This window comes from Candidatus Rokuibacteriota bacterium, from assembly GCA_016188005.1.
Lineage (GTDB): Bacteria > Methylomirabilota > Methylomirabilia > Rokubacteriales > CSP1-6 > UBA12499.
This window is the reverse complement of record JACPIQ010000016.1, coordinates 1-55,316: the sequence shown is the minus strand read 5'-3', so window position 1 is coordinate 55,316 and position 55,316 is coordinate 1. Positions and strand designations below refer to the sequence as shown.

Sequence of the window (55,316 nt, the reverse complement as noted above, 5' to 3'; positions counted from 1 at the left end):
GCTCGCTCCTCCCGCGGCTCCTCCGGCTCCGCTCGACCTCCGACGCCCAGGTTGTCTCGTTCCGGTTCGGCCTCCTCGCGCTCTTCCTGCTGCTCGTGATCGGCACGTGCGAGTGGACGCGCACCTTCGTCACCGCGATCATCACCAGCCAGGACGAGCTGGTGAAGGTGCGGGAGGAGATGCGCACGGGGCGGCTCGCCCTCCGGCTGCTCGGCGAACAAATCAAGGCGCTCGACGCCGAGCTGGGCCGCCAGAGCCAGTCTCCGGGCGTCGTGCGCGCGAGCCTGATCAAGCAGCGCGAGGAGCTGGATGCCCGGCTCGCCCACCTGCGCGAGCAGCAGATCGGCCTCGAGCAGCGAATCGACCAGGGCTACGCCACCCTCGGCCGCTTCGTGCGCGTGGTGGACTGGGCCGAGCTGCGGAACGTGATTTTCCCGATCGCGATGATCCTCGGGGGCTTCATCCTGCCCGTGCTCTACGGCGCGCTCGGAACCTTGGCCTACATCCTCCGGGCGATCTACGCCCAGATGGTCCAGCGGAGCTTCGACCCGCGACAGACCGGGGAGTTCGTCGTGCGGATCTTCCTCGGCATGCTCAGCGGGATTACGCTCCAGTGGATTTTTGTGCGCGACAGCGGGACGATACCCGGCGGCATCACCCCCGTCGTCCTCGCCTTCATCGGCGGCTACAGCGTGGAGCTGCTCTTCACCGCGCTGGACCGCCTGCTGACGGCCGTGACGGGCTCCCTCAAGCCCAGCTCGGCGCCCCAGAAACCTGCTCGCGTCGAGGACCAGGGCGAGAGCTGACCCCCAAGGCTGTCGCCGCGCGGTGCCGGCGGCCAACGTGCTCTTGTATCACGCCGTCCTCGCCCCGCGAGACCGCGCGACACACCGCATGGTCCCCCGCCAGGCGGTCGCGCAACCGCCACGGCAGGGTGAGCCCCCAGTGGCGGAGCGGCACGTGTGGCCTCCCTGTGTCGGCGAGGGACGTGGCGCGCTCCGGGTCCTCCTCCGCGTGGTTTGGCATCCCCTGCGGGCGCGGGCCCGCCGGCTGAACGGCGACCAGGACCGCTCGGGGTGCCGGTTCCGCCGGGAGCGATATCGCTTCGGCGACGGAGGCCCGGTCAAGCGGCGGATGCGGCCGAGAGCGCGAGCTGAAGCTGGAGGCGCCGGTGCCGGTCAAATCCGCGGCGTGATCGGGCGATCGATGAGCACGGCGAGGAACAGCGCCGGTCCACCATGGGCCGCCCAGGCGTGGCTGGTGCCGCGCTGGATCACGATCTGGCCGGGTCTCAGCCGCGTCTCGCCGCTCTCGAGGATCAGCGACGCATCCCCCTTCAGGAGGCAGATGACGTCGAGGGTGTGCGTCTCGTGCATCGCGTGATGCCGCGTCTGGTCCTGCACGTGGGCGGCCGCGCCCATGCGCGCGAAGGCCGCCTTGGCGGCCGCGTCCAGGGCCGCCTTCGGCGCGCCGGGCGGCGGCGGCTCGACGATGAACCAGCGCACCTTCACCTCCCCGCGTGCCGGCGACAGGACCGGCGCCCCTTTCGGCCCCCGGTCCGCGCCCTCGCGCGGATCCAGGGGCCCCGAGGCGGCGTCGGCCCAGATCTCGAACAGGCCGCCGAGCCCGGCCTCGGCCATCACGGCGGAGGGCGGACCGTCGACGATGATGACCGACTGCCCCTTCGCGTCGTCCCCGGTGATGACCCGCCGCAACGCGTCTTCGAAACCCGGATAGCTCATCGCTACTTCTTCTTGAGGAACTGAATGCCCCGCAGGGTGGCGACGCCCTTGCCCTTGTTGGACACGTCGAGCACGATCCCCTCCTGATGGAGCCAGCTCTCACCCGTCTTCTTCTCCGCGACCTTGTCCCCGTACTTGTAGGTGAAGACGCCCTTTGTCACCCAGAGGATCTCGGTGGACCCCACCTTGATGTCCTTCACGGCTGCCCCGGGATCCATCTCGAACTGAATGAGCTGGGCCTTCTCGATCCCCGGGAAGCCGGGCTCGAAGGTGTTGACCACCGCGAAGCGCACCGGCTCCTTCTTTGCCTTCTCCTGCTTTGCCTTCTCCTGCGCGAGCGCGGCGCCCCCCAGCATGACGCCCAGGGCGGACACGAGCATGAAGCCCACGGCCACTGTCCAGATCCTTCTCATGGGGCTCTCCTCTCTCCTCGATGGTCGGTTGCCTCGCAGCCGGTCGGCGCCGCTCACCGACGCCGCCGCGTTCGCCACGTCGCGCAACGGATAGCGCCTGGCCCGGGGGGTGTCAACCCCGGATTTCGCCCCCGCAGGTTGACGGGGGGCGCGATCCTCGGAAGGTGCCGCGCTCGGTTCAGCACAAGATCCGCCAAGGCCGTGTAGACTGGCCTCGGCTGTCGCGTAGGTCCTTGCGTGCCCGTAGCTCGGCTTGATAGAGCATCGGCCTTCTAAAGTGCCTAGACGCGTGTTGCGTGGTGTCCCTCTCGCTCACGCGGCGGAGCTATCGCCCTCTGTTCACGCGGCCTTCCGCTGCGATTGGCGAGACAGCGCCATGAGCGGGAGCGATACGGAGGGGGCGCAAGCGAGTCACCGCACTTCGAGAAAACTTCGCGTCGCTTTGCTCCCGGTTCCGACTGCCGCTCGCTCATTGCCCGCCGTAGACCATCGCGTAAACCTCTGAGCGGCCCGAGGCTTGACCGCCGGTTGTGCGCCAGCCGGTCGCGAATTCTGCCCTCTCCGGTGACCCTCAACGCACCGGGATCGGGTGCGCGCCGGACACTTGCAGCCGATCGATGGTGCAAGCGTAGCCAACTCTGGCCCCCTTCGGCGGCGCGCGCCCCGTCCGGGGTCCCCGTCCCCATGACATGATCTCCCAAATTCGGACGCTGGCCGCGCCAGGAACCACAGGAGCCGATGCCACAGTGCTGCCGGGTGCCCTGCGCCGCGCCCCGGGACAGGCGCGCGCCATGGTAATCCCGCATCGCGCCCTGTCAACGCCGTTTCCTGCGGTCGCGCGACCCGCCTGCCCGGCGCCGACGCTGGCCTTGAAGCCACCCGGGTTGTCAAGGGGCGGCGTCGCGGACCGGTGCGCTACCGGACCGGCAGGCGGCGAATCCGGATACGGGTGTCCTCGACGGTGATAATCGCCCCAGCCTTGGCGTCGGACTCGAGGCTCGGCAGGACGCGCTCGAGGATGGCGTCAACGAGCTCGATGCGCGAAGAGGAGAGGCGCAACGAGATGAGCGACGGCGCCCGTCCTCCTGCGAACGCCAGGATCGCCGAGAAGCGGAGATCCTGGGTGAGGATGACACGGTCGTCCTGGATGGCGCGGGCGACAATGGCCTCGTCCGCCGAGGTCGCCGGCATGATCTCGTTGATGCGCGCCACGTCATGGCCACGGGCCTGCAGAGATCGCACGGTGCGCGGCGAGATGTGCATGTCGGCGAGGAGCCTCATGCAATCGCCGAGGTCGTCTCACTCGCCAGCCAGGCGCCGTACTTGGCGGCCTGGTAGACGTCCTCCTTCTCCAGTTCGGGATACTCCTTGACAATCTCGTCGGCCGTGTAGCCGTCGCCGAGCAGCTTCAGCACAAAGTCCACCGTGATGCGCATCCCGCGGATGGTGGGCTTGCCATCACAGACCCGAGGGTCAACGGAGATCCGGTCCAACATGCTTCCAGGTTACTCGGTACGAGGTGAATCGGCAACACCGGTGCATCGGCGATATCCGGCCCGGCCACGGGGGCGCAAGCCGTCCGCCGCTGCGATAGGGGCGCACCCCGGCGCCCGCCTTATCCCTCGGAACCTCCCGCCCGCGCGGGTCACCCGGAGCGCACCACGTCGCGAGCGTAGATGTCATGAAGCGGCTGGCCTCTCGCTCGACGTGGTGGCATAGACTGCCCCACAAGAGCTACTCGCGCTCAACGGCGCAGAGAGGAGAGGCCAGCCATGGACCATATTGGCGTCGACGTCGACAAGAAGGGAGCGTAGCTAACACAATGGGTGTCGGGGGGCGGGTGCGGCCGAGGCCGGGGCGGCGCCGTCGGGTGGGGCGCCGCTTGACACAACAGCCAGATTCGGACGCTGGCCGCCCCAGGAGCCCAGGAGTCGATGCCACAGAGCCGATGCCACAGAATGTCTCGATGGCCTCTGAACTGATGTCCGAGCTGTAGATGATGCCACAGTCGGCGCCGCTCACCGGCGCCGCCGCGTTCGCCACGTCGCACAACGGATAACGCCTGGCCCGGGGGGTGTCAACCTCGGATTTCGCCCCCGCGAGGTTGACGGGGGGCGCGATCCTCGGAAGGTGCCGCGCTCGGTCCAGCACAAGATCCGCCAAGGCCGTGTAGACTGGCCTCGGCTGTCGCGTAGGTCCTTGCGCGCCCGTAGCTCAGCTGGATAGAGCATCGGCCTTCTAAGCCGAGGGTCGCAGGTTCGAATCCTGCCGGGCGCGCCATTGTCTTTCAGGGACTTCCACCGCGGCGCCTTCCACGCCGCCAGGCCTGAGTGCCGGTTTTAGTGCCGGTTGCGCCCTCGGGATTGCTCTTCGCTCGCCGGCGGGCGCGCATGCGCGCACGGGAGAGGCCATCAGGCTCGTCGGGGCCCTCGGGGCTTGAAGAGCATCTGGACTCTGCCGGAGCGGGCGATCCTTGCAATGAATGGCGGCTCGTGTCGGATGGAAAACCTGGCGATGTGGGGCAAGGCGGCCACCACGGTCGCCGCCATCTCGGGACCAGTCAGATCGCCACGGGTCAGGACGAACGCACGGACGCCACCGGCGATGAGAGCCGCCTGTTCAGTGAGGCGGTACCGGATCTTCGCGTCCTTGGTGATTACCGCCCATCCCCGCCGCCCGACTTCAGGAAGCCACTCCTCGTCTCGAGCGTCCTGAGGGAAGTGGTCATCGTGGACGTGGACCTCGATACCCTGCATCCGGAGGGCGTCGGGGATGGCGTGTCGGCCGAGGGACCGATCGATGAAGAGAGGTGGCGGCTGGCTAGGCGGCTTCGAGCGGGAGCTCGCAGCGGAGGGCTTCCTGGATCTCAAGGGGACCTCGGTCGTAGTCCCGGGCGAGGTCGTCGACCGATTCCCCCGCCTTGAAGCGCTCCGCGATCACTGCCGTTGCGATTCCCGTCCCCGTCAACACCGGGCGTCCAAAGGAGACGAACGGATCGATCACGATGGCCCTCGGCTCTTCCGGCTCGCGCTTCCTGATGAAGGGAAAGAGGCGAATGGGCAGCCCCTTCAGATCCCAATCGATGCGGCGGAGGTAAGCCCTCACCAGCTCGCGCATCGCCAGCTGCCCGTCCTGCGTCAAGTTGATGAGCAGGCCCGCCTTGTCGATGAAGAGATCCAGGCCGTCTGTCTCGAACCGGTATTCGGCGAGCGGATGCCTGGAGGTGTAATGCCGTTCGAGGAACGCCACCGCCGAGCGCACCTTGCGAAGGGGGATCTCGTGCCGGCGACGGATGGCCTCGAGGATGTGAGCCTCCACCAGATTGACGAAGGACAGCACCGGCCACTCTGGCTGGGGTAGGTGGATGACGGGTCTGAAGAACTCCCGGCCCCTGGCGGTCGGGTAGAACCGTCCGAGAACCCACGACCTCAGGGTCGCCGCGGGCATGCGAAGATACCTTGCCGCGTCCATGACCCCGTAGGCGGGGATCTCCCTGGGATCCCGGCCCGTCTCGATCGTTGGATGCCTCCGAGCCTTGATGATGGCATTCCCCCCGGCTGGAGTTTACCTCAGGAGGCTCTCGAACGGTCCAAGGGCCGATGGTGTGCCACCGTCATGCGCCCATCCAGGCCACCTGGCCTTGAGCCACCTCACCCGAACCGAGCAGCCCAGAACGTCGCCTCGGCATCGCAGGGGGCCCCAGCGGGGTGCCGGCCGCGCCCCATCGTCTCTCGGGCCCCCGTCGCGCATCACCGTCATCAGGACGCAGTCCCGGTCTTGCTGCCCGTGGCGCCCTGGCGTGCGGCGTTCGCCAGCCGCTCCACCGCCGCCCGCATGTGGTCGGGGCTCAGGTGCGCGTAGCGCTGGACCATCACCTGGGTCTTCCAGCCCCCCGCCCGCTGGACCGTGTAGAGGTCCACGCCGGCCATCGCCAGCCGCGAGGCGAAGGTGTGCCGGGTGTCGTGGAAGCGGAAGTCGGGGATCTTCGCGGCCTCAAGGGCGGGGCGCCAGTCGCGCTCGAAGTTGTGGAGGAATTTCCCCTCGGGGGAGCAGAACACCCAGGGGCTCAGGATCTTCTGCTCGCGCTTGACGGAGAGCAGGGCCTCCCGTGCCACGCTGTTCACGGTGACCCACCGGCCATCGCCGGCCTTGTCCTGCTTGACGTGGATCGCGCCGGTCGAGAAGTCCACGTCCTCCCACTTGAGCGCCCGCAGCTCGCCCCGCCGCATCCCCGTGTGGAGGGCCAGCGTCACGAAGGGCCGGAGCCGCTCGGGGAGGGCCTCCAGGAGGCGCCGCTCCTCCCCCTGGCTCAGGCACCGGCTCCGGGCGTTATTCTCCCGATACAGCTTGACGGCCTTCACGGGGTTATAGGTCAGCCGCCCCTGACGGATGGCGCGGTTGAAGACGGCCTTGAGGAACTTCAGGTAACTGTTCACCGTGGCGACGGTGCGGGGGCCCGTCTCCTGGGCTTGGGCGCGGCGGCGGCGCGAGCGGCGGGCCCCCGCCTTGCGCGGCCTGGGCTTGCGGGGCTCCTGCAGGAAGGCCGCCTTGAAGTCCTCGATCTCCTTCGAGGTGATGTCGGAGGCGAGGCGGCCCCTGAACAGCGCTGTGAACCGCTCCTCCTTGGGCCTGTCGCTGGCATGAGAGCGCTTGTTGCGCCGGCTATGCTCCATGTAGTCGGCCAGGATCTGCTCGAACAGGGCCGGCCGCTCGCGGTGAACGAGCTTGGGGCAGCACTGGCGCCCCGCCTTGCGGGCGTCCCGCACCTCGGCGCGCTTGGCCTTGTGCTCCTCCCCGGCGGCCGTCTTCGACTCCCCGCTCGGCTGCCGGTGGTCGTGGCCCAGGGAGCAGGACCACCGGATCCACCACTGCCCGTCCCGCTCGAACACGCCCCTGACCTTCCGTCCCCGCTTGGTCATCGCGCCCTCCGCTTCCCCCGCCGTCGCGCGGCCGGGAAGAAGTCCCGCACCGTGATCTCCAACGCCTTGGCCAGCTTCTCCAGCATGCGAACCGTGGGGGAGAGGTGGTGGTTCTCGATCCTGACGACAGTGACGTGGCCGACGCCCGCCCGTTGGGCCAGCTCGCGGACCGAGTACCCCCGGCGCTCCCGCCAGTGGCGGAGAAGGAGGCTCATGCCCTTACTGATATCGTATGAGACACCGCCCTGTCAAGGGGGATGCGCACGCAGGGCCCGAGGGGGAACGGCGCCGGGCGCGATGGAGCAGCCCCGCGCGGATCCGCGGGTCACGGAGACGGGGCCGAGCGGCGGGTCCCCGGATGCCGGCGCCGCCGGCGCTCAGGGCCAGTGAAGGGGACAGGGCGTTGCCCGGGGTCACCCGCCTCCGTCACATCGCGCACCCGCCTGGCCCCCAGGCGCTCCGACGAGGTCGGCCTGCATCGCCGACCGGGCCCCGGGGGCCGTGCGCCTGCCGTGATGGGGCTCCGCCTCACTGCGGCGTCTCCCGCACCCCCCGGCACCGCTCGGCAAGGAAGCGCTCGAGGTCTGCCTCGCGCACGCGACAGGCGCGCCCGAGCCTGACGACGGGGATCTCCCGCCGCGCGGCGAGCTTGCGCCAGAAGGCCTGGGAGGTTCCCGTCTGAGCCGCGATCACCTTGAGGGTCAACAATCGGTCCACTGGCGTCGCCTCCTTGTGAGGATTGCCGCTCCTGAATCGCATTGACGCTCCTGAAGCGCAAGGAGCGTGCCCGACAGCGCTGCGCTCTCCCAGGGCCTGGAAGTGCACGATGTTCTTTGCGACGCCCGACCAGATCTCCTCCGGGGCCCCGGTCACATCGAGGGAGGGGTTGTCGATTAGTTGTCGATTCCGCGAAGCCGCTTGTCGATTCGCCGAGACGCGGAACTCCGCGACAACGCAGGCGAAGTGTGTCGTGGCAGGCTCGCGGGTCTCTCTCACGCGTCGGGGAATACCCCTCGAATCGACACGCGAGACCGCTGGAGCGGGCCCGTAATCGACAAGACAGCGCCGCAATCGACAAGTAATCGACAACTAATCGACAAGGGGCCCGGCGCGCGCCGAACGGACACGAGCGTGGGATAGACTCCGGCGCGGGACGAGCCGCTGGATCGCGCAGCGCTCGCAGGCACTTCGCTCGCAGCTGCGACGCCCTTCCTCCACGTGGCATCCCTCCTGCTCTTCTCCCCTCCCGTCGGCGCCGCAGTTGAAACGATCCCGTGCCGAGGAGGGCGTCATGAAGATCATCCACGGCTCGCTGAGCGCGCTGCTCACCGAGGTGAAAGAGCAGGGGAAGCTCGACGGGGTGCGCGTCGCGGCGATGATCCAGCGCAACCCCGAGGGTTCTGGCATCCCTCGCTACGGCTGCTGGGTCGTCGTGACGGCCGATGGGGGCTGGGGGCAGTGGGCGGAGTGGCGGCTCCTCGTGGGCCAGCAGCGCGGCGAGGTGACGGAGCAGGGCGTTCGCGTGCCGGCCAAGCTGGCGGCCCTCACCGAGGAGAAGCTCGCCGAGGTGCGGGGCCGGATCGAGACGGCGGGGCTGGCCATGCGGGACGGGATCCTCGCCGCCGACAGCGAGTGGCTCGAGGGGACGCTCGACTGATGCGGCCCGCCCGAGAAGTCTCCCACGCCCTCAGCCACCCCGCAGCCGACGCGCCCCGTGGATCCCGCCGGGCTCACGCGGCCGATCTGACGCCATGACCCCGGCACCGATCCGCTCGCGGAAGGTGCGGAAGATCCTCGCGCTCGAGGCGCGCGCTCGCCGCCTCCTGACGCGCTACGAGCGGGCGCGCGATCGGGCGACGCGGGCGAAGACCGAGGTACACCGACTGCTCGACCGGGCCCAGGGCATCGAGTGGACGCTCACGGGCGGCCAGCTCGCCGAGCTTCACCGCGGCCGGGCCGAGCCGGGGCCGCGGCCCAGGGCTGGTGACGCCGCGGCCACGCCCCCCAGCAGTCCCACCACCACATCGCAGTGAGAGGAGAGACCCCCATGGACGAGTGCCGATCGGACAAGGTGCGGAAGATTCTCCAGCTCGAGGGGCGCGCCGCCGGCTACCGCTCGACGTACGAGAGCGGCATGGCGGAGATCGCCGGGGCCAGGCACAGGGCGGAGCAGTACAAGCACGAGGCGGCGGCGCTCAAGGTGAAGCTGACCCCCCAGGAGCTGCACCAGCTCCGGCGGGCGCGGAGCGGCGTCTGACATGACGACCCGCATCGAATGCGACTTCCGGCATGGCCTGTGCGATCCCACGATCATGCGCACGCCCACCGGCCCCGTGCTCGCCCTGGTCCACGGCCAGGAGAGCATTAACGTGGCGATGTCCGAGCACAGCCTGCGGGCCCTCTGGCTCGCGGTGGCCGTCGTGGTTCACGGAGAAGGCGAGTGAGCCGCCCCGAGCCGCCCTGCGCGCCCCCGCCGAGCGGCGCCCAGAACGGCACCAACGGCCTCAATGGCTGGGGCCGGCTCCTGGGGCTGGTGGGGGTGCCGGGGGCGATCTCGCTGTATCTCGTGCTGTGGCTCACCCAGGCGCTCGGCGCCAAGCTCGACCGCATCATCCAGCTCCTCGAGCAGATCGCCCGCGCGCTCAAGGTGGCAGGGCCGTGACGAGCCTGCGCCCTCGCGGCCGGGAGATGATCCTCATCCCGCTCACGCGCGATGGCCGGCCGGCGCAGCCGCGAGGGCTGGACGCCCTCGAGGGGCGCCTCCCGGCGGCCAGCGACTGCTTCCTCTTCTGCCACGGCTGGCTTTGTGACGAGGCCGAGGCCCGGGCTGACGCCGAGCGGTTCTTCGCCCATCTGGACGGCGCACTCCGCCCGCTGGGGGATCGGGTCGCCGCGCTGCGCGTCGCTGTCCACTGGCCCTCGAAGTCCTTCGCCGAGCCCGAGGCGGGAGCCCGCAACCCGGCAGAGGCGCTTCGACCCGAGCTGCTGAGGGGCCTCGGAGACCTCGCGCGCAGCCAGCCCGGGCTGCTCGGCAGGCTCGTGGCAGGGCTCATCGAAACCGAGGTGCCGCTCGGCCCCGAGGAGGAGCTGGAGCTGGACGCCCTCTTGCGCCGCATCCGCGACGGCGCGCGGGCCGTGGGCGCCTGGCGCGACGGGGCCGCGCCCGACGGCGCGACCCGGGGCGACAGCGGCCGTGGCGGCGCCCTCCTCTCGCCGCTTCACGCGCTGTCGTTCTGGCTCATGAAGCGCCGCGCGGGGCAGGTGGGGGAGCGCCTCGGCCGGGAGCTTGTGGCGCCGCTCTTCGCGGCCCTCGGCGACAAGGCGCCCCGGCTTCACCTGATCGGGCATTCCTTCGGCGCGAAGCTCCTGGCCTCGGCGGTGATGGGCGGGCTCGGCCCCCAGAGCCTGGTCCTGCTGCTGGCCGCCTTCTCCGCCTTCGCCTTCGCCGACGAGGTCCCGGGCACGCACCGACCGGGCCATTACCGCCCGGTGCTCGCCGGGCGGCGCCTCACCGGCCCCCTCGTCGCCCTGCGCTCGGTCCACGATCGCGCGCTTCACAGCCTCTACCCCGCGGTGACAGGCGGCGACCAGATCGATCGCGTCGCGGCGCCCCCTGGCTGGCTCGGCCGGGCGCGCGAGGCGGTGGTCCGGAGCGCCATGGGCGCCGTGGGCGCGCGGGGGGTGGGGGCGCCCGACCTCGACCTGGTGGACGTGCAGCGCAGCGGCCTGCCCCGATGTCCCGCGATCAACGTGGACGGCTCCCGCATCGTGACGCGGACGGAGTGGCTGATCGGGGCCCATCGCGACATCTACCACGCCGAGATCGCGACGCTCGTGCTGCTGGCGGCGGGCCTGCTTGAGGGGAGCCCCGCCGGCGCGAGGCCGCGGCGGCTCTCACCCTTCCGCACCTCGTAGGAGGAGACCCCATGGCCGACCCGGTCCCCGGCAAGCGCCCGTTCCTCTTCCACCCCCGCGGAGGGCGCAACTCCCGCGGCAAGCCCGGCCCCCGGCCGGGCCTCCCGCCGCACGACAAGTCCTCCGACGCCGGCCGGCCCACCGCCGAGTGGCTGATCCTGGCCTACATGGCGGCGGACAACGATCTCGAGGGCGAACTCCTCGCCGACCTCGCCGAGATGGAACGGGTGGGGTCCACGCCCGGCGCGGTCGAGGTCCTCGCGCAGGTGGACCGCTCCCCCGGCCACGACGCTTCCAAGGGGAACTGGCATGGCACGCGGCGCTACTACGTGACGCGGGGAGAGGATCCGCGGCGGATCCACTCCCGGCTCCTGGCCGATCTCGGCCCGACCAACACCGGCGACGCGCGAGTGCTGGAGGGCTTCATCGGCTTCGGCGTCGAGCGCTACCCGGCCGAGAGGACCGCGCTGATCCTCATGAACCACGGCTCCGGCTTCTACGTGCCGCCGGAGATGCTGTCGCGGGGCACCGACAGGCGGGAGCGCGGCGGCCCGTCTCCGGCCACCGAGCCTCGGCGGCGCCGGCGGAAGCGCCCGCTCTTCCACACCACCCGCGAGCAGCTCCAGCAGCAGCCGCCGATCAGCCGCGGCATTGCCTACGACGACACCTCCGGCGATTGCCTCGACAACCAGGAGCTCAAGCGCCTGCTGGCCCGGGCCCACCGCCTCCTCGGGCGCAAGGTGGAGGTGGTCGGCATGGACGCCTGCCTCATGACCATGATCGAGGTCGCCTACCAACTCCGGGACCACGCCCAGGTCCTGGTGGGCTCCGAGGAGCTCGAGCCCGGCCCCGGCTGGCCCCACTCGGCCATTCTTGGCGACCTCACGAAGAACCCGACGATGACGCCCGCCGAGCTCGGCGCCACCATCGTCCAGCGCTACGTCGAGTCCTACCGGCACGGCGCCGAGGAGGCGACACAGTCCGCCGTCGATCTCGGCCGGCTCGACGATCTGGTGGAGGCGGTGGATGGCCTCGCGCGGGCGCTGCTCCGCGACGTGCGTCGCGCGCATGTCGCCACGGCGCTACATCTGGCCTGGCGCCGCGCGCTTCACTTCTTCGAGCACGCGTATGTGGACCTCCACCACTTCGCCGTGGAGCTTGGCCGGGCCACCGACGCGCGCATCATCCGTCAGGCCTGCGGCGCCGTGCGCCGTGCCATCGAGGGCCAGGGCGCAGAGAGCCCCCTCATCGCCGAGGCCTATGCCGGCCCGCGGATGGCCCCGGCGCGGGGGCTGTCCATCTACTTCCCGGCCTACCGGAACCCGTCCGTGCAGTACCAGGCGCTCGACTTCGCCCGGCGCACCCGCTGGGCGGAGTTCCTCGAGGCCTATCTGGGAGAAGGGAGATGACGACCATGCCGACCGTCGCGGCCCTGTGGCTGACTTCACCGCGCACCTCACCGCCGACGCGCACATTGCTGCCGGAGCGGCCTTCGGCGGCGCTGGCCTCGCCGGCCGCAGCGGAGACCTGGCATGCGGCCATTCTCGGCTTCAAGCGGGGCCTGATCGCGGGCGCGCTGCGCCAGAGCGGCGGCAACCGCACGCGGGCGGCGCGGACACTCGGGCTCCAGCGGACCTATCTGCTCCGCCTGATGCGCGACTTCGGGATCACGGGCCCGCGGTGAGCTTGCCGCCCTGGCCGCGGGCTCTCGCTCCACGTCCCGGCATACCGCGACTCCTCCGCCCACTACCAAGAGCTGGACTTCGCCCGGCGGACGGCGTGGGCGGAGTTTCTCGGCGCGCATCCCGGCGCGGAACGGAACCACGAGCCTCGATGAGGGGCCGCGTGGTCTGGGTCGTGGACGGGGATACGATCCACGTGCAAGTCGGCCAGCGGCTCGAGAAGGTGCGCTACATCGGCGTCAACGCCCCGGAGATCCCGCATCCTCAAGCCCGCGGCTGGCGCGAGGGAGGCGCCCGGGCCCGCGAGGTCAATCAGCGGCTCGTGGCCGGGCGGGACGTGCGCCTGGAGCTTGATACGGTCCGCCGTGATGGATATGGGCGCCTCCTCGCCTACGTGTGGGTCGAGCAGGCGAAGAAGCGTGTGATCGCGAACGCGGAGATGGTCCGCCTGGGCTACGCCCAGGTCATGACGATCCCGCCGAACGTGAAGTACCAGCGGCGCTTCCTGAATCTCCAGCGCGAGGCCCGGGAGGCGCGGCGCGGGCTCTGGGGCCGAGGATGACGGTCGGCCGAGCGTTTCGAGATGAGGCCGAGCAAGTGGGCCCGCCCGTGGCCGCGGGTTCGACCCCGCGCGACACGCCGGGCTCGCTGGACGGGCTGGCCCCGCCCGCCACGCCGGGCGCGGGCGACGGGCTGGACCCGCGTGAGGTGCCGGGGCCGAGCATGACGTCTGGCCTCGCGCGAGGAGATGCGCCCGGGAGTCTGCCCGGACCCGACGCCGGGGATCCGACCCCGCACGGCGCGCCGGAGCCCGCGCAGCCAGCCGCGCGAGCCACGAGCGCGCTGTCTCTCCACACGGAGGCCCTCGATGATCTGCGCCGATCAGGACTCTCCGATGCCACGATCATCGAGGCCGGCCTCCACACGCCGCCGCCCGGCGATCTCGCGCGACTGCTCGGCCCCCGGCTCGCCGAGAAGGTCCGGCACGTCCTCGTCTTTCCCTACGAGGGGGCCTCGCTGGGATGCGGCGCCCCGCGCGCGAGCGCCGCCTCTCGCCCGAGCGCTGCGCCGGAGGGCGGCGCCGCCTCACACGGCAACAGCAGCTCCCTCGACAGCGGCGGCTCCGGCGGTGGGCCCCGACGCCGCGATAACGCCTTCCTCCGCTGCAAGCTCTTCCCTCCTGTCCCCGACGGCCAGGGCCACACGATGCGCTACTACCAGCGCGCGGGGACGCCGCCCAGGCTCTACATCCCGGCGCGCGCCCACGCGGCCCTTGCCGATCCGACCGTCCCGCTTCTGATCACGGAGGGCGAGAAGAAGGCGCTCAAGGCGAATCAGGACGGCCTCGCCTGCATGGCGGTCGGCGGACTCTGGAACTGGCAGCACGGCGGCCGGCCGATCGCGGACCTCGACCGCATCGACTGGTGCGAGCGCGAGACGGGGATCGTCCCGGACTCGGATGTCTGGACGCGCCCGGATCTCCTGCAGCCGGTCTTCGCCCTCGGCAAGGAGATCGAGGGGCGCGGTGCCAGGGTCAGCGTGCTGAAGCTCCCGTCCGGCCCGGACGGCGCCAAGGTCGGCCTCGACGACTACCTCTGCGCGCAGCCGCTCGATGCCTTCACCGCCCTCCCCCGGCTCGTGCTGAAGCACGCGGCCTTCAGCCGGACGAGCGCATGGTGGCGCGGCTGGGTGAAGCGAAAGGAGGAACCCGACGAGGCCGGCGCCGAAGGGACCGCGCTCGACCTCCTCGAGCGGGTCGATGCGGTTCGCGTGCTCCATCCCGCGCAGGACGTCGCCGACGGCGTGCTCTGGTACGGGCTCCCAGTCGACAAGGCCCTCGTCGTCATCGCGTCCACGCGCCAGGCATACCGCGCGGACCAGTTGCCCACGGGACTCGGGCTCCGCCACGCCGAGCCCGGGCCCTCCACCGTGAGCCGCGAGGCGGCCGTCCGCTGGCTCACCACCGGCGAGTCGGGCTCGATCGCCCGCGCGCTCGATGCCCTCGCGGACTTCTTCCCCCGCTACGTCGTCCTCCGGGACCGGCGCACGGCGCTCTGGATCGCCGCGTGGACGCTCGCCACGTGGTGCTACCGGGCCTTCCGCGTCTTCCCGTACCTCTCGATCCGGTCAGCGGAGAAGCGGTGCGGCAAGAGCCGGCTCCTCGGGCTCCTGGCCCGCGTCTGCTTCAACGCCTCACCGGTCACCGCCCACCCGACGGAAGCGCAGCTCTACCGCTCGGCCGCCCGGACCGGGGGCGCCCAGCTCCTCGACGAGGTGGAGACGCTCCGGGGCGACAAGGACCGCTTCGACGCGCTGATCAGCGTGCTCAACGTCGGCTTCGAGCGGGGCGGGGTGGTGACGCGGCTCGAGAAGCGGGGCGAGCGCTTCGTGGAGGAGCCCTACGAGGTCTATGCCCCGCGGGTCCTGGCCGGCATCATGGGCCTCAAGGACACGCTCGAGGACCGGGCCTTGCCCCTCTTCATGCTGCGCCGGCGCCGCTCGGAGCCCGTCGCGCGGCTCGGTCGTTCCACGGACACCGACGCCCAGAGCCTCCGCGACCAGTGCGCCCTCGCCTGCCTCACGCACATCCAGAACGTCCTCACCGCCTACGACGGCGCCCCGACCCTCCTGGAGCAGGAGGGGATCGACGACCGCGCCGTCGACCTCTGGTCGCCGCTCGTCGCCATCACCCTGGTCGCCGACGCCGAGGACGACGGCAGCCGCACCCGGCAACTCCTCGACCTGGCTCGCGACCTGGGGACCGTGAGGGACGCCGACGCCGAGGCGGGGACCACGGCCCGGCTGCTGGAGGCGCTGGAGGCGCTCCGGGCGAAGATCGGCGAGACGCCCACCCCCGCCGAGCTACTCGAGGCCCTCCGGGCCCGTTCCGGGTGGGAGTGGCTGAAGAGCACCCGCCGGCTGGCCGGCCTCCTGAACCCCCTTGGGATCGTGCGCCAGCAGGTGCGCGCCGGCGACCGGCGCCGCTGGTGCTATGCCCTCCAGGCCGAGCAGCTCGCCGACCTCCGGGCCCGGTCCGGCGGGTCGGCCGACGCCGCCGAGGAGCCCGACGGCACCACCTCATCCACCTTTTCCGGCTCCAATCCGGTGACAACCGGTGCAAGCGGTGACAACCCGCATGAATAGCGGCGTGTCACCACTTCGTGCATCGAGCCGGGACGCTCAGTGCAGAAGCGGTGACAACCCGCATGAATACTGGCGTGTCACCGCTTGCACCGGTTGTCACCGGTTTCTGCACGAAAAGGCAGGAAGCGGGCCCCTCCGATGGCCGACCTGAAGCCCCAGATCGAGCGGCTGCTGGGGACCCTGTCCAGGGCCGGACGCCCCGCCGGGCAGGCTCCGACCCAGGTGGAGGCGCCGCCACCGGTGCTCCGCGCCGGCGACCCGGGCTTCGCCGCGGCCGTGGCCCGCCTGGTCGGTATGCCCCTTGATCAGTACGCGCGCGACGGCGCGCCGCTCGAGGTCCGGGTGCCCTGGCATGGCGAGACGGTCTGGTTTGTGCCCGATGACCGGCAGGCTGAGGCGCTGGTACGAGACGACGTGAGCCGCGGGCGAATCTGGACGGCCGAGGAGCTACTGCATGTAATGCCCGTGGCGAACCGCGGCATGGTCCCGACCATCTCGATCGCCAAGCTGACCATGGACGGCCACCTCGTGGAGGTCTCGGCCCGCGATCGCGGAGACCCTGACGGGCGCGGCCGTCGGCAAAGGCTACCGTGACTTGCTGGCCGGGCGGCGTTGGTCGGTGTCGGAATCTGAGCCGCTGCCGCCGCCCGTAGACACCGACCGCGCCTCCTCGGCCCGAAGGTGGACCTGGTCGGCATGGACGCCTGTCTCATGACCATGATCGAGGTGGCCTACCAGCTCCGCGACCACGCCCAGATCCTCATGGGCTCGGAGGAGATCGAGCCCGGCGCCGGCTGGCCCGACGCGGCGATCCTCGGCGACCTCGCCGCGAAGCCCACCGTGGGCCCCGAGGAGCTGGGCGCACCATCGTCCGCCGCTACATCGAGTCCTACGAGGGCACCGGCCTGGATGCCACCCAGTCCGCCATCGATCTCGACCAGATCGACGACTTGGTGGAGGCGATGGATGTGCCCTCGCGCTGGCGCTGCTCGCGGGCCTCCGCAGGGCTGGCATGGTCGCTGCCCTCCGCTTGGCCTGGCACCGCACGCTGCGCTTCTTCGACGACGCCTACGTGGATCTTCACCACTTCGCCACGGAGCTGGCGCGCTCGACCGATCGCCGGAGAATCCGTCACGGGTGCGAGGACCTGCGACGGGCCATAGAGGGCAGAGCCGCGCGGAGCCCGCTGTTCGCCGAGGCGCACACCGGATCGCGGGTAGACCCCGCGCGCGGGCTCTCCATCCACCTCCCGGCATTCCGAAACCCGGCCTTCCACTACCGCGAGATCGACTTCGCCCGGCGCACCCGCTGGGCCGACGTCATGGACGCCTACCTTGGGCGGGGGATATGACGATTCGGTTTGTTGAGCGTGCAAGAGGCACCAGCGCCGTTGACGGCCCCTCGGCCGCGCGGCGCCGGGCCGAGCGGGGCCCCACGTGGGGGACCCCGGCTGCCAGCTTGGACTCGGCGGCGCCGCGACCGGCAGGCGGACCCTGCCTGTTTTTTTTCCGATTGACAAGTGAAAAGCCTTCAATATATTTTCCCCTTGACGCTTCTTCACTATAATGAAGACGCTACAGAAACCGGGCAGGAGGGACTGGCGATGAGCAATGCACGTCGAGCGATGGTACTTGCGGGTCTTCTGTTTGTAGGACTGCTGGGGATGTTTCTTGCCGTGGGCGTGGGGACGTCGCAGGGTGCGCCTAGCGCGTTCGACGTGAGAGTCGCTCAGGCAAAGCCAGTGACCCTCAAGCTCTGGGTGTCAGGTCCGTACCACCAGCGGGTCTTGCCGGGAGTGGTGCAGCGCTTCGAGGAGGCGAATCCCGGGATCAAGGTCGAGGCGCTCACACTCGACTGGACGGTGTACCAGCAGAAGATCCTGACGGCGTTTGCCGGGGGTGCCGGACCTGACGTCCTCAGCTTCTATAGTGTGGACGTCGCGGCCTGGGCCGTTCACGGAATCCTCGCTCCTCTCGACCAACACATCAACCGCGCCGACTTTGCCGAGAACGCGCTCGACAGCGGTGTCTGGGACAACCGCGTGTATGCGATCCCCTGGGCAATGCGCCCGCGCCCGTTCTTCTACCGAAAGGACTTCCTGAAGGAGGCGGGATACGACCGCGCGCCGCGGACATGGGACGACTTGCGCCAGTACGCGCAGAAGCTGGTCAAGCGGGACGCATCGGGCAACATCGAACGGGTCGGCTTCTGGATTCCAACGAGTCATCCGTACAAGACGGTGCAGATGTGGCTCGCCTTCCTCTGGTCCAATGGGGGCGACGTTTTCGATGCCGCCGGGAAGAAGGCGACCTTCAACAGTCAAGAGGGCGTCGCCTCCGTCGAGTTCCTCGCCGACTTCTTGAACAGGTACAAAGTGGACAAGCCGGGCAGCATCAAGAACGACCCTGTTGACTTCATGCAAGGCAAGGTCGCGATGCTCGTTTCGAATAACGCGACGCGCGGGGTTATGCGCGACGCGCCCCAGCTGCGGGACAGCATCGGGATCGCGGTGCCGCCGATCAACAAAGTCCCCGCGATGGAATTGTCGGGCGAGATGTTCGGGATCTCGAAGGGGACCAAGTACCCGGTCGAGGCGCTGAAACTCCTGAGGTTCATGACCATGAACACGGACATCGTGGTCCAGTTCCTCGCCGGAGAGGACACGCTGCCCGCGCTGAAGGCGGCCATGACGTCGGACTACGTCCGGACGAATCCGTGGGTGTCGCAGTTCCTCGAAGTCGCGAAGGTCGGGCGCCCACTGCCGAAGCATCCGAAGTGGGCGGAAATCTCTCGCATCCTGACCTCCGCGCTCGATGAGGTCTACCTCAAAGGACGGTCTGCGAAGGACGCCCTCGACGCGGCGGCGCAGAAGGTCAACAATCTGCTCGCCCAGTAAGCGCGCATAGCGACCGTACCTGACCGTGCGGGTGGAAGGACCATCGCGGATGAGTCTTGCGCGAGAACTGCGACGGAAGCCCGAGGCGCTGGCGGGACTCGCCTTTGTGCTGCCGATGGTGGCGCTGTTCCTCGTGGTGCGCGTGGTGCCGGCCCTCGGGGCCCTCTACCTCAGCTTCACTGAATACTCGATCACGGACGCGCCGCGGTGGGTCGGGTTGGCGAACTACCTGAGGCTCCTCGACGACGACATCTTCCGCCGCGCGGTCTGGAACACAGTCCTCTACACGGTGGGCACCGTATTCCCGGCCACCGTGCTGGCGCTGGTGTTCGCGATGATGCTCGACCAGAAGATCAAGGGGCTGGCGGTTTTCCGCACGGCCTACTACATCCCCGCCGTCGCATCGATGGTTACGGTCTCGATGATCTGGCTCTACATCTTCAACGCGCAGTTCGGCGTGCTGAACTACGCCCTGAGCCTCCTCAGCATTCCACGCCAGGGCTGGCTCGATGATCCCGCGCTTGCGCTGCCCAGCATCATCCTCATTGGGATCTGGAAGAACCTGGGCTATAACATCGTCATCTACCTGGCGGGTCTCCAGGGGATCCCCGCTCATCTCTACGAAGCCGCCCGTGTCGACGGCGCGAATGCATGGCGGCGGTTCTGGAGCGTCACGTGGCCCCTTCTGCTGCCGACCACGTTGCTGATCTGGCTGATGACCGGGATCTTTGCCCTGCAGGTGTTCGACCAGATCTTCGTGCTGACGGCGGGCGGCCCTGCCGATGCGACGACATCCGTGGTGTTCGAGATCTACCGGAACGGGTTTCAGTACTTCAAGATGGGCTACGCGTCGGCCATGGCGTTCGTGCTCTTCGCGATCATCCTCACCGCCTCGCTTCTGAGCCTCCGCCTGTCGGCGCGGGCGTTTCGGTACTAGCGGGGAGATGCGCATGACTGGCGTGACGGGCCCGGGACGGCCCGACATTCTCGTGCTGGCGGACGGGCACGGGCAGCATTCGCGCTGCGTCGCGCTCAGGCCCCTCGTGCTCAAGCGTATTGGCCGGCTCCTGCTCTACGTCGTACTCATGGGCGGGGCGGTCGTGATGGTGAGCCCGTTCATGTGGATGCTCTCGACATCGGTCACGCCCGCCGCCGAGGTGTTCGCCTGGCCTCCGCGGCTGATCCCCAGCGCCCTGCGCGTTGACAACTACCGGGAGGCGCTGGTCAAGCTCGACTTCTCGCGGTACTTCATTAATAGCCTTATCGTGGCAGGCGTCTCGACACTGAGCGTCTTGATCCTGGACTCACTTGCCGGGTATGCCTTCGCGCGGCTGCGCTTCCCGGGACGCGGCGTGCTGTTCTCCTTCATTCTCGGGACGGTGATGATCCCCGTGCAGGTGACGATGATCCCGCTGTTTATCATGTTCCGCGCGGTTCCGCTGGCGGGCGGGAACGACCTCTTGGGCACCGGTGGGACGGGTCTGATCGACACGTATAGTGCCCTGATCTTTCCGGGGATGGCGACGACATTGGGAGTGTACATCATGCGTGAATTCTTCAGCATGCTGCCCCCGGATCTGCTGGACGCGGCGCGGATCGATGGATGTTCGGAGTTCCAGGCCTTCTGTCGCGTCTATCTCCCGCTGGCCAAGCCAGCGCTCGCGACGGTGGGCATGTTCACGTTTACGGAGTCGTGGAATGCATTTCTGTGGCCGCTGATCCTGACGACCAAACCTGAGATGCGGACACTCCAGCTGGGTCTGAGCAGTTACAAAGACCAGTACTTTGCAGACTGGCATCTGCTGATGGCGGCTGCCGTCATCACCTCGCTGCCGATCTTCCTCATCTTCCTTGTCGGTCAGCGTCAGTTCATCAAAGGGGTGGCGCTGTCCGGGCTCAAGGCATGAGGGGGTCGGTGGCGTGGCGATGAGCGGTGGGAGCAAGGGGCACAGGATGTGGCGGGTGCTGAGGGGCGGAACGGTCATGACGATGAACGCCTCGGGCGACATCTTCGATCCGGGTGCCCTGCTCATGGAGGGTTCTCGCATCGCCTACGTGGGGCCTCAGGAGGGAGCCCCGGAGATCATCGACGCGGAGATCCGCGACGTCCGCGATCACGTCGTCATGCCCGGGCTCGTCAATGTTCATACGCACGCCTGCATGAACCTGTTCCGGGGGTTGGCCGACGATGCCCCGCGCGGAACGTGGCTATCGGATTACATCTGGCCCCTCGACGCACGGGTGACGCCAGACGATTTGAAAACCGCTGCGCTGGCGGCGTGCTACGAGATGCTGCGCAACGGCGTTACGTGCGTGGCCGACCGCTACGCGCACATGGACGCGATCGTGGATGCCTTCGTGGAAAGTGGTATCCGCGCGGTCGTGACGACGTCGTTGCTTGATGTAGGGCGGAGACCGGAGCTCGACAAGGCGGAGGCGCTTATCAGCCGCTGGGGGGTGACCGGCGAGAACCGCATCAGCGCGGGGTTCGGTCCCCACGCAACCGACACGTGCTCGACCGAGCTTCTCCGGACGATCCGGCGCTTGGCCGACGATACGGGTGCCAAGATGTTCATCCACGTGGCGCAGTCGCAGGAGGAAGTGGATGCCGTCAGGGCTCGCGGAGCCATGGGCGCGGTCTCCTACCTGTATGACATTGGCTTCCTCGGCCCGGACGTGATCGCCGCCCACTGCCTCTACGTGACGACGGAGGAAGTCTCCTTGCTCGCCGGGACTGGAACGCACGTCGCGCATTGTCCTGTCAGCAACGCGAAGATCGAGGCGCGGATCGCGCCGGTTGACGAGATGGTCCGCGCGGGTGTCTCCATGGCGCTTGGCACGGATTGCGCGCCATCGAATAACGGCATGGACCTCTTCCAAGAGATGCGGTGCGCCGCCCTGTTGGGCAAGGTGCAGAGCGCCGATCCGATGTTCCTGCCAGCCGAGGAAGTCGTCCGATTGGCGACGAGCAAGGCAGCGCAGGTGCTCGGGCTTGAACAGCGAATTGGCAGCCTGGAGGTGGGGAAGCGCGCCGACGTCATCACGATCAGGACACGCAGTCTCCACGTACAGCCCTGGAACAACCCCTACGGCAACCTAGTGTATTGCTGCACCGGGCAGGACGTTGACGATGTGTTCGTCGATGGTGAGGCGATCGTGAGCGGCGGCACCGTGGAGGGGGTCCGGATCGACGACCTAATCGCGCGGATGAGGAGGATCACCGGGGAACGCGGACTGCGGGACGTGACACGACGGGCGATGACGGGGGAAGGGCCTCAGGCTCGATGAGCAACGAGGGGCAGGAATCTTCAGCGACGGGAAAGGGGGTTGAGGACGTCGAGGGGCGGAAGGCCCCAGGCGCCGGGCGCCTGCCTGATCCCGGGGGAGCGACGGCAGTCCTCGCGAAGTTCGCCGCGAAGCTCCAGGAGCTTCGCGCGGCGCGAGGGTTTTCCCTGGAGGGGCTAGCCGAGAAGGCGAGTCTCTCGGCAGGGCTCCTGAGCCAGCTCGAGCGTGGTGTCGGCAACCCTTCGTTCCTCACGATTGCAAAAATCGCCTATGCCCTCGACGTGCCGATCGGGACGTTCTTCGAAGGGCCACGGACGGAGGGGGTTGTGGTGCGGCGCCACGAGCGCAAGCGGCTCATTCCCAGGGACGCGGCGGCGGTCGAGGGACCGATCTACGAGTTGCTGACACCCGATGTTTACCGGAAGCTGGAAGTCGTGTACGTGGAACTGCCCCCCCACATGTCGTCAAACAAGGAACAGCCGTTTTCGCACGAGGGCGAGGAATGCGGCGTGCTGCTGTCCGGGAGGCTTGAGGTGCATCTCGGGGACGAAACCTACGTCCTCGAAACCGGCGACAGCATCTCCTACCAGAGCGTCATTCCGCACTGGTACAACAACCCGGGGGACGAGCCCGCGACCTCCATCTGGGTCATCACCCCGCCGTCCTTCTGATGGTGAGGCCGGATCGGGCGAGACGCCTTCCAAGGAGTTGGTAGATGAGCCTGGCGGTCGACTTCTGCGGGATTCACTTCGACAACCCCTTTTTCGTCGCGTCGCAGGTGTCGGTGTCCCGGGTCGACCCGCAGGGCATGGCCGACCTCTTGCGACGTCATGTGGACGCGGGAGCCGGGGCAGTCTGCACCCCCTGTATCCTGTCCTTACCCGGCTCCGACGGATCCCGGATGCAGCCTGCCCGCCGGATGATCGCGGCGCGTGGCCGGCCACCCTTCCACCAGATCGGCCTCTTCGGGCTCGCGCTGAACGTGAAGAACCTCTGCAATCGGGACTTTGGACTCGAGCTGCTGTACCGCCTCCGAGGAATCGGTGTGCCCATCATCGCCAACGTGATGGGGGGGTCCGCCGACCCGGCGACGTGGGCGTCGATCGCGCGGGAGATGGTGGCCGAGGGCGCGAACATGCTCGAGCTCGACACGTCGTGCCCGCTCAGCGCCGGCGAGTTCGATGGAGACGGCGAGTTTCCCCGTGCTCCAGGGTTCCTCGTAGGTCAGGTTCCGTCGCTGCTGCGGGAGATCACCCGCGCGGTCAAGAAGGCCGTGGATGTGCCGGTTATGGTGAAGATGACACCCGAGATCGGTTACCCCCAGTTGATTCATGTGGCCCAGGGCATCAGGGACGCAGGGGCCGACGCCATTTCGGCCATTAACGCGCCGGTCTCGATCGCCCCACCCGACCTGCGGACGCGGGGGCGGTCGGCCTATCCCTTTACCAAGCGGTTCAACTTCTCCGCGGCCTTTGGCCCGTGGGATCGCTTTCTCATGTACAAGTTTGTCGCCGCCATCTCGTTGCACGTCCGGATTCCCGTGTCAGCGGTGGGGGGGATCCTGGACCCGGAGCATGCCGTTGAGGCGATGTTGTTGGGGGCCCGGACGGTGCAGTTCTCCTCGGGGATCCTCTGGCGCGGCGTGAAGCTGATCCGCCACTCGAAGAGCTTCCTTCAGCGGTACTTGGAAGAGCAGGAGTTCGGCTCGGTCGAGGAGCTCGTTGGCGCGAGCCATCGGTATATCGGGGAGGTGGAGTACGACGATTTCGCACGCGCGTACCCCCTGCTCGAGGAGAACAAGTGCACGCTGTGCGGGATCTGTGCCGAGACGACATGCATGGCGTTGTCGATCACGGGACAGCGATTGGTCCTCGACAAAGCGCTGTGCACGGGATGCAACCTCTGCGTGGTGAACTGCCCCACCGATGCGTGGCAGTTGGCGCGAGCAGCCGACGAGGCACCGGTCGGCTCGGCCACATGAGCATGGCGGATTGCGTCATCCGTAACGCGCAGATGGTCACGCCGGGGGGCGTCGTGTCCGGTGGTGTCGCGGTTGCCGGTGGTCGTATCACGGCTGTCGGCGGCGACACGAGCCTGCCGAGGGCGCGCCGGACGATTGACGCGAAGCGGCAGTGGCTTCTGCCCGGCATGATCGATCCGCACGTCCACTTGGGCCTCGTACTGCCGTTCGAGCGGGACTGCGAGACGGAGACGAGAGCGGCCGTCGCAGGAGGGGTCACGACCCTGCTTAGCTTCGTGATCGAGGCGGGCGCGGCGATGCCCGTACTGAAGCGATGCGCCGCCGAAGTCGAAGCCAGTGCCCTGGTGAACGTCGGCTTTCACGTCGCAGTCATGAACCGAGACCACGTGCTGGAACTGCCCGCGCTCGTGGCCGCCGGCGTGCGGACGTTCAAGGTTTTCATGGCGTACCGAGGAGAGGACGGCAAGCGCCTCGGTATTACCTCGGCCAACGACGCCGTCCTGTTTGAGACGCTTGAGGCTGCGCGGGCGCTGGACGGGCTCGTGCTTGTCCATGCCGAGAACGGAGATCTCGCCGAACTTCTGCTCCACCGCGCGAGGGGGCGTCGGGACCTGCAAGGCTGGGCGGATGCGCGTCCGGACTTCATCGAGGCGGAAAGTATCCAGCGGGTCGCATTCCTCGCCGGCGTTGTTGGGGCGCCGGTCCACGTCCTGCACATCAGTTCGGCGCTGGGCGTCCGAACGCTCGCAGCGGCTCGCGCGCGAGGTGTCAGGATCAGTGGGGAGACCTGTCCGCACTACCTGCTCCTGAGTTCGGATGGGGCTTCCCAGTCCCACCCTTTGCTTGCCAAGATCACGCCGGCGATCAAGGGCGTCCATGACCAGGCAGCACTCTGGGCGGCGCTGGGTGATGGAACGATCGAGAGTCTGGGCAGTGACCACTGTTCCAACCACCTCTCGGGGAAGCTTGGGGACGACATCTGGAGCACTCGGCCCGGGTTTCCCGGTCTTGAGACGATGCTTCCGCTCTTGATCACGGAGGGCGTCCTGGCTGGCCGCCTCCGTCTCGAGCAACTCGTGGCGCTTCTCAGCACGAACACGGCGCGGCTCTACGGCCTTTACCCGCGGAAGGGGACGATCGCGGTCGGGGCCGACGCCGACTTGGTCCTCGTCGACCCGGAGGAGGAGCGCGAGATCGACCCCCGGGGCTTCGTCGGGACGTCGGACTTCACGCCGTTCGCCGGTCGCCGGGTTCGGGGCTGGCCTCGCCTGACGATGGTCCGTGGCGAGGTAGTAATGGAGGGCGGGCAGGTTGTCGGCACGAGCGGGAGCGGGACGTTCGTGAGAATGGACCGCCACGGGTGGTGACTTGCGCGAACGGAGGTGGAGCGTGACGAAGGTTTTCACGGTGGCCGTGGTGCAGTTCCAGCCGACTCCCGGCGAGAAGGAGGGGAACCTGGATCTCGCCCTTGCCTGGCTCGCCGAGGCACCGCCAGCTCCGGCGCTCGTCGTGCTTCCCGAGGTGTTCACGGCCGCCGGCGCCTACGCGCGCTACCCGGAAATCGCCGAGCCGATTCCTGGTCCGACCGTCGATCGCCTCGCGGAGGCCGCCGCAGCGCGTAGCATCGTCCTGTGCTGTGGCAGCCTCGTCGAGCGCGACGGCGCGGCGCTCTTCAATACCACGGTGTTGATTGGGCCGACCGGAACCCTTCTCGGCAAGTACCGGAAGGTCCACTTATTCAACAGCTACGGCTCCCGCGAGCGGGGGGTGTTTCAGGAGGGACGGAGCCTGACGGTGGTCGATACCCCGCTGGGTCGCATCGGACTGGCGATTTGCTACGACCTCCGCTTCCCCGAGGCATGCCGGGCTCTGACCGCGGCCGGCGCAGAAGTCCTCGCTGTCCCCTCTGCTTGGCCATACCCGCGTCTCGAGCACTGGCAGATTCTCACCCGGGCACGCGCCGTCGAGAACCAAGTGTACCTGGCCGCTGCAAACTTCGCGGGAACCGTCAACGGCCGCCGCTATCTCGGCAACTCCGTGGTTGTTGACCCCTGGGGCGCTGTGATTGCCAACGCCGGCGAGGACCCAGGGATCGCTGTTGCTCGGGTCGACCTGGCGCGTGTCCGGAGACTCCGGCAGGAATTCCCCGTCATGGAGGACATCCGTCCCGCTGCGTACCACGTGCTGACAGGCGCTCTAAGCCTGGAACCATCGAGCGTGGCAACGTGACGCTGGTGAGCCCCGCGGCGTTGCGTTTCCCTGAGTGTCCGGCCTGTCCGGCCCTGGCCACGTACGCGTGGCTGGCTGCTCGCTATTTCGCCGACTTCGTGGATCTTCTGCACGCGCTCGACCGGCAGGAGGCCGATCCTTGGGACGTGGCCCGTCGCATTCGTCTCGAATCGGCGCACACGCGGGGCTTACTGATGGCGGCCGCGGCTCCCGACCAAGACCTCGACACGTTTCATCGGCTCTACTGGGCGCGGTTCCCGAACGTCCGGAGGGTGGAGCGCCGTCCGGGCCTCATGGTGGTGGAAGCGACCGGCTGCGCGTTCTATGACGGCCTCATCGATATCGGCGTATCCGGCGATCGCCTCAGACGGTTGAGCGAGTTGACATGCATCGCGGACCAGCAGACGGTCACCGGCTTCAACTCGCAGGTGAGGGTCGTCCAGCCAACCAACCTGATGCACGGCGACCGCACCTGCCGGTGGGTCCATGTCGAGAGTGGCGATGTGGCCATCACCGCCGGCCAGGCCGACCAGCGGGGGCCCGGGCCGATCCCGCCGGTGAGCCCGAAGTTGCCCCATCCTCAATGCGACGACTGCTTCCCCCTCTTCAAGCGGCTGAGAGCCCGACACTTCCTCGACTTCGTGTTGGCGGCTGAACGCTGGGAGGCATTACGGGGGTGTTCGGTGGCGGAGATCGCGGCGGTTGTCCGGGGCGACAACTTCAGGGATGAAGGCGCGCTCTTGGCGCGACGCGCCAGCGGAAACTCCCTGTCCGACTTGGCCCACGCATTCTGGTTGCGCCTGCCCTATGTTCGCTTGATCGAACAGAGGCAGAAACGTTGGATGTTCCGCGCCACCCGCTACCCATTCTTGGAGACTTTCCTCGAGATGAAGCTGGCACCGGCACGCCTTCGGGAGTTCGATGAGCTCTTCGGCCTGATGGAGGTGGGGATCGGCAGGGGTTTCAATCCGGCGATCCGCGTCGTGCGGACGAAGAGCCTGTTTACCGGCGACGACACCATGGAGTGGGCCGTTGAAGCGTGAGGCGGCTGAAGTGTCCGTGAAGCCCACCGTGAGACACGTGAAGTACGATCCTCGACACAGCGCATTGCTCGTGATCGACCTCCAGAACGATTTCGTGAGCCCGGCGGGTGGGCTGGCCCGGCTTGGTGTTGACCTGGCCCCGCTGCGCGAGATGCTCCGGCGGGCAGTCCGGTTGGTCGCCGACGCGCGTCAGGAGGGCGTGAAGATCATCTACGTTCGGCATGTGAACAGCGACGACGCGTCGTCCCCGCCGATCCTGGAAAAGCGAGGTGAACAGGGTCGGGACCGCGTGCCGGTCGTCTGGAAGGGAAGCTGGGGTGCGGCGCTGGCCCCTGAGCTGGATGCCCGCGCCGAGGACATAGTCCTCGAGAAGACACGGTTCGACGGCTTTCTCAACACGGATCTGGACTGTCGGCTCCGCGCGCTGGGAATCCAGACGGTCGTTCTCAGCGGGATGTCGACCAACGTCTGCGTGGACTCAACCGCGCGCGCGGCATTCATGCGGGACTACTTCGTGCTCATCCCGGAGGATTGCGTAGCCGCGAGTATTCGCCATCTTCACGCGTCGGCGCTCGAAACGCTTGCGCGGTACTTCGCGACGGTGACCCGGGCCGACGCGCTGGTGAGCGAGTGGCGCGCGTTCCGCTCGCCATGAACGATCGCGAGGGGACGTCCTCGATGTGTACACCGTCCGCGGACACCGGGGCCGCCACGGCGGCCTACACGTTCGCCACCTGGAGCAAGCAGCGGGACTGGACACCACTACACGTGGTACAGGCCGAGGGGTGCCACTTCGTCGACGCGGCGGGTCGGCGGTACCTCGACTTCTCGTCACAGCTCGTGTGCAGCAACCTCGGCCACGGGAATGCCGCCATTGCCGAGGCGATCGCCGAGCAGGCGCGCCGGGGCGCGTACCTCAGCCCCGCGTTTGCCATGGAGGTTCGTGCCGAGGCCGGGCGGCGCGTCGCGGCAGTGATGCCCGGCAGGCTGGACCGGTTCTTCTTCTCCACGTCCGGGACGGAGGCGAATGAGGCTGCGTTCAAGATTGCGCGCGCGGTTACGGGGCGCTCGAAGATCATCTCCCGCTACCACTCCTATCACGGATCAACGGCAGGCTCGATTGCCGCGACGGGAGACCATCGCCGGTGGGGCGCGGATCCTTCAGGCATCGCGGCGGGGGTGCGGTTCGCCCCGGATGCGTACTGTTACCGGTGTCCGTTCGGCTGGCACTACCCGGCGTGCGATCTCGCGTGCGCGAAGTACGTGGAGTACATGATCGAGCACGAGGGGGATATCGCGGCGGTCGTGGTGGAGCCGGTCGTTGGGACCAACGGTGTGCTGGTTCCACCCGAGGGGTACCTCGCGAGGCTGCGAGAGATCTGCACCCGCCGCGGGGTTCTCCTGATCGCGGACGAGGTGATGACGGGCTGGGGGCGCACGGGCGAGTGGTTCGCGGTCAACCACTGGGGCGTGGTTCCCGACATCCTTACCACCGCCAAGGGGGTGACGGGCGCGTACGTACCTCTCGGCGTAACGGCCGTGTCGCGCGACGTCGCGGCGTACTTCGATGACCACGCGCTCCCTCACGGGCACACATACGAGGGCCACCCGGTTGCGCTCGCCGCGGCGATCGCCGCGATCCGCGAGTATCAGACTCAGAACCTGATTGGCCGGGCGCGACAGCTTGGGCTTTACCTCGGCGAGCAGCTCCGCACGCTTGAGCGGGCGCATCCGTCCATCGGTGACGTCCGAGGGATCGGACTGTTTTGGGCGATTGAACTGACCAAGGACCGGTCGCAGCGGCAGCCATTCAACACGCGGGCAGACAAGGCTTCCGGTAGACCCATAGTCGTTAACGCGGTCGTTGCTGAGGCGATGCGGCAGGGTGTCTACGTAATGGGGTGGATCAACCACCTCGTTGTCGCGCCTCCGTTGATCATCGCTGAGGAAGCGATCGCAGAGGGTGTGCGGGGATTGGACCGGGCGCTTGATGTGGCAGACGCCCTGGTCGATGTCTGAACCACACCACCTGCTTTCCATGCCCCTGACCCGCTTCGCCCAGGAAGGCCGCCCACTGGAGATTCGGGTCCCGTGGGGGCCGGTGACCGTGTTGTTCGTGCCCGGCGAAGCAGAAGGTCAGGGCGCTTTCCAGATCACATTCCGTGAGGCGCTCCAGAACTCAAGAGCAGTGGCGCCGCTCGGAGCAACGCCAAGCCCGGCGCGCTCCTTCTCGTCCCTGTCCCTTACGAGAAGAGGGGATCCTCGATGGCGGCCCCCAAGCGGAGGCGACCGTCACACCGGAGACCCACGAGCCCGTGCATCAGGTGGACCCATGTCCGTAGATCCCGGGCAGTCTCTTGATGCGTCGGGGCCTTCGTCGTGCATGTTCCGCCGCACGCCTCGGCCCCGGTCTCGCGCGTGGCGAGCTGCGCGCGCGGTTGATCTTTCGGTTTCAGGCGCGGCCTTCGGCGTGCAGGGTGGAGCAGCACGCCTCGGCCGCGGTCACGCGCGAGGCAAGGTGCGCGTGAGGTGATGCTGACGGTCTCCGCCGCGGCCGTCGCCGTGCACGCTCTCCGGTAGCTTCCAGCGCGCTCGCTCCCGCGCACGGCTCGGCCGCGGTCAACGCCGCGGAGCCGCTGTCACCACGCGCGCGCCGACGGGCCAGCGAGCCCGCGTCGAGACAACCGTTCCGCCCGTCCCCAGCATGTCTCAGCGTACCGCCCCTTCCGCCCCCGTCAACCCCTCCGGGCTTCGCCCTCCGGGGTCCTCCACTTCGTTCCGGCCCTGCGGGTGACCGGGGGCTGTTGTCGATTTTCAGGAGTATGGGACCCGGCCTGTTCAGAAACATGGGACCCCCGGGAGCCGTCCCCTCACGTGACGAGTTAGGGTGGACCCCGGCCGGGGGTGCCGACCGTAGGATGGTTGTAGAGCGGGAGCGCGGGGTGATGCAACTCCTTTCTCCGCTGGTGAGCGGGAGGCGGTGAGGCGCGGCAGGGCCTACGAGCCTCTCAGAGCGCGATGGAGAGGTCGGGCCATATCTGCGTATCCCCCTGGGGGACGGTTTTTGTGGGGTCACGGTGGGGGGCCGAGATCATCCGTGGGCGGCCGGGCCCTTCCGCGCAGGGGCCGGCAGGCTGGGCTTGAGCCGGGTGCGGTAGGACTCGCCCTCGATGACGAGGTCGAAGGCGCGGCTGGTGAAGCGATCGAGGGCGCTCTGTGCGCGGACGGGGTCGGCGAAGGTGGCGAGCCATTCATCGGGCCCGCGGTTGCTGGCGACGATGAGCGAGCCGGCGCGGTCCCGTTCGAGGAAGACCTCATAGGCGTCACGGCTCTCCTGGGCCTCCATGGCATCGAGGGCAAAGTCATCGAGGATCAGGAGGTCGACGGCGAGGAGCTTGCGGAGTTCGGCCTCGTGACTCTGGGTGAGACGGGCGTGCTTGAGAGTCTTGAGCATGGCGTCCGTGCGGAGGGCGAGGACGGAGTGGCCGCGGCGACAGGCGATGTGGCCCAGGGCGTGGGCGAGAAAGCTCTTGCCGACGCCGACGGGCCCGACGAGGGCGACGTGGTGATGCGCCTCCAGGAAGCGGAGGGTGACGAGCTCGGCGAGGAGGGCGCGATCGAAGGTGACGTGGGCCGTGGCGTCCCAGTGCTCGAGCTGGGCGCCGGGGTCGAGGCCGGCCCGTTGCGCCCGTAGCGTGGCGGCCAGGCCGTCCCGGCGCGTGACCTCGTCGGTGAGGATGAGGAGGAGGAAGTCCTGGTGGGGCAGCGGCTGCTGGCGCGCGAGGATGAGGCGCTCAGGGAGCGTGTCGAGGACGCGCGAGAGCCGGAGGCGACGCAGCACGGTCTTCAGGTCGGTCGAGATCGGATCGGGGGTCATGCGGGATCTCCTTCTTCCCGCCGCTCCGCGGCAGGGGGCGACAGGGCGTAGTGGGTGGCGGGGCGCAGATACCGCGCGAGCGGCAGCACGCGCGCCGGGGGCGGCGGGGTGGGCGGCGTCGCGAGTGCGAGGAGCCGGGCGAGGCGGTGGACGCTGAGCATCTCGGCGGCGAGCGCGGTCTCACACGTGGCGTTGACACGCGCGTCGCCATAGCGCCGCACCAAGCCGAGGAGGGCGTAGGCCTGGCGCATCCGGGTCCAGGGCAAGTCCCCGGCCAGCAGGGCGCGGGCGAACTGGCCGACAGCGGGGCCGTGGCCCTCGGCCCGGCGGGCCAGGCTCTCGACGTCACGCAGGGCGTAGATCGTCTTGTCGACGGGGAAATCGGCGCGATCGAAGGCGCGCTGGCCCGGCGCGACGCGGGGGTGGACCTTGACGCAGACCGCGCCGACGTAGAAGCGGACGGTGGTGGCGTCGGCGCGGGCCCGCAGGGTATGGCCGACATACGGGGTCGGCAGCGAGTACAGCCCGCGGGCCACCTGGGCATGCTGATCCCGACCGACCTTGGGCTCGCACCAGAGCGGGATGTCGTAGACCGTGGTGGGGGCCGGGCGCAGCGCGGGCTGCTCGACGGCCTCGAAGTGCTCGCGCGGGGGGCGCAGCGTGCGACTGTGGCGCCGCAGGCCATAGTCCTCGCGGCACCACTGCACGGCATGCGCGCGCGCCTGGGCGAGATCGAGCAACACTTCCCCGGCGAAGCAGTCGTCGCGGACGGTCGGCACCGCGCGCTCCACGCGGGCCTTGTCCCGCGGCCGACGCACGCGTGTGGGGTCGATGACGAAGCCGCGCGCTTGGGCGTACTCCAGAAAGGCGGGGGTGAGCCGAGGCTCGAGGGGATCCGCGCGCTGGACGATCGTCTTCGTGTTGTCGGGGATCAGGACGCGGTAGACGCCGTGGAAGAACGCCCAGGCGGCCTCGCAGGCCTCGATCGCTGTTTCGGTGGTCTCGCGCCATACGGGATAGACGAACCGGTAGCGGGACAGGACCGCGGTGAAGATCCACGCCCGGAAGCGCCGGCGCCGGCCCAGCGCGTCGGGCGCGATGTGCGTCATCCAGCCGGTGTCGAGCTGGACCTCTTCACCGGGGCCGCAGTCCGCCAGGGGGATTGTCGGCGCGGCGCGGCCCCAGCCGAGTTCCTCCATGGCGAAGCGCCGGAGCGTCGGGTAACTGATCATCACGCCCTGGCGCCGGAGCAGCGTGCGGATCTTGGACAGCCGCACGTCGGCGCGCAAGTACCGCTCGATGACGTCGCGTTGGGCCGCGCACGCGGCCCAGCCGTCGCCATGGGGGCGCCCCGTACCCGGCTGGACCGTGCTGACAACGGCGGCGAGCAGGCCGTCGTCCAGCTGGTCGGGACTGGCGGCGATCGTCAGCCCATGCTCCTGCGCGGCGCGCAGGTACCGCCGGACCGTTTTGACGCGGCGATCCGCTTCTTGCGGACGCCGGTCAGCCAGAGCCGCAGGACCTCTTTGACCTCGAGCATCGTGACCTCGCGATAGTCCAGGCCCAGCGGGGGCCGAGAGGGTCATAGCCCGAAGGTCACGCAAGGGGGGGAATGCTTTTGAAAATCTTCAGATCTCGGGGTCCCATACTTCTGAACAATTCACGCCGAAAGGGTCCCTACCTTCTGAAAACCGACACCGGCCTACCGGTCGTCATTTGGGGGCCGGCAGTACGTCACCCGTCCGGAAGTGTTCGGCTATCTCCAGGCCGTGGAGCACGGGGCGAAGCTGGACGGCGCCGCGGTGGGTGGGGGCGGGGCGGCGCTCGGGGCGGCCTCTCGGCTGTTCCTGCGAAAGGAGGAGGGAGGCGCGTCGCGGCAGGAGACGGGCGCCGGGTGTATCCGGTTCGAGACACTCCCGTGGGGACAGCCTAGAGGACAAGCTCCACCAGAGAGTGAGCGCGGGCAGGTGGCGCGCCCGTGCGATCAGGCGGTGGCCCCGTTGCGAAGCCCGGTTGAGAGAGCTATGCTCCCACGGACAGCCGACAGGTGGTTCCGCGAAACGCAGGGACATGTGTTGGGGGGAACCCCCAATTCTGGTACGGTGAATGGGCATGGCGAATGAGCCCGTCGGACAGGCCCTCCTGACATGTGACGCTGTTGCCCGCGATCCGAGCGGGAAAATCACGCTGTACGGGATCTTTGACCGGATCTGGGCGGCTCAGTTCCCAGCAGTCCATCCGATGCTGTCGATCTACTGGAAGTGTCAGATTCCGGGTCCAGGGCGTGTCGGACTCAGACTTCTCAAGCCGGATGGAACCGGCCTGATGGAGCTAGAGCCAATCGAGTCAGGACGTGAGGCCGTCCACTCGATGCAAGGGACTTACACGCTCTCCGCGGTTGAGTTCCCGGCCGACGGGGAGTACGCGCTCGTCTTGCGCTACAACGACAGGGACATCATGAGAGGGGCCTTGTTCCTCCAGAAGCGAGGCGAGAAATGAGCACCGACGCCACTTGCGAACACCGAGCCATTGACAGCATCGGCTTCGTGTTCGCCCGGCGAGTAACCGCCACGTCTTCAGGCGAGGAGGACATCCTCCAGGCCCTACCGTCGACTTATCGGCCCATCGGGGCCTCCGACTTCTGCGGCGTTGTCGCGCATCCAGCGGCCACGCACGCGCAGCCAAACGACGCGGAGTCCGCACTGGTTGACTTTGCACGGAGCGTCCTCGGGGTTCCGGATGTTGTCGCCGTGACCCACGCGAAGGAGCCCCATTCCAACTTGGTGTGGACATTCATCAGGCACCGCGACAAGGTTGTCCGCAAGGCGATCTACGCGAGAGAGCGAGCCCTGATGGCGCAGTACCCGGACATGACTTTCGACTTCAACGTCGTCGCGCTCGACCAAAGCGGGGCTGGAGCGCTGGTCCCGGATGACCTGCAAGGCCGGGTGGTGATGTACCGCCCGGAAGAATAGTGCTGGCTTCCGCCTGGGATGCCCACGAAGGAGCAGCACCTTCAACAGGCACAGCACAACGAGGCGTATCTCGCGACCTTTGACCTGGCCCAGTCCCCGTACTTGGACTGGGCTGCTACCGCCGCCTTCTACTCGGCCTTGCACTACCTGCGGGCGTTGATGGCGAGGTACGGGTACACGAACATCTCGGGATACGGTGACATGGACAAGGCGTTCGAGCGACTCTCAGTCTTGAAGAGCAGCACAGACGTTCACGACTCGTACAGGCAACTCAAGGATGACTCCCGGTCAGCCCGCTACGACATGTGGAAGCCGACCGGGGCTGATGTTGTAGACCTGCGTGACGAGATGGTGAAGATCCGAGACTTCGTGGTGCCCAGGCTCTGACAGACCCCAGGGGGGCCTGCGCGTGGAGGAAATCTCGATCTCGAAGTTCAAGACGACCTGTCTCGCCGTCCTCGATCGCGTTCGCGGGACGCGGAAGCCGGTCCTCATCACTCGGTTCGGAGAGGCGGTCGCCGAAGTGGTGCCTCCCTCGGCCGGGCGCCCGCCGGAACGCTGGTTGGGAGCCCTGAAGTCCAGCGGGCGAATCAGGGGGGATGTCGTGTCTCCGGTGCTGGACGCGAAGGACCGGGAAGCACTGCGCTCGACCTGGACCGGTTCCCGGCTCGACAGGCCGCGACGCCGCGCCGGCCGCGGCGCCCCGCCGAGGAGGAGTGCATGAAGCGTGTGGCGACAGCTGCCGGCATCGTTGCCGTCGTGATGGCGGGAAGCCTCGGCCCGGCCGAGGCCTGGAACTGCCCGGTGCAGGTCAAGGGCGCGGAGGACGCGATCAAGCGGGCCGAGGCCATGAAGCTCTCGCCGGAGGCCCGGGCCCTCGTGGATGAGGCGAAGAAGCTCGTCGCGCAGTCGAAGGCGCATCACAGCGACGCCAGGGCCAAGATCGACCACGCCAACGCCATGTGGAAGGCCAAGGCGGCGCAGGCCCAGGCCGAGGCCGCCCAGGCCATCTCGACGCCGTAGCAGGCCGCCCTACCGCTTCGGTCGCTTCGACTGGATGTTCCCACCCGCCAATGTGCCGCCGAGGCTGGCGACGACGGAGCCGTCGGGGGCGGTGATGGTGAGCGCGAAGGTATCCCGCGCGCGTCCCGGCTCGCCTGCATCCGTGGCCCTCGCCTCGAACGTGTGACCGGGCACGCCGTTCCAGCTGCCGATCCCGCTGAACACGACCGTGTCCGCCGCGGGCTCCGGCCGGCGCCCCGGCCTGAAAGCGGGGTCGTTGGAGAATGTCGCGGCGGCGACGGCCGTCACCACGAAGCGGTTGCCCCGCGCGCCCACGGATGCCGGCTCGACCCCGTGCGTCCCGCCGTGGCGGCGCGGATGGGCGCGGTAGCGCAGCCGCCCTGACGGCTCCCCCGCGGCGCCCGTCCGAACGCTGAACTCGAAGTGATGGCGCATGCCGTCGGACTCGACGTATCCCTCCCCATGCATGCGCCCCGGTGGGGACGGCGCCGGGGCGCCAGGGCTCACCGTGATGCTGACCGTGGCGACGTCGCTTGTCGAGAGCCCGTCGCTCACGCCGAAGGTGAAGCCGTCGCTGCCCGAGTATCCGGGCGCCGGCGTGTAGGTGACGGTCGGCGGCGTGCCGGCGAGGCTGCCGTGGGCTGGCGCTGCGAGCACCGTGAAGGTCAATGCATCACCGTCGGGATCGGTGGCGGTGAGCCCGATCTGAACCGGCGTCTCCTGCAGCGTGGTCACGGCCTGGCTGCTCGCGGACGGCGGCCGGTTGAGCTGCCAGCGCACGGCGCGATCGGTCCCGACCGGGGTATCGGCCTGGCCCAGGACCTGTCCGGCGTCGTTGATCGCGTACGCTGCGCTCCGGCGGCCGCCAGGCAGCGTTCCCAGAGCCTGCATGCCACCCGTCCGGTCCCACAAGAAGGCCACGGTCGTGAGACCGTCGGACAGCACGGCTTCGCCCACCACCTGGCTTGCCTCGTTCACGCCGTAAGCGCGGCTCTCGGTGCCGCCGGGCAACGTGCCGAGGTCCTGCATGCCCGAGACCGCGTCCCAGAGGAAGGCGCGCAGGCCGCCGGCGGCCGTCTCGCTCCAGCCGACGACCTGGCCGTCGGCGTTGATCCACCGCGCCACGGAGGAGCGCCCGCCGGGCAACGTGCCCAGATCCCGCATGCCGCTCACCGGATCCCAGAGGAATGCGCGCGTGATGAGGTCGCCCGTCGCGGCATCCGGCGCATCGGCCTCGCCGACGACCTGCCCCGCGTCGTTGACCGCGTAGGCCACGCTGTAGCTGCCGCCGGGCAGCGTGCCGAGATCCTGCATGCCGCCGCCCGCGCTCCACAGGAAGCCGTGGAAGGTGGCGCCCCCCCCGAGGTTGGACTCGCCAGCCACCTGGGCGAGGGAGTTGATCCCGTGCGCGGCGCTGATGGAGCCGTCGGGTAGTGTGCCGAGGTCTGCCATGCCCGATGCCGCGTCCCAGATGAACGCCCGGTTGCGGCGCAGCGCGTTCTTCGCGCTCCCGACCACCTGGCCCGCGCCGTTGATCCCGTGCGCGTGGCTGTCGCCCCCGAGGGTTCCCAGGCTCTGCATGCCGGCCGCCGGATCCCAGAGGAAGGCGCGGAGGTCGGCGCCCGGGGTGGTGTCGCCGGCTCCCACGACCTGCCCCTGGGCGTTCATGCTTCCGGCCAGGCTCATGATCCCTCCGGGAAGCGTGCCGAGGTCGGTGATGACGGGCGGGCCGGCGAGCGCGGCCATGGGCAGCGCGAGCACGAGGAAGAGCAGGACCATCACGCGGGCCGCACCGCGCCGGCGGGGCGAGTGCGCAGGAACTGCCGGTATCGAGAGCGCTGACATCGCGGTGTCCTCCTTGGGGGAGCTCATGGCGCGTCCTGGCATTCCCACATTGCGATCGGCTTGCCAGGTGGCGGACACCGACAAGTGGCCGGAAAGTCGGGACGCCCTCCATCGCCGCCGCGCCGCCCTCGTCAGGGCGCTGACAGGCGTCGCTGACAGCGGTGGACGTGGAGTAGAATCGTTGGGGATCGACCATGAAGGGTTTGCTCGATCGCATACTCCGCTGGGGCCTGCTGCTCGCCGTGCTGGGAGGCTGCGGCATCACGACGTCGTCCCCGGCCCCAGAGGACTCCTCTCCCGGCGGCTGGACCACGCTGGCGCCGATGCCCACGGCGCGCCAGGAGGTGGCGGTGGCCGAGGCCGGCGGCAAGGTGTACGTGATCGGCGGGTTCGGCGAGGCGTTCGAGGCCAGCGACGTCGTCGAGGCCTACGATCCCGTCGCGAAGCGCTGGGAGGGCCGGGCGCCGCTCCCCGCGCCGCTCCACCACCCGGCGGCCGCGAGCGTCGGCGGGAAGATCTACGTGATGGGCGGCTACAGCGGCCGCGTCTCCTGGACGGCCTCCGACGCGCTCTTCGAATACGATCCGGCCACCAATGCGTGGCGGGAGCGCGCCTCGATGCCCACCGCCCGCGGCGGGCTGGTTGCCGTGGCCCTCGGCGGCAGGATCCACGCCCTCGGGGGCGCAGCCGAACGCCCCGTGAGCGCCCACGAGGTGTACGACCCGGCGACGGACCGGTGGAGTCGCGCCAACCCCATGCCTACCGCCCGCGACCACCTGGCTGCGACCGCCCTGGGCGGCAAGGTCTATGTGATCGGTGGGCGCGCGTCATTCCTCGGCGAGCAGTACGGGAGCCTCGAGATCTACGATCCCTCCACCGACTCGTGGCGCACGGGCCAGCCGCTGCCGTTGCCGCGCGGCGGGCTCGCCGCGGCCGCGGCCGCCGGCAGGGTGCTGGTCTTCGGCGGGGAACTGTCCTTCCGCATCGTCGAAGCCGTCGAGGCGTACGATCCCGCCGCCGACCGCTGGACGGCCCGGGCGCCGATGCCCACCCCGCGGCACGGGATGGGCGCCGCCGTGGTGGGCGGGCAGGTCTACCTCCCGGCCGGGGCCACGCGCCCCGGTCCGGGGCGCACCGACGTGCTCGAGGCCTTCACGCCCTGAGCGCTGCGAGGAGGGAAGCCGCGATGAGTTACCGGAGCACGGCGGCGCGCGGTATCGTGGCCGCGGCGGTCGTCCTGGTGCTGGCCGGCTGCGGGGATCCCTCGAAGGAGGATCTCGTGCGCAAGGCGCGAGAGGTCTCGACCCGGGCCGAGCTCGAGAAGACCCTGGGCAAGCCGAGCGACATCACCAAGCTCGGCCCCGTCGAGCAGTGGACCTACCGCGCCTCCAACGGGCAGGTGGTCTTCGTCATCGTGGGCGACCGCGTCACGCTCCAGGCCGCCGGCGGATCGGAGAAGAAGTAGCGCCCCGTCGCGCCCGGGCAGCGCTCTCGCACGTTCCGGTTCTCCCGCAAGGCCTCGACGGGCCCGTCGAGGATCACCTCACGATGCTCGAGACGATTGCGTGTAGACTGTGGCGGCGTGGTTCCCTCACGCCGAGCCCGTGATCCCGCACTCAGGAGCGCTGACATGCTGACGCTGACCTCGCGGGTGAGTGCGGCAGCCAGCCTGCGGCGGGATGCCCGGACGATCGGGCTCGTGAGCGTTCCCCATGCCCTCAGCCACTTCTACCAGCTCGTGCTGCCGCCGCTGTTCCCCGTGTTCCGCGACGAGCTCGGGGTGCCCTATGTGGCCCTGGGGCTCATCATGAGCGTGTTCTACAGCGTCTCGGCCGTCGGCCAGACGGCGGCGGGCTTCGTGGTCGACCGGGTCGGCGCGCGTGTCGTGATGCTGACCGGCCTGGCCTGCGTGTCGTCGGCGATGGCGCTGGCCTCCACGGCCACGGCCTACTGGATGCTCCTCCCCGTGGCGGTGCTCGGCGGGCTGGGCAACTGCGCCTTCCACCCCGCCCACTACGCGCTGCTCAACGCAGGCGTGAGCCGGGCGCGGCTGGGGCGCGCGTACAGCGTCCACAGCCTGTGCGGCAATATCGGCTGGATCCTGGCCCCGGCGGTGATCATCCCGCTTGCGAGCCAGCTGGGGTGGCGCGGCGCCTTGCTCACCGTGGGCCTGGCCGGCGTGGTCGCCGCCGCGCTGCTGGCCTCACCCACAGGCACCCTGCCCGATCACCGCGAGGAGGCCGCCGCCGATGCGGCCGGAGCTGCAGGGTCAGCCGCCGGCTTGCGGATCCTGGCGACCGCGCCCATCCTCATGGCCTTCGCGTACTTCGCCTTCCTGTCCATGTCGATCGTGGGGCTGAAGACCTTCGGCGTGCCGGCCATGGTGGTGGTCTACGGAGTGGCGGTGCCGTTCGCCGCCAGCGCCTTGACGGGGTATCTCCTCGGCAATGCGGCGGGCATCGTCGCGGGCGGCGCCCTCGCCGACCGCGTCCGCAGGCACGAGGTCGTGGCGGTGGCGGGCATGGGGCTGGCTGCGCTGCTCGCGCTGGTGCTGGCCGCCGCCGTGGCGCCCGGCGGATGGCTGCCGCTCCTGATGGGCGCCACGGGGTTCTGCATGGGCCTGACCCAGCCCTCGCGCGACCTGATCGTGCGCGCGGCCACCCCGATCCGCGCGGCCGGGAAGGTCTTCGGCTTCGTCTACTCCGGGCTCGACCTCGGCTCCACGGTGACGCCGCTCGCCTTCGGCCTTCTCCTCGACCGCGGGGCGCCGCGCGCCGTGTTCGCCATCTCTGCCGCGCTCATGGTGGTGACGGCACTCACCGTGCTCCGCGTGCGCGCGCTGGGTGGCCGCTGAAGAAGGCCCGGGAGCGTCTTCGCGGTCTGCTGGAGTTCATTGACACGCAGCGCCGGCAGGGGCGGGGGGCCTCCCCGCGGAACACGCTGAGTCGCAACGCGCAGCCGCGGTGCAGAAGGTGCCACGAGACACAGGGTCTCGGCTCCGGCGGCGCGCAGAAGCCACGGTTCCGCGGGGAGGCCCCCCGCCTCGGCCGGCGTCAGCCCATCGAGCGGGGCAGGAAAAGCGCGAGCGCCGGGAAGGCGCAGAGGATGGTCAGGCGCACGAGGTCGCAGAGGATGAAGGGCGAGACACCCCGGTAGATGGTGCCGAGGCTCACGTCGCGCGCGATCGAGTTGATGACGAAGACGTTCATCCCGACGGGCGGGCAGATGAGCCCGAGGGTCACCGCCATCACGATGATGACGCCGAACCAGATCGGATCGAAGCCGAGCTGCATCATCGCCGGGAAGACGATGGGGACCGTGAGCAGGATCATCGCCAGCTCGTCCATGATGGCGCCCAGGATGAAGTACACGACGAGGATGATCGCGAGCACCCCGTACGGCCCCACCGGCAGCCCCACCAGGAACTCGATCATCTTCTGCGTGGTCTGCGTGATCGTGAGGAAGTAGCCGAACAGGAAGGCGCCGATCACGATCATGAAGATCGCCGCGGTGGTGCGCAGGGCCTCCACCAGGCAGCGCATGACGAGCGCGGACGTCAGGCGTCGCTGGAGCACGCCGATCACGAGCGCTCCCACCGCGCCCATGCTCGCGGCCTCGGTGACGGTGAACCAGCCCCCGTACATTCCCCCGATCACGAACAGGAACAGGAGCAGTGACTCCCAGACGTCCTTGACGGCGCGGAGGCGCTCGGGGAGAGAGTGCCGCTCATCCCGGGGCAGGTGCGCGGGATCGCGCCAGCCCAGGATCCGGAGCGTGAGCATGTACATGAGCATGCCCAGCACGCCGGGCACGATGCCCGCGATGAAGAGCTTGCCGATGTCGGCCTGGGTCATGATGCCGTAGAGCACGAAGATCACTGACGGCGGGATCATGATGCCGAGCGTGCCCCCCGCGGCGATGACGCCGGTGGAGAGCCCCGGACTGTAGCCGGCCCGGCGCAGCTCGGGCAGCGCCACGTGGGTCATGGTGGCGGCCGTCGCGACCGACGAGCCGTTGATGGCGGCGAAGCCCCCGCAGGCCGCGATGGTCGACATGGCCAGCCCGCCCCGCAGGTGACCGAGCCAGGCCCGAGAGGCGCGGAAGAGGTCGGCACTCATCCCGGCGGCCGAGGCGAAGGACCCCATGAGGATGAACATGGGGATGATGCTGAAGTTGAAGTCGGTGACGGTGGAGATGGGCGACCGCGCGAGCAGCCCGAGTGCGGAGGTGACGTTGTTCACCAGCGCGAACCCCACCACGCCCACGATGCCCATGGCGATGCCCACGGGCACCCGCAGCGCCATCAGGACGAAGAGCGCCACGAACCCGCCCACGGCGACGAGATCGCTGTCCACGCCGGGTCAGCCTGTGCGCTGGTCCGCGGCGGTGCCGCGGACGAGCTCGGCGACGCGGATGAGCCCCACCGCCGCCGTGGCCACGATCCCGGCGCTGAGGATGGCGTAGAAGGGCCAGATGGGCAGCTTGAGGTCACTGGTGAGCTGATGCGCGCGCTGGACGACCGTGAAGCGCTCCACCAGCATGTAGGCGAACAGGCCCATGAAGAGCAGGTTCACGACGGCCGCGACGAGGTCGATGGCCCGGCGCCAGGCGTTGCCCGAGAGCTCCCAGACCACGTCGACGGTGATGTGGGCGTTGCGGTAGGTCGCCACCGCGAGCCCCCAGAAGATGGCGATGCCCTGGAGGTAGCGGGAGAAGTCGAAGCTGTCCGGCAGATCCAGCGAGAAGAGGTCCCGCAGCATGACGGACACGAAGACGAGGAGCGCGACCGCGGCGAGGGAGGCCCCCGCGACGCGCTCCACCCAGAGCACCACCCGTTCCATGAGCCGGCCCGGCCCTGATGTCGTCGTCCGCTGCGGCGCGCGCCGGGCGCGCGTCAGCGGAAGTCGGCGTTGTACTTCTTGAGCAGGGCGCGCAGCTCCGACAGCGCCTGGTCGGGGTTGAACCCCGTCTTGGCGGCCGCCGCGGCCCACTTCTTGTTCACGGGCTCCGCGGCTCGGCGCCAGGCGGCCACCTCGGCGGGGGTCAGCGTGTAGACCGTGTGGCCGGCCAGCGCGCGCATCTCCGCGCGTCCCGCTGCCTCGTAGTCGCCCCAGGCCTTGCCCACCTTGCTCGCCCACTCGGTGGAGCAATGCGCGTCGATGGCCCGCTTCTGCGCCGGCGACATCTGCTCGTACGTCGCCTTGTTCATGAGCCAGGCGAAGCTCGCCACGTAGAAGGGCAGGTCCATGTGGTAGGAGACGACCTTGTCGATGCCGAAGAGGAGGATCGACTTCCAGGGGAAGGTGATGGCGTCGGCGACGCCCGACTCCAGGGCCTGGCGGGCCTCCGGCGCCGACACCCGCACGTTGGTGCCGCCCAGCGAGGTGACGAAGTCGGCCATGGTGCCGTGGGCCGAGCGGATCTTCATGCCCTTGATGTCCTCGGGCCGGGTGATCTTCTTCTTCGCGTGCAGCGCGCCCGGGTCGTGGACGAAGGCCAGGCACATCTTCACGTCGGTCATCTCCTTGACGTGGTACTTGCGGTACCACTCGTCCACCGCCCGGGAGCCGCCGTCGGCGTTGGTCATGAGGAAGGGCAGGTTGATCCCCTCGCCCATGGGCAGCCGGCCGGCCTGATAGCCCAGCGCGATGTAGGTCAGCTCCGCGATGCCGTCGCGGGCCATGTCGTAGTGGTCGTCGGCCTTGCCGAGCTGCTGCGCCGGGTAGAGCGTGACCTTGACCGTGCCGTTGGTGGCCCGGGAGATCGACTCGCCCCACTCCTTGATGGTCGGGTGCATGCCGTGCGCCGGCGGGACCCAGGAGGAGAACTTGAGCGAGAAGGTCTTCTCCTGCGCGCGCGCCGGGGCCGGCGCCGGCAGGAGGACGGCGGCGATCAGCGCGGCGGCGAGCGCTACCCGCGCGAGCGTCGAGGGCTGGCGCATGGCTCTTCTCCTCTCGGGAATTCGGAGCGCGCGGGAAGGCCGCGGGGCATGGCCCCTGATACACCGGCGGCCGCGAGGCCGTCAAGCCCGAAGTCGGGGGCCCCGTCTGCGGACCCTGGGAGCGCGGGGGGCCTTGACAAGCCCGGCGGCCGCGCATAGCGTAGGCGGGACCTTGAAACATGGTTTCACTGGATGAAACTGACCCCGAAGCGACGACAGACCAGGACCGCGATGCCGCCGGTGCGGGCGGTGGCGCGCGCCGTCAGCATCCTGACGGCCCTCGGCGCCGAGGATCTGCGCCTGGTGGACCTCGCCGAGCGCCTCGACCTGCACAAGGCGACGGTCACCCGGCTCCTCGCCTCGCTCATGGACGCGGGGCTCGTGGAGCGCGACGAGCGTGACCGCTATCTCCTCGGGCCGGCCGTCCTCCGGCTCGCCGCCCGCCAGCTGGGGGGCCATCGTCGCCTGGTCGGGTTCCTGCGTGGCGCCCTCGAGCGCATCCGCGCGGCCACCGGCGAGACGGTGACGGTGCACGTGCGGGTGGGGACCGACCGCGTGTGCGTCGACGAGCTCGAGAGCCCGCAGCCCATCGCCTACCGGGCCGGTGTCGGGCAGCGCGTCCCCCTGCACATCGGGTCCGCCGGCAAGGTGTTGCTGGCGTTCCTCCCCCACGACGAGCGGAAGGGGTTGCTGCGCCAGCTCGGGCTGGTCAGGATCACCGAGCGGAGCATCACGAGCCTCGACCGGCTGGAGGCGGAGCTGGCGCACGTGCGCCGTCTCGGATACGCGTTCTCGTCCGGCGAGCGCGTCATCGGGGCCTCCGCGATCTCGGTGCCGGTGCTGGATGCCGAGGAGCACGTCGTCGCCGCCGTCAGCGTCCTGTCCCCCGACACCCGCCTCGTCGGACGCGAGCAGGCGCGCTGCGTGGAGATCCTCAAGCGGGAGGTGCCGCGCGTGCCCCTGTCCTTCTGGTCCACCAGACCCACTCGGAACGGCAAGGCCGCGGAGCCGGAGCGATGGACGTCGGCCGGCTCGTAGCGCGCGCGGCCCGGCTGTATCCGGAGCGCGAGGCGGTGGTGTGCGGGCCGGTACGACGGACGCTCGGGGAAGTGGACGCACGCGCGAATCGCGTCGCCAACGGCCTGGCGGCGCTCGGCCTGCGCCGGGGGGACCGCGTGGCGCTCCTGCTCAAGAACTGCGCGGAGTACATGGAGGTCGACTTCGGCCTGGCCAAGGGGGGCTTCGTCAGGGTGGCGCTGAACGCGCGGCTCGCGGCCGGTGACCAACGCGTCACGCTGGAGGACGCCGACGTCCGTGCCGTCGTCCACAGTGCGGACTTTGCCGACGCCGCCGAGGTCCTCCGCGGGGAGTTCCCCGCGATCCGCCACTGGATCCCTGTGGGCGGGGGAGACGGGTACGAGCGCTGGCTCGCCGCCCAGCAGGCCGCGGCTCCCACCGTCGCCAACGCCCCGGGGGACCTCCACTCGCTCTTCTACACCTCGGGGACCACGGGCAAGCCGAAGGGCGTCATGCACACCCATCGGGTCATCGCCCGGGTCGCCACGAACCTCCTCCTCGACGGCTTCACGATCGACCGCCAGGACCGCGTCCTCCTCCTGCAGCCGCTGAGCCACGGCAGCGGCTTCTTCATGCTGCCGGCGTTCATGCGCGGGGCCTGCTCGGTGATCCTCGACCGCTTCGATCCGGAGGAGGTGGTCGGGACCTGCGCCCGCGAGCGCATCACCTTCGTCAAGCTCATCCCCACGATGCTGATCAAGCTCCTCGAGGGGACGCGGGCCGGCGCGCGCGAGCTCGGCGCGGTGCGCGCCATCATGTACGGCGCCTCGCCCATGCCGGTGGAGAAGCTCCGGGAGGCGATGGACCGCTTCGGCCCGGTCTTCGTGCAGATCTACGGTCAGGCAGAGGCGCCGGTGACGATCACCGTGCTGCCCCCGCAGGACCATCGGCCGCAGGGGACGGCCGACGAGGTGCGCCGCCTGGCCTCCGCCGGCCGCCCGTTCCTCTCCGTCGATGTGCAGGTGCTCGCCGCGAACGGCGAGGCCGTGGCGCCCGGCGAGCCGGGGGAGGTCGTGGTCCGAAGCGAGCACGTGATGGCCGGGTACTGGCGCCGGCCCGAGCTCACGCTCGAGGTGCTGCGCGACGGAGCCGTCCACACCCGCGACATGGCGACCGTCGACGAGCGCGGCTACATCTACCTGCTCGGCCGCCGCGACGAGATGATCATCAGCGGCGGCTTCAACATCGCCCCGCGCGAGGTGGAGGAAGTGCTCCACCACCACGCGGCCGTCTCCGAGGCGGCCGTGATCGGCGTGCCGGACGGCACCTGGGGCGAGGCCGTCCACGCCTGCGTGGCGCTGCGCCCGGGCGCGACGGCCACCGAGGCCGAGCTGCTGGAGTTCTGCAAGCCCGCGCTGGGGTTCCGGCGGCCCAAGGCGATCACGTTCCTTCCCGAGCTCCCGAAGAACCCCTACGGCAAGGTGCTGCGCCAGGAGCTGCGGAAGCTCCTGGGCGCCCGGGTCGTCCCCGGAGCCGGCCCATGACGCGCGCCTTCCAGCACTTCACGCCGAGCAAGGTCGTCTTCGCGCCCGCGGGGCTCGAGCCGCTCGGGGCCGAGCTCGACGCCCTCGGGGCCCGGCGGCTCTTCCTCGTCTGCGGGACCACCGTGCGCAAGTCGGAGGCGTTCGAGCTGACCCGCGCGGCCCTCGGCTCACGGCTCGTCGACGTCTTCGACGAGGTGGTGCCTCATTCCTCCGTCGAGGTGGTCGACGCGGGGGTGGCCCGGCTGCGGGCGGCGGCACCCGACGCCGTCGTCTCGCTCGGGGGTGGGAGCGCGATCGACACCGCGAAGGCGATCGTGCTGCTGCACGCCGAGGGCGGGACGCTCGAGGAGCATCGCATCCGCTTCACGCCCCCCGACACCATCGTCTACAAGACCTTCACGCGACCGATGCTCCCGCACGTCGCCCTCCCCACGACCTTCTCGGGGGCGGAGGTCAATGCGGGCGGCGGCATCCGGGGCCACGAGCGCCACAGCAAGTACGTCTTCTCGGCGCCCCAGCTCGCGCCGCGCGTCGCCGTGCTCGCCCCGCGGCTCGCGCTCGGCTTCCCGCCGGACTTGCTGGCCGGTTCCGCCCTGAATTGCCTCGCCCACGGCGTCGAGGCGCTCTACTCGCGCTACGCGCAGCCGATCGCCGACGCCCTCGCGCTGGGCGCGATCGCGCTGGTCGCGGAGTGGCTCCCGCGCGCGGTGGCCGCTCCCGGAGACCTCGAGGCGCGGGGCCGGCTGCTGATCGCCTCGGCCATGGCGGGGCTCGCGCTGACGAACGCCAAGGTGTGCGTGCACCACGCCATGTGCCACGTGCTCGGCGCCCGCTACGGGATCCCCCACGGCTTCGCCAACGCGGTGATGCTCCCGCACGCCATGGAGTTCAACCGCCCCGCGGCGGGCGACCCGCTCACCCGGGTGGCGCGCGCCTTCGGGCGTGAGGGCGCCCCGGCGGCGGCGATCGCCGCGGTGCGCGACCTCGCCGACCGCGTGAGCGCGCCGCGGCGGCTGCGGGATCTCGGGGTGCCGCGCGAGGACCTCCGGGCGCTGGCCGAGCACGCCTTCCTCGATCGCGACGTCTACTACAACCCGCGGCGGGTCGAGAGCCCGGCCGAGATCGAGGCCGTCTACGAGGCAGCGTGGTGAGCGCCTCCCGCCCCTCGCTGAGCGCCGCGCTGGGTGCCTTCGCCGCGTCCGTGCGGGCCCGCGACCTCCCGCCGGCGGTCCTCGAGCGCGCGCGACTCGTCGTCCTGCACGACCTCGCGGTCGCGCTGGCCGGGTGGGGGCCGCCGTTGCCGCCCATGGACCTCGCGCGGCGGATGCCCGAGGTCCCGGATGGCGCCACCCTGCTCGTCGACGGCCGGCGCGTGCCCGCGCCCGATGCGAGCTTCGCCAACGCCTGCCTCATGCACATCCGGACGCAGGACGACTTCTATTCCGGCGCCAACGCGCACCTCGGCGCCGTCATCATCCCGGCCGCCCTGGCGGCGAGCGAGCTGACGGGGGCCTCCGGCGAGGATCTCGTGGCGGGCGTCGTGGCGGGCTACGAGGTGATGGCGGCGGTGGGCGAGGGGTTCTCGGAGCACACCACGCCGCGGGGCTTTCGCTCGACCGGGATCTTCGGGCCGTTCGGGGCGGCGGCGGCCGTCGGGCGCATCCTCGGGCTGCCTGCCGACCGCCTGGGGCATGCGATCGCGATCAGCGCCTCGCTGGCCGGCGGGCTCACGCAGGCCTGGCTCGAGGGCACGCCGGAGTGGGACATCCAGGTGGGGCTCGCCTCGCGCACCGGGTTCCTGGCCGCCCAGCTGGCCGCCGAGGGGATGCCAGGAGCGAGCGCAGCGCTCGAGGGGCCGCGCGGGTTCTATCGCGCATTCGCTGGCCGGGAGGTCAGCGGCGACGCCGCCCTACTGGGCCTCGGCCGGCGCTGGCGGATCCTCGAGAACACCTTCAAGCGGCTCCCCGTGAGCGGCATCAGCCAGGTGCCCGTGCGCACCGCGCTCGAGATCCGCGCCCGCCAGCCGCTGGCGCCCGAGGCGATCGCGCGGGTCGAGGTCACCATCAACGACTTCGAGCGGCGCTACCCCGCCGTGGACAACCCGGGCCCCTTCGGCGGTCCCGGCGCGGCCCTGATGAGCCTGCAGTACTGCGTGGCGACCGCGCTCCAGGCGGGCACGATCGTGTGGCGTGATCTCCTCGACACGAGCGATCCGACCCGGCAGGGCCTCGCCCGCCGCGTGATGCTCCACGGCGAGCCGGACCGGACGCCGCTCTCGGCGCGCGTGGTCGTCACGACCACCGACGGCCGCCGGCTCGAGGCCGCCTCCGAGCCCGGCGCCGGGCTCCACTTCGACCGGGCCGAGGCGGTGGCCCTCGTGACCGCCCTGACCCCCGAGATCCCCCTCCCCGCCGCCCAGGTCCGCCGCCTGGTCGACGAGGCGCTCGCGATCGACGGCGCCGTGACCGTCAAGGCCCTGATCCAGTGTTGCGTGCGATCGTGACGACTCGCCCCGTTCGGATCGGCACCGGCGCCGCCTACTCCGAGGATCGGATCGATCCCGGTGTCGACATGGCCGCGCGTGGCGACCTCGACTACCTGGTCTTCGAGTGCCTCGCCGAGCGGACGCTGGCGCTCGCCCAGGTCAGACGCCTGCGCCAGGGGCCTGGCTTCGACCCGTGGCTGGAGGAACGCTTCCGCCAGATCGTGCCCCTCGCGCTGGCACGCGGGGCGCGCATCGTCTCCAACATGGGCGCCGCCGATCCGGCGGGCGCCGCCGACCGGGCCGCGTCGGTGCTGCGCGAGCAGGGCCTCACGGGCGTGCGCATCGCCGCCCTCGAGGGCGACGATCTCCTGGCGCGGCTCGACGCGCTGGACCTGGTGGTGGCCGAGACGGGCCTGCCGGTCCGTGCCCTCCCCGGTCGGATCGTCTCCGCGAACGCCCACATCGGTGCCGACGGGCTGGTGCAGGCGCTCGGGCTCGGGGCCCAGGTGGTCCTCGGCGGGCGCGTGTCGGATCCGGCGCTCTACCTCGCCTGCCTGCGCCACGGGCACGGGTGGGCCGCCGACGATTGGCCGCGGATCGGCGCCGGGATCGGCGTGGGGCACCTGCTCGAGTGCGGCGCGCTCGTCACCGGCGGCTTCTACGCCGATCCCCCGCACAAGGTGGTCCCCGGTCTCGCGGCGGCCGGGTTCCCGCTGGCCGAGGTGGCGCCGGACGGCACCGCCGTGATCACGAAGCTCGAGGGCACGGGCGGCCTCGTCACCCCCGACATCGTGCTCGAGCAGATCCTCCACGAGGTGCATGATCCCGCGGCGTACATCACGCCCGACGGCGTCGCCGACTTCAGCGCGGCCCGCGTCGAGGCGGCGGGGCGCGATCGGGTCCGCGTGAGCGGGGTGACGGCCCGGCCGTGGCCGCCCGAGCTCAAGGTGAGCGTGGGCGTGCACGAGGGCTTCATCGGCGAGGGAGAGATCTCCTACGCGGGCAGCGGGGCCGTCGACCGCGCCCGGCTGGCGGGCGAGGTCGTCCGGCAGCGGCTCGAGATGCGCAAGGCCGAGCTCGAGGAGCTCCGGGTGGATCTCATCGGACTCGACGCCGTCCACGGTCCGGCCACCCCCGCCTGGGCGCCCGCCCCGTACGAGGTGCGCCTGCGCGTCGCCGGCCGCGCCCGGACGGAGGCGGCCGCTGCCATGGTGGGCGACGAGGTGGAGAGCCTGTACGTGTGGGGCCCCGTGGGCGGGGGTGGTGCGCGCAAGGTGGTCCGGCCCGTCGTCGCCGTCTACTCGTCGCTGGTGCCGCGCGAGCGCGTCGAGACCCGATTGACGTGGACGGAGAGCTGACAGGCGATGGCCACGGTGCGCCTGCGCGAGATCGCTCACGCCCGCTCGGGGGACAAGGGGCGCGACGCGATGGTCTCGATCATCCCCTGGAAGCGCGAGCACTACCCGCTGCTGGCGCGCGTCCTGACGCCGGAGCGCATCAAGGCGCACTGCAGCGCGCTCGTGCGGGGCGAGGTCGTGCGCTACGACGCCCCTGCGCTCGGCGCCTTCAACGTCCTGCTGAAGGACGCCCTCGGCGGCGGCGTGACCCGCACACTCATGCTCGACATCCACGGCAAGGCGCTCAGCTGTCTGCTGCTCGACATGACGATCGAGTTGCCCGAGGCCCCGTGACCCTGCGGCTGTTCGCCCACAACCGCCTGGCCCTGGGCGGGGCGGTCGTCGTGCTGCTGGTGGTGTCGGCGGCCACGGTGGGGCCCGTCCTGAGCACCCAGGACCCGCTGGCGATGGACCTCGGCGCCCGGCTGCAGACGCCGAGCGGCAAGCACGCCCTCGGGACGGACCAGTTCGGCCGCGACCTGCTCGCCCGGATTCTCCACGGCGCCCGCATCTCGGTGCAGGTCGGCCTGGTGGCGGTGGCCATCGGGTTCGCCCTCGGTCTCCCCCTCGGGGCGGCCGCCGCCTTCCTCGGGGGGATGTTCGACCACGTCGCGATGCGGATCATGGACGCCATCCTGGCGTTTCCCGCCATCCTGCTCGCGCTGGCCATCGTCGCCGCGCTCGGTCCGGACATCACCAACGTGATGATCGCCATCGGCGTCCGCTACGCGCCGATCTTCGCGCGCATCGCCCGGGCGGCCGCCCTCGCCGAGCGCGAGAAGGAGTACGTGGTCGCGGCGAAGGCGCTCGGCCAGTCGGGCTTCGCCGTCCTCACCCGCGAGATCCTGCCCAACTGCTGGGCGCCGCTCCTGGTGCAGGCCAGCGCGAGCTTCGCGCAGGCCATCATCATCGAGTCGAGCCTGAGCTTCATCGGGGTCGGGATGCCGCCCCCGACGCCGAGCTGGGGCACCATGCTCTTCGAGGCGCGGGGCTTCCTCGAGCGGGCGCCGCTGGTGGCGATCTTTCCCGGCCTCGCCATCTGCCTGGCCGTCCTCGGCTTCAACCTGATGGGCGACGGGCTGCGCGATGCTCTCGACCCGCGGCTGCGCTCCGAGCTGGGCCGCAGCGCGGGCGGCGCCATGGCGCTGGCGCCCGCCAGGGGCGGGCGATGATCGAGTTCCTGGCGCGCCGCGTCCTCGTGCTGATCCCGGTGCTCTTCCTCATGTCCGTCATCGTCTTCGGAGTGCTGCGCCTCATCCCCGGCGACCCGGTGGACGTCATGATGGGCTCCGATCAGGTGGACGCCGAGGCCCGCCAGGCGCTGCGCCACGAGCTGGGCCTCGACCTGAGCCTGCCGCACCAGTACCTCCGGTGGGTCGGGCGGGTGGGGCGCGGCGACCTCGGCCGCTCGGTGCGGAACCGCGAGAGCGTCCTGGCGCTCATCGCGGACAAGCTGCCGAAGACGCTGCTGCTGGCCACCGCCAGCGCGCTGGTGGCGCTGGCGGTGGCGCTGCCGCTCGGCATCGTGGCGGCCGTCCGGCGCAATACGGCCGCCGACTACGCCGCGATGGTCATCGCTCTCCTGGGCGTGTCCGTGCCGAACTTCTGGCTCGGCATCCTCCTCGTCCTCGGCTTCGCGCTCGGGCTCGGGTGGCTCCCCTCCCAGGGGTACGCGAGCCTCATCACGCATCCCGGAGAGGCCCTGCAGTACCTCGTCCTGCCCGCCCTCACGCTCGGGCTCGCGATGGCCGGCGTCGTCACCCGCATGGTGCGCTCGTCGGTCCTCGAGGCCATCGGGCAGGACTACGTGCGGACGGCCCGGGCCAAGGGCCTCAGCGAGCGCGGCGTCGTCTGGAAGCACGCGCTCAAGAACGCGCTCATCCCGACTGTCACCGTGGTGGGGCTGCAGTTCGGGACCCTGCTGGGCGGCGCGGTGGTCGTCGAGCAGGTCTTCAGCTGGCCGGGGATCGGCTGGCTGGTCGTCCACTCCATCTTCGCCCGGGACTACCCGGTGGTGCAGGGGGTCACGCTCGTGGTCGGCGTGCTCTTCGTCGTGATCAACACCGCAGTCGATGTGCTGTACTCGGCACTCGATCCGAGGGTCCGTGTCGCGTGAAGCGTGCCGGAGGCGGGCGCGGCTGGCGTGCGCCTGACGGGACAAGGAGGAGAGATCATGGTCAGTCGGCGAGAGGTGCTGAGGGGGGCTGGGGCGGCGGTGATGGTCGCGGGTCTGCGAGGAACGGCGGCGGCCCAGCAGGCGCCGAAGGCGGGGGGGACCCTGCGCGTCGCCCTGTCGACGGCCCTCGACGATCCCGACCCGCACAAGTACCGCTCGATCACGAACTTCAACCTGTTCACGCTCTGCCTCGACGGCCTCACCGACGTCGGGAAGAACTTCGAGCTGAAGCCCGCGCTGGCCGAGTCGTGGCAGGTCTCCGGCAGCGGCCTCGAGTACCTCTTCAACCTGCGGCCGGGGGTGCAGTTCCACAACGGCCAGCGCCTGACCGCCGAGGACGTCAAGGCGTCGCTGGAGCGGATCATGAACCCCAGGACCGCGTCCGCCCAGCGGAGCGACTTCGCCCTGGTCCAGGGCATCACCGCCGTCGATCCCCAGCGCGTGAGAATCGTGCTCAAGCAACCCTTCGCGCCGTTCCTCACGAAGGTCGCCACCGTCCGCGTGCCGATCCTCCCCGCCAGCACGCTGCCGGCGGAAGGCGGCGTGAGCCGGGCGGTGGGGACCGGCCCCTGGGAACTGGTCGAGTGGAAGACCAACGAGTACGTCCGCCTCCGGCGGTTCAAGGGCTACCGTGAGAAGGGACTGCCGCACATCGACGAGGTGGTCGTCCGTCCGATCGCCGACGGCAACACGCGTCTCGCGGGTCTGCGCGCCGGCGACCTCGACGTCATCCAGGACGTGCCCTTCAAGGACGTGGACGGACTCCGTGGCGGCGCGAGGAACATCACAATCTACACGGGCCCCGGCTCCTTCCCCTCGTACATCGTCTTCAACACGCGGAAGCCCCCCTTCGACGACCCGCGGGTGCGGCAGGCCATCGCCCACGCGGTGGACAAGAAGGCGCTGATCGACGGGCACCTCTGGGGCCATGCCCAGGCGACGAACCAGCCCTTCCCCAAGGACTCGCCCTGGCACCTCGAGGTCCGGGAGCGCGAGCACGACCTTGCCCGGGCCCGCAAGCTGATGGCGGAGGCCGGCCTCGCCGGCGGGCTCGAGGTGCCCATCCTCGTGTCGACCGGCTGGGCGGAGTTCGTCGCGGGCGGGCAGGTCCTGCAGTCCCAGCTCAAGAAGATCGGCATCACGCTGAAGCTGGACGTCACCGACCTCGCCACGTGGGTGGCCCGCGTGAACAAGCGCGACTTCAACCTGTTTTATCTCTGGTACAGCGCGCGGTATGATCCGGACGACTTCTACCGCCGGATGTTCCACTCCGCGGAGGAGGCGAGCAACAACCGCTCCGGCTTCAAGACGCCGGCGCTCGACCGGTCGCTGGAGCTGGCGGCCACGACCCGGGACCCCGGCGAGCGAAAGAAGATCTACGCGCAGGTGCTCCAGACGGTCATCGACGAGGCACCCCTGATCTGGACGAACATCCCGGAGACCAGCCTCGGTTGGACGAACGCGCTGAAGGGGTTCGAGACCAACGTGGGCGGATACCTGAACTTCGCCGGCGGCGGGCTCACGCGCGCCTGGCTGGAGCGCTGAGGACTTCCGCATGCGTGAGGTCGTCGTCCTGGGCGTGGGCATGCATCCCTTCGGGCGGTTTCCCGACACGCCGCTGCGGGCGCTGGCCGGGACCGCCGCCCGGGCGGCCCTCCGCGACGCCGGCGTCGGCCCGCGGGAGGTGCAGGCCGCGTTCTTCGCCAACGCCCTCGGGGGGCTCCTGACCGGGCAGGAGTCGATCCGCGGCCAGATCGCGCTGCGCGAGGCCGGGATCGCCGGCGTGCCCGTGGTGAATGTCGAGAACGCCTGCGCCAGCGGCGCCACGGCCTTCCACCAGGCTGTCCTCGCGGTGAGTGCCGGGGCCTGCGACGTCGCGCTGGCCGTCGGCGCCGAGAAGATGTTCGTGGGCGACACGGGCCAGACGCTGCGCGCGCTGGCCGCCTCGGCGGACGTGGAGCTGACGCACGACATGGGGCTGCAGTTCACCGCGATCTACGCCATGCGGATCCAGGCGCGGCTGGCGAGCGGGAGCCTCGCCCTGCGTCACCTCGCCGAGGTCACCGTGAAGAGCCACCGGCACGGGCGGCTGAACCCGTACGCGCAGCACCGGAAGGACGTCACGGCCGAGGAAGTCCTCGCCTCGCGCCCGATCGCGGGGCCGATCCGGCTCCTCATGTGCTCGTCGATCAGCGACGGGGCCGCGGCGGCGCTGCTCTGCAGCGCCGAGGTCGCGCGCCGGCGGGCGCGGGCCGACGCCATCCGGGTGCTGGCCTGCCAGCTCCGCTCGGGCGCGCTCGGCGCGGGCCGCGAGGGCCAGCTCTCCACGGCGTCGCGCACCGTCCAGGCCGCCTACGAGCAGGCGGGGCTCGGGCCCGAGGACATCGACATGGTCGAGTGCCACGACGCCACCTCGCCGGGCGAGCTCCTGTACTATGAGGATCTCGGCTTCTGCAAGGCGGGCGAGGCGGCTCGCCTCCTCGAGGCTGGCGACACCTGCCACACGGGGCGGATCCCCTTCAACCCCAGCGGCGGGCTGACCTCCCGCGGCCATCCCGTCGGCGCCACAGGACTCGCGCAGATCGCCGAGGCCGTGTGGCAGCTCCGCGGCGAGGCCCAGGGGCGGCAGATCGCCAGGGCCCGGGTGGCCCTGGCCCAGAACAGCGGCGGGTGGCTCGAGGGGGACTCGGCGGCGGGTGTGGCCACGGTGCTCGCCCGATGACGGCCGCACCCGGCGCCGGCGTGTATCGCCAGCCCCCCGGGGAGCCGCCGCATCTGGTTGGCAGCCGGTGTCGCGCCTGCGGCTTCATCTCGTTCCCGGCGCGCCCGGTGTGCGGCGGCTGCGGGGCCGAGCCGGTCGACGAGGTGGCCGTCGGGCGCCGCGGCCGCATCCGATCGAGCGCGGTGGTCCACCACGCCCCCATCGGCTTCGAGCCGCCGTACATCGTCGCGCTCGTGGAGCTCGCGGAGGGACCGATCGTCTTCTGCCCGATCACGGGCGTCCTGCCGGAGGAGGGGACAGCGGCGCCGGGGATGGCCGTCGAGCTGACCGTGGCGCCGGCCCGGCCCGGCGGGACAGCAGTCTTCCAGTTCCGGCCCGCGCCGGGTTAGGCCGAGGCGCCCGGAGAGGAGATGCGCATGTCGAACGAGGAGACGCTGAGGGAGATCCGGGAGCGGATCGAGCAGTGGGAGCGCTACAACCGAGAGACGCTGGGCGCCGGGCGGAAGCCCCGCTTCACGACGCCGAGCGGCTTCGACCTGCGCCCCGTGTACACGCCCGCCGAGATGGCGGAGGCCGGCTGGGGCTACCTCGCCGACCTGGGGCTGCCCGGGGAGTACCCCTACACGCGCGGGCGCGATGCCGCCGGCTATCGCAACGCCTTCTGGCACTGGGAGTTCTACGCCGGCTTCGGCTCGGCCGAGGAGGCCAACCGGCGATACCGGTTCCTCCTCGAGCAGGGCGCCACGGGCGGCGTCTCCATGGCGCTCGACCTGCCGACGCAGATCGGGCTCGATTCCGACCACCCGATGGCCCAGGGAGAGGTCGGGCGCGTGGGCGTGGCCCTCTCCTCGCTGGCGGATGTCGAGCGGCTCTTCGACGGGATCGACGTCGAGCAGGCGGGGCACGTCTTCACCACCGCCAACGCCATCGGGCCGATCTTCCTGGCCTGGATCATCGCGCTCTGCCGCAAGCGCGGCATCGATCCGGGGCGGTTCACGCTCCAGGTCCAGAACGACCCCATCAAGGAGTACGTGGCCCGCGGCACCCAGATCTTCCCCATCGCCC

General features: G+C 70.0%; 59 protein-coding genes and 1 tRNA gene (1 of these 60 running past the window's edge). 45 read left to right on the top strand and 15 right to left on the bottom strand.

The window, feature by feature from the left end; all coding sequences use genetic code 11:
• Positions 1 to 806, top strand: the 3' portion of a protein-coding gene (locus HYV93_04810) for a hypothetical protein (protein MBI2525283.1). 310 nt of this gene lie to the left of the window's left edge; the window shows 806 of its 1,116 coding nt (coding positions 311-1,116); the start codon falls outside the window, past its left edge; the stop codon is at positions 804 to 806.
• Between the two features lie 372 nt (positions 807 to 1,178).
• On the opposite strand, the gene HYV93_04805 is transcribed toward HYV93_04810, so the two are convergent.
• The 4 genes from HYV93_04805 to HYV93_04790 all read right to left on the bottom strand — a co-directional run bounded on the left by HYV93_04805 (position 1,179) and on the right by HYV93_04790 (position 3,651).
• Entirely contained in the window at positions 1,179 to 1,742 is a 564-nt protein-coding gene (locus HYV93_04805; protein ID MBI2525282.1) for a cupin domain-containing protein, read from the bottom strand.
• 2 nt (positions 1,743 to 1,744) lie between these two features.
• Positions 1,745 to 2,155, bottom strand: coding sequence for a hypothetical protein (locus tag HYV93_04800; protein ID MBI2525281.1), 411 nt, complete (start codon positions 2,153 to 2,155; stop codon positions 1,745 to 1,747).
• Positions 2,156 to 3,070: 915 nt separating this feature from the next.
• A complete protein-coding gene (locus HYV93_04795; GenBank protein ID MBI2525280.1) occupies positions 3,071 to 3,436 on the bottom strand; it encodes a DUF5615 family PIN-like protein in 366 nt (121 codons plus the stop codon).
• On the bottom strand, positions 3,433 to 3,651 hold the full coding sequence (locus HYV93_04790; GenBank protein ID MBI2525279.1) for a DUF433 domain-containing protein: 219 nt from the start codon (positions 3,649 to 3,651) through the stop codon (positions 3,433 to 3,435). The genes HYV93_04795 and HYV93_04790 overlap by 4 nt, the downstream gene beginning before the upstream one ends.
• Before the next feature lie 707 nt (positions 3,652 to 4,358).
• Between HYV93_04790 and HYV93_04785 the strand changes: the two genes are divergently transcribed.
• A tRNA-Arg gene (locus tag HYV93_04785) sits at positions 4,359 to 4,435 on the top strand.
• Positions 4,436 to 4,566: 131 nt separating this feature from the next.
• Here the strand turns inward: HYV93_04785 and HYV93_04780 are convergent.
• The 5 genes from HYV93_04780 to HYV93_04760 form a co-directional block, all read right to left on the bottom strand.
• Positions 4,567 to 5,025 carry a hypothetical protein gene (locus tag HYV93_04780; protein ID MBI2525278.1) on the bottom strand — a complete coding sequence of 153 codons (459 nt, stop codon included), beginning with the start codon at positions 5,023 to 5,025 and terminating at the stop codon, positions 4,567 to 4,569.
• Positions 4,976 to 5,626, bottom strand: coding sequence for a DUF433 domain-containing protein (locus tag HYV93_04775; protein ID MBI2525277.1), 651 nt, complete (start codon positions 5,624 to 5,626; stop codon positions 4,976 to 4,978). The genes HYV93_04780 and HYV93_04775 overlap by 50 nt, the downstream gene beginning before the upstream one ends.
• 287 nt (positions 5,627 to 5,913) lie before the next feature.
• Positions 5,914 to 7,074 carry a site-specific integrase gene (locus tag HYV93_04770; protein ID MBI2525276.1) on the bottom strand — a complete coding sequence of 387 codons (1,161 nt, stop codon included), beginning with the start codon at positions 7,072 to 7,074 and terminating at the stop codon, positions 5,914 to 5,916.
• Positions 7,071 to 7,289: a helix-turn-helix transcriptional regulator gene (locus HYV93_04765; GenBank protein ID MBI2525275.1), complete on the bottom strand. Its 219-nt coding sequence runs from the start codon at positions 7,287 to 7,289 to the stop codon at positions 7,071 to 7,073. The genes HYV93_04770 and HYV93_04765 overlap by 4 nt, the downstream gene beginning before the upstream one ends.
• A 313-nt stretch (positions 7,290 to 7,602) precedes the next feature.
• Positions 7,603 to 7,833 carry a helix-turn-helix domain-containing protein gene (locus HYV93_04760; GenBank protein ID MBI2525274.1) on the bottom strand — a complete coding sequence of 77 codons (231 nt, stop codon included), beginning with the start codon at positions 7,831 to 7,833 and terminating at the stop codon, positions 7,603 to 7,605.
• 532 nt (positions 7,834 to 8,365) lie between these two features.
• On the opposite strand from HYV93_04760, the gene HYV93_04755 reads away from it, so the two are divergent.
• From HYV93_04755 to HYV93_04645, 23 genes are all read left to right on the top strand, one after another.
• On the top strand, positions 8,366 to 8,731 hold the full coding sequence (locus tag HYV93_04755) for a hypothetical protein (GenBank protein ID MBI2525273.1): 366 nt from the start codon (positions 8,366 to 8,368) through the stop codon (positions 8,729 to 8,731).
• 94 nt (positions 8,732 to 8,825) lie between these two features.
• Positions 8,826 to 9,107, top strand: a complete 282-nt coding sequence (locus tag HYV93_04750) for a hypothetical protein (protein ID MBI2525272.1) — start codon at positions 8,826 to 8,828, stop codon at positions 9,105 to 9,107.
• A 14-nt stretch (positions 9,108 to 9,121) separates the two neighbouring features.
• On the top strand, positions 9,122 to 9,331 hold the full coding sequence (locus tag HYV93_04745) for a hypothetical protein (GenBank protein MBI2525271.1): 210 nt from the start codon (positions 9,122 to 9,124) through the stop codon (positions 9,329 to 9,331).
• 1 nt (position 9,332) lies between these two features.
• Positions 9,333 to 9,518, top strand: coding sequence for a hypothetical protein (locus HYV93_04740; protein ID MBI2525270.1), 186 nt, complete (start codon positions 9,333 to 9,335; stop codon positions 9,516 to 9,518).
• A complete protein-coding gene (locus tag HYV93_04735) occupies positions 9,515 to 9,736 on the top strand; it encodes a hypothetical protein (protein ID MBI2525269.1) in 222 nt (73 codons plus the stop codon). Before HYV93_04740 ends, HYV93_04735 begins: the two co-directional genes overlap by 4 nt.
• Positions 9,733 to 10,989 carry a hypothetical protein gene (locus HYV93_04730; protein MBI2525268.1) on the top strand — a complete coding sequence of 419 codons (1,257 nt, stop codon included), beginning with the start codon at positions 9,733 to 9,735 and terminating at the stop codon, positions 10,987 to 10,989. Before HYV93_04735 ends, HYV93_04730 begins: the two co-directional genes overlap by 4 nt.
• An 11-nt stretch (positions 10,990 to 11,000) precedes the next feature.
• Positions 11,001 to 12,398 (top strand): hypothetical protein, encoded by a 1,398-nt coding sequence (locus tag HYV93_04725; protein MBI2525267.1) that lies wholly within the window; start codon positions 11,001 to 11,003, stop codon positions 12,396 to 12,398.
• On the top strand, positions 12,395 to 12,673 hold the full coding sequence (locus HYV93_04720) for a hypothetical protein (GenBank protein ID MBI2525266.1): 279 nt from the start codon (positions 12,395 to 12,397) through the stop codon (positions 12,671 to 12,673). Before HYV93_04725 ends, HYV93_04720 begins: the two co-directional genes overlap by 4 nt.
• 149 nt (positions 12,674 to 12,822) lie before the next feature.
• Positions 12,823 to 13,233, top strand: a complete 411-nt coding sequence (locus tag HYV93_04715) for a thermonuclease family protein (protein ID MBI2525265.1) — start codon at positions 12,823 to 12,825, stop codon at positions 13,231 to 13,233.
• A 35-nt stretch (positions 13,234 to 13,268) separates the two neighbouring features.
• Positions 13,269 to 15,815 (top strand): DUF3854 domain-containing protein, encoded by a 2,547-nt coding sequence (locus tag HYV93_04710; protein ID MBI2525264.1) that lies wholly within the window; start codon positions 13,269 to 13,271, stop codon positions 15,813 to 15,815.
• Positions 15,816 to 15,953: 138 nt separating this feature from the next.
• Positions 15,954 to 16,409 (top strand): hypothetical protein, encoded by a 456-nt coding sequence (locus HYV93_04705; protein MBI2525263.1) that lies wholly within the window; start codon positions 15,954 to 15,956, stop codon positions 16,407 to 16,409.
• Between the two features lie 102 nt (positions 16,410 to 16,511).
• Positions 16,512 to 17,381 carry a hypothetical protein gene (locus HYV93_04700; GenBank protein MBI2525262.1) on the top strand — a complete coding sequence of 290 codons (870 nt, stop codon included), beginning with the start codon at positions 16,512 to 16,514 and terminating at the stop codon, positions 17,379 to 17,381.
• Between the two features lie 37 nt (positions 17,382 to 17,418).
• Positions 17,419 to 18,711, top strand: coding sequence for an extracellular solute-binding protein (locus HYV93_04695; GenBank protein ID MBI2525261.1), 1,293 nt, complete (start codon positions 17,419 to 17,421; stop codon positions 18,709 to 18,711).
• 49 nt (positions 18,712 to 18,760) lie between these two features.
• On the top strand, positions 18,761 to 19,648 hold the full coding sequence (locus tag HYV93_04690; protein ID MBI2525260.1) for a sugar ABC transporter permease: 888 nt from the start codon (positions 18,761 to 18,763) through the stop codon (positions 19,646 to 19,648).
• Positions 19,649 to 19,661: 13 nt separating this feature from the next.
• Positions 19,662 to 20,618: a carbohydrate ABC transporter permease gene (locus HYV93_04685; GenBank protein MBI2525259.1), complete on the top strand. Its 957-nt coding sequence runs from the start codon at positions 19,662 to 19,664 to the stop codon at positions 20,616 to 20,618.
• Between the two features lie 76 nt (positions 20,619 to 20,694).
• Positions 20,695 to 21,999: an amidohydrolase gene (locus tag HYV93_04680; protein MBI2525258.1), complete on the top strand. Its 1,305-nt coding sequence runs from the start codon at positions 20,695 to 20,697 to the stop codon at positions 21,997 to 21,999.
• On the top strand, positions 21,996 to 22,667 hold the full coding sequence (locus HYV93_04675; protein MBI2525257.1) for a cupin domain-containing protein: 672 nt from the start codon (positions 21,996 to 21,998) through the stop codon (positions 22,665 to 22,667). The genes HYV93_04680 and HYV93_04675 overlap by 4 nt, the downstream gene beginning before the upstream one ends.
• A 44-nt stretch (positions 22,668 to 22,711) precedes the next feature.
• Positions 22,712 to 23,977 carry a 4Fe-4S binding protein gene (locus HYV93_04670; protein ID MBI2525256.1) on the top strand — a complete coding sequence of 422 codons (1,266 nt, stop codon included), beginning with the start codon at positions 22,712 to 22,714 and terminating at the stop codon, positions 23,975 to 23,977.
• Positions 23,974 to 25,344: an amidohydrolase family protein gene (locus HYV93_04665; GenBank protein MBI2525255.1), complete on the top strand. Its 1,371-nt coding sequence runs from the start codon at positions 23,974 to 23,976 to the stop codon at positions 25,342 to 25,344. Before HYV93_04670 ends, HYV93_04665 begins: the two co-directional genes overlap by 4 nt.
• Positions 25,345 to 25,366: 22 nt before the next feature.
• Positions 25,367 to 26,206, top strand: a complete 840-nt coding sequence (locus HYV93_04660; protein MBI2525254.1) for a carbon-nitrogen family hydrolase — start codon at positions 25,367 to 25,369, stop codon at positions 26,204 to 26,206.
• Entirely contained in the window at positions 26,203 to 27,249 is a 1,047-nt protein-coding gene (locus HYV93_04655) for a hypothetical protein (protein ID MBI2525253.1), read from the top strand. Before HYV93_04660 ends, HYV93_04655 begins: the two co-directional genes overlap by 4 nt.
• A gap of 16 nt (positions 27,250 to 27,265) precedes the next feature.
• Positions 27,266 to 27,904: a cysteine hydrolase gene (locus HYV93_04650; GenBank protein MBI2525252.1), complete on the top strand. Its 639-nt coding sequence runs from the start codon at positions 27,266 to 27,268 to the stop codon at positions 27,902 to 27,904.
• 23 nt (positions 27,905 to 27,927) lie between these two features.
• Complete coding sequence (locus HYV93_04645) at positions 27,928 to 29,268, top strand: aminotransferase class III-fold pyridoxal phosphate-dependent enzyme (GenBank protein MBI2525251.1); 1,341 nt, start codon at positions 27,928 to 27,930, stop codon at positions 29,266 to 29,268.
• A 1,072-nt stretch (positions 29,269 to 30,340) separates the two neighbouring features.
• On the opposite strand, the gene HYV93_04640 is transcribed toward HYV93_04645, so the two are convergent.
• Together HYV93_04640 and HYV93_04635 are read right to left on the bottom strand one after the other, a co-directional pair.
• Positions 30,341 to 31,126, bottom strand: a complete 786-nt coding sequence (locus tag HYV93_04640) for an ATP-binding protein (GenBank protein MBI2525250.1) — start codon at positions 31,124 to 31,126, stop codon at positions 30,341 to 30,343.
• Positions 31,123 to 32,415 (bottom strand): transposase, encoded by a 1,293-nt coding sequence (locus HYV93_04635; GenBank protein MBI2525249.1) that lies wholly within the window; start codon positions 32,413 to 32,415, stop codon positions 31,123 to 31,125. The genes HYV93_04640 and HYV93_04635 overlap by 4 nt, the downstream gene beginning before the upstream one ends.
• 823 nt (positions 32,416 to 33,238) lie before the next feature.
• Between HYV93_04635 and HYV93_04630 the strand changes: the two genes are divergently transcribed.
• The 5 genes from HYV93_04630 to HYV93_04610 are packed head-to-tail and all read left to right on the top strand — an operon-like array spanning position 33,239 to position 35,124.
• Entirely contained in the window at positions 33,239 to 33,625 is a 387-nt protein-coding gene (locus tag HYV93_04630; GenBank protein MBI2525248.1) for a hypothetical protein, read from the top strand.
• The gene (locus tag HYV93_04625) at positions 33,622 to 34,101 is read left to right on the top strand and encodes a hypothetical protein (protein MBI2525247.1); all 480 of its coding nucleotides are present in this window, start codon (positions 33,622 to 33,624) and stop codon (positions 34,099 to 34,101) included. Before HYV93_04630 ends, HYV93_04625 begins: the two co-directional genes overlap by 4 nt.
• Positions 34,102 to 34,119: 18 nt before the next feature.
• Entirely contained in the window at positions 34,120 to 34,488 is a 369-nt protein-coding gene (locus tag HYV93_04620; protein ID MBI2525246.1) for a HEPN domain-containing protein, read from the top strand.
• A gap of 22 nt (positions 34,489 to 34,510) precedes the next feature.
• Entirely contained in the window at positions 34,511 to 34,825 is a 315-nt protein-coding gene (locus HYV93_04615; GenBank protein ID MBI2525245.1) for a type II toxin-antitoxin system Phd/YefM family antitoxin, read from the top strand.
• The gene (locus HYV93_04610; protein MBI2525244.1) at positions 34,822 to 35,124 is read left to right on the top strand and encodes a hypothetical protein; all 303 of its coding nucleotides are present in this window, start codon (positions 34,822 to 34,824) and stop codon (positions 35,122 to 35,124) included. Before HYV93_04615 ends, HYV93_04610 begins: the two co-directional genes overlap by 4 nt.
• Before the next feature lie 9 nt (positions 35,125 to 35,133).
• Here the strand turns inward: HYV93_04610 and HYV93_04605 are convergent, their stop codons facing one another.
• A complete protein-coding gene (locus HYV93_04605) occupies positions 35,134 to 36,996 on the bottom strand; it encodes a DUF3466 family protein (protein MBI2525243.1) in 1,863 nt (620 codons plus the stop codon).
• Between the two features lie 167 nt (positions 36,997 to 37,163).
• Here HYV93_04605 and HYV93_04600 point away from each other — a divergent pair, with 167 nt between their 5' ends.
• From HYV93_04600 to HYV93_04590, 3 genes are all read left to right on the top strand, one after another.
• Positions 37,164 to 38,132, top strand: a complete 969-nt coding sequence (locus HYV93_04600) for a galactose oxidase (GenBank protein MBI2525242.1) — start codon at positions 37,164 to 37,166, stop codon at positions 38,130 to 38,132.
• 23 nt (positions 38,133 to 38,155) lie between these two features.
• Entirely contained in the window at positions 38,156 to 38,434 is a 279-nt protein-coding gene (locus tag HYV93_04595; protein MBI2525241.1) for a hypothetical protein, read from the top strand.
• Between the two features lie 165 nt (positions 38,435 to 38,599).
• Complete coding sequence (locus HYV93_04590) at positions 38,600 to 39,823, top strand: MFS transporter (GenBank protein MBI2525240.1); 1,224 nt, start codon at positions 38,600 to 38,602, stop codon at positions 39,821 to 39,823.
• Between the two features lie 199 nt (positions 39,824 to 40,022).
• Here HYV93_04590 and HYV93_04585 read toward each other — a convergent pair whose 3' ends face one another.
• The 3 genes from HYV93_04585 to HYV93_04575 are packed head-to-tail and all read right to left on the bottom strand — an operon-like array spanning position 40,023 to position 42,910.
• On the bottom strand, positions 40,023 to 41,324 hold the full coding sequence (locus tag HYV93_04585; GenBank protein MBI2525239.1) for a TRAP transporter large permease: 1,302 nt from the start codon (positions 41,322 to 41,324) through the stop codon (positions 40,023 to 40,025).
• Positions 41,325 to 41,330: 6 nt separating this feature from the next.
• On the bottom strand, positions 41,331 to 41,810 hold the full coding sequence (locus HYV93_04580; GenBank protein MBI2525238.1) for a TRAP transporter small permease: 480 nt from the start codon (positions 41,808 to 41,810) through the stop codon (positions 41,331 to 41,333).
• Between the two features lie 53 nt (positions 41,811 to 41,863).
• Positions 41,864 to 42,910, bottom strand: coding sequence for a TRAP transporter substrate-binding protein (locus HYV93_04575; GenBank protein MBI2525237.1), 1,047 nt, complete (start codon positions 42,908 to 42,910; stop codon positions 41,864 to 41,866).
• Positions 42,911 to 43,141: 231 nt separating this feature from the next.
• Here HYV93_04575 and HYV93_04570 point away from each other — a divergent pair, with 231 nt between their 5' ends.
• The 12 genes from HYV93_04570 to HYV93_04515 form a co-directional block, all read left to right on the top strand.
• Complete coding sequence (locus HYV93_04570; protein ID MBI2525236.1) at positions 43,142 to 43,948, top strand: IclR family transcriptional regulator; 807 nt, start codon at positions 43,142 to 43,144, stop codon at positions 43,946 to 43,948.
• On the top strand, positions 43,927 to 45,471 hold the full coding sequence (locus HYV93_04565) for an AMP-binding protein (GenBank protein ID MBI2525235.1): 1,545 nt from the start codon (positions 43,927 to 43,929) through the stop codon (positions 45,469 to 45,471). The genes HYV93_04570 and HYV93_04565 overlap by 22 nt, the downstream gene beginning before the upstream one ends.
• A complete protein-coding gene (locus HYV93_04560; GenBank protein ID MBI2525234.1) occupies positions 45,468 to 46,622 on the top strand; it encodes an iron-containing alcohol dehydrogenase in 1,155 nt (384 codons plus the stop codon). The genes HYV93_04565 and HYV93_04560 overlap by 4 nt, the downstream gene beginning before the upstream one ends.
• Positions 46,619 to 47,974: an MmgE/PrpD family protein gene (locus HYV93_04555; GenBank protein ID MBI2525233.1), complete on the top strand. Its 1,356-nt coding sequence runs from the start codon at positions 46,619 to 46,621 to the stop codon at positions 47,972 to 47,974. Before HYV93_04560 ends, HYV93_04555 begins: the two co-directional genes overlap by 4 nt.
• Positions 47,971 to 49,314 (top strand): DUF1446 domain-containing protein, encoded by a 1,344-nt coding sequence (locus HYV93_04550; GenBank protein MBI2525232.1) that lies wholly within the window; start codon positions 47,971 to 47,973, stop codon positions 49,312 to 49,314. Before HYV93_04555 ends, HYV93_04550 begins: the two co-directional genes overlap by 4 nt.
• A gap of 15 nt (positions 49,315 to 49,329) precedes the next feature.
• Positions 49,330 to 49,647 (top strand): hypothetical protein, encoded by a 318-nt coding sequence (locus HYV93_04545; protein ID MBI2525231.1) that lies wholly within the window; start codon positions 49,330 to 49,332, stop codon positions 49,645 to 49,647.
• On the top strand, positions 49,644 to 50,525 hold the full coding sequence (locus HYV93_04540; protein MBI2525230.1) for an ABC transporter permease: 882 nt from the start codon (positions 49,644 to 49,646) through the stop codon (positions 50,523 to 50,525). Before HYV93_04545 ends, HYV93_04540 begins: the two co-directional genes overlap by 4 nt.
• Positions 50,522 to 51,469 carry an ABC transporter permease gene (locus HYV93_04535; protein ID MBI2525229.1) on the top strand — a complete coding sequence of 316 codons (948 nt, stop codon included), beginning with the start codon at positions 50,522 to 50,524 and terminating at the stop codon, positions 51,467 to 51,469. The genes HYV93_04540 and HYV93_04535 overlap by 4 nt, the downstream gene beginning before the upstream one ends.
• Positions 51,470 to 51,526: 57 nt before the next feature.
• Positions 51,527 to 53,074 (top strand): hypothetical protein, encoded by a 1,548-nt coding sequence (locus HYV93_04530; GenBank protein MBI2525228.1) that lies wholly within the window; start codon positions 51,527 to 51,529, stop codon positions 53,072 to 53,074.
• Between the two features lie 10 nt (positions 53,075 to 53,084).
• Positions 53,085 to 54,251, top strand: a complete 1,167-nt coding sequence (locus tag HYV93_04525; protein MBI2525227.1) for a thiolase family protein — start codon at positions 53,085 to 53,087, stop codon at positions 54,249 to 54,251.
• Positions 54,248 to 54,640, top strand: coding sequence for an OB-fold domain-containing protein (locus tag HYV93_04520; protein MBI2525226.1), 393 nt, complete (start codon positions 54,248 to 54,250; stop codon positions 54,638 to 54,640). Before HYV93_04525 ends, HYV93_04520 begins: the two co-directional genes overlap by 4 nt.
• A gap of 27 nt (positions 54,641 to 54,667) precedes the next feature.
• Positions 54,668 to 55,316 (top strand): methylmalonyl-CoA mutase (locus HYV93_04515; protein MBI2525225.1); only part of this gene is annotated, 649 nt, incomplete at its 3' end.

Excerpts from the sequence above, each read along its gene's own strand:
- HYV93_04765 (MBI2525275.1), bottom strand. The coding sequence starts at position 7,289 with ATGAGCCTCCTTCTCCGCCACTGGCGGGAGCGCCGGGGGTACTCGGTC.
- HYV93_04640 (MBI2525250.1), bottom strand. The coding sequence starts at position 31,126 with ATGACCCCCGATCCGATCTCGACCGACCTGAAGACCGTGCTGCGTCGC.
- HYV93_04695 (MBI2525261.1), top strand. The coding sequence starts at position 17,419 with ATGAGCAATGCACGTCGAGCGATGGTACTTGCGGGTCTTCTGTTTGTA.
- HYV93_04790 (MBI2525279.1), bottom strand. The coding sequence starts at position 3,651 with ATGTTGGACCGGATCTCCGTTGACCCTCGGGTCTGTGATGGCAAGCCC.
- HYV93_04805 (MBI2525282.1), bottom strand. The coding sequence starts at position 1,742 with ATGAGCTATCCGGGTTTCGAAGACGCGTTGCGGCGGGTCATCACCGGG.
- HYV93_04725 (MBI2525267.1), top strand. The coding sequence starts at position 11,001 with ATGGCCGACCCGGTCCCCGGCAAGCGCCCGTTCCTCTTCCACCCCCGC.
- HYV93_04795 (MBI2525280.1), bottom strand. The coding sequence starts at position 3,436 with ATGAGGCTCCTCGCCGACATGCACATCTCGCCGCGCACCGTGCGATCT.
- HYV93_04675 (MBI2525257.1), top strand. The coding sequence starts at position 21,996 with ATGAGCAACGAGGGGCAGGAATCTTCAGCGACGGGAAAGGGGGTTGAG.
- HYV93_04745 (MBI2525271.1), top strand. The coding sequence starts at position 9,122 with ATGGACGAGTGCCGATCGGACAAGGTGCGGAAGATTCTCCAGCTCGAG.
- HYV93_04595 (MBI2525241.1), top strand. The coding sequence starts at position 38,156 with ATGAGTTACCGGAGCACGGCGGCGCGCGGTATCGTGGCCGCGGCGGTC.
- HYV93_04575 (MBI2525237.1), bottom strand. The coding sequence starts at position 42,910 with ATGCGCCAGCCCTCGACGCTCGCGCGGGTAGCGCTCGCCGCCGCGCTG.
- HYV93_04610 (MBI2525244.1), top strand. The coding sequence starts at position 34,822 with ATGAAGCGTGTGGCGACAGCTGCCGGCATCGTTGCCGTCGTGATGGCG.
- HYV93_04560 (MBI2525234.1), top strand. The coding sequence starts at position 45,468 with ATGACGCGCGCCTTCCAGCACTTCACGCCGAGCAAGGTCGTCTTCGCG.
- HYV93_04580 (MBI2525238.1), bottom strand. The coding sequence starts at position 41,810 with ATGGAACGGGTGGTGCTCTGGGTGGAGCGCGTCGCGGGGGCCTCCCTC.
- HYV93_04620 (MBI2525246.1), top strand. The coding sequence starts at position 34,120 with ATGCCCACGAAGGAGCAGCACCTTCAACAGGCACAGCACAACGAGGCG.
- HYV93_04625 (MBI2525247.1), top strand. The coding sequence starts at position 33,622 with ATGAGCACCGACGCCACTTGCGAACACCGAGCCATTGACAGCATCGGC.
- HYV93_04530 (MBI2525228.1), top strand. The coding sequence starts at position 51,527 with ATGGTCAGTCGGCGAGAGGTGCTGAGGGGGGCTGGGGCGGCGGTGATG.
- HYV93_04740 (MBI2525270.1), top strand. The coding sequence starts at position 9,333 with ATGACGACCCGCATCGAATGCGACTTCCGGCATGGCCTGTGCGATCCC.
- HYV93_04770 (MBI2525276.1), bottom strand. The coding sequence starts at position 7,074 with ATGACCAAGCGGGGACGGAAGGTCAGGGGCGTGTTCGAGCGGGACGGG.
- HYV93_04690 (MBI2525260.1), top strand. The coding sequence starts at position 18,761 with ATGAGTCTTGCGCGAGAACTGCGACGGAAGCCCGAGGCGCTGGCGGGA.
- HYV93_04600 (MBI2525242.1), top strand. The coding sequence starts at position 37,164 with ATGAAGGGTTTGCTCGATCGCATACTCCGCTGGGGCCTGCTGCTCGCC.
- HYV93_04535 (MBI2525229.1), top strand. The coding sequence starts at position 50,522 with ATGATCGAGTTCCTGGCGCGCCGCGTCCTCGTGCTGATCCCGGTGCTC.
- HYV93_04685 (MBI2525259.1), top strand. The coding sequence starts at position 19,662 with ATGACTGGCGTGACGGGCCCGGGACGGCCCGACATTCTCGTGCTGGCG.
- HYV93_04570 (MBI2525236.1), top strand. The coding sequence starts at position 43,142 with ATGCCGCCGGTGCGGGCGGTGGCGCGCGCCGTCAGCATCCTGACGGCC.
- HYV93_04680 (MBI2525258.1), top strand. The coding sequence starts at position 20,695 with ATGACGATGAACGCCTCGGGCGACATCTTCGATCCGGGTGCCCTGCTC.
- HYV93_04755 (MBI2525273.1), top strand. The coding sequence starts at position 8,366 with ATGAAGATCATCCACGGCTCGCTGAGCGCGCTGCTCACCGAGGTGAAA.
- HYV93_04665 (MBI2525255.1), top strand. The coding sequence starts at position 23,974 with ATGAGCATGGCGGATTGCGTCATCCGTAACGCGCAGATGGTCACGCCG.
- HYV93_04605 (MBI2525243.1), bottom strand. The coding sequence starts at position 36,996 with ATGAGCTCCCCCAAGGAGGACACCGCGATGTCAGCGCTCTCGATACCG.
- HYV93_04590 (MBI2525240.1), top strand. The coding sequence starts at position 38,600 with ATGCTGACGCTGACCTCGCGGGTGAGTGCGGCAGCCAGCCTGCGGCGG.
- HYV93_04715 (MBI2525265.1), top strand. The coding sequence starts at position 12,823 with ATGAGGGGCCGCGTGGTCTGGGTCGTGGACGGGGATACGATCCACGTG.
- HYV93_04750 (MBI2525272.1), top strand. The coding sequence starts at position 8,826 with ATGACCCCGGCACCGATCCGCTCGCGGAAGGTGCGGAAGATCCTCGCG.
- HYV93_04760 (MBI2525274.1), bottom strand. The coding sequence starts at position 7,833 with ATGCGATTCAGGAGCGGCAATCCTCACAAGGAGGCGACGCCAGTGGAC.
- HYV93_04645 (MBI2525251.1), top strand. The coding sequence starts at position 27,928 with ATGTGTACACCGTCCGCGGACACCGGGGCCGCCACGGCGGCCTACACG.
- HYV93_04520 (MBI2525226.1), top strand. The coding sequence starts at position 54,248 with ATGACGGCCGCACCCGGCGCCGGCGTGTATCGCCAGCCCCCCGGGGAG.
- HYV93_04705 (MBI2525263.1), top strand. The coding sequence starts at position 15,954 with ATGGCCGACCTGAAGCCCCAGATCGAGCGGCTGCTGGGGACCCTGTCC.
- HYV93_04775 (MBI2525277.1), bottom strand. The coding sequence starts at position 5,626 with ATGGACGCGGCAAGGTATCTTCGCATGCCCGCGGCGACCCTGAGGTCG.
- HYV93_04700 (MBI2525262.1), top strand. The coding sequence starts at position 16,512 with ATGGACGCCTGTCTCATGACCATGATCGAGGTGGCCTACCAGCTCCGC.
- HYV93_04565 (MBI2525235.1), top strand. The coding sequence starts at position 43,927 with ATGGACGTCGGCCGGCTCGTAGCGCGCGCGGCCCGGCTGTATCCGGAG.
- HYV93_04720 (MBI2525266.1), top strand. The coding sequence starts at position 12,395 with ATGACGACCATGCCGACCGTCGCGGCCCTGTGGCTGACTTCACCGCGC.
- HYV93_04630 (MBI2525248.1), top strand. The coding sequence starts at position 33,239 with ATGGCGAATGAGCCCGTCGGACAGGCCCTCCTGACATGTGACGCTGTT.
- HYV93_04670 (MBI2525256.1), top strand. The coding sequence starts at position 22,712 with ATGAGCCTGGCGGTCGACTTCTGCGGGATTCACTTCGACAACCCCTTT.
- HYV93_04800 (MBI2525281.1), bottom strand. The coding sequence starts at position 2,155 with ATGAGAAGGATCTGGACAGTGGCCGTGGGCTTCATGCTCGTGTCCGCC.
- HYV93_04525 (MBI2525227.1), top strand. The coding sequence starts at position 53,085 with ATGCGTGAGGTCGTCGTCCTGGGCGTGGGCATGCATCCCTTCGGGCGG.